This window comes from Blautia segnis, from assembly GCF_014287535.1.
Classification (GTDB): Bacteria; Bacillota; Clostridia; order Lachnospirales; family Lachnospiraceae; genus Blautia_A; species Blautia_A acetigignens.
The window spans coordinates 173,015-229,965 of the sequence record NZ_JACOOT010000014.1 but is presented as its reverse complement, the minus strand read 5'-3'; the positions used below and the strand labels follow the sequence as shown (position 1 = coordinate 229,965).

52 protein-coding genes and 4 pseudogenes (1 of these 56 cut by a window edge) are annotated in these 56,951 nt (G+C 45.5%); 17 read left to right on the top strand and 39 right to left on the bottom strand.

What is annotated here, in order from left to right; all coding sequences use genetic code 11:
- Nucleotides 1-239: 239 nt before the first annotated feature.
- Nucleotides 240-986, bottom strand: coding sequence for a class I SAM-dependent methyltransferase (locus H8S54_RS06945; protein ID WP_021925420.1), 747 nt, complete (start codon nucleotides 984-986; stop codon nucleotides 240-242).
- Nucleotides 987-1,296: 310 nt separating this feature from the next.
- On the opposite strand from H8S54_RS06945, the gene H8S54_RS06940 reads away from it, so the two are divergent.
- Nucleotides 1,297-1,533 carry a DUF6061 family protein gene (locus H8S54_RS06940; RefSeq protein ID WP_117855273.1) on the top strand — a complete coding sequence of 79 codons (237 nt, stop codon included), beginning with the start codon at nucleotides 1,297-1,299 and terminating at the stop codon, nucleotides 1,531-1,533.
- A gap of 67 nt (nucleotides 1,534-1,600) precedes the next feature.
- Here H8S54_RS06940 and H8S54_RS06935 read toward each other — a convergent pair whose 3' ends face one another.
- The 3 genes and pseudogenes from H8S54_RS06935 to H8S54_RS06925 form a co-directional block, all read right to left on the bottom strand.
- Complete coding sequence (locus H8S54_RS06935) at nucleotides 1,601-2,317, bottom strand: DUF2271 domain-containing protein (RefSeq protein WP_021924359.1); 717 nt, start codon at nucleotides 2,315-2,317, stop codon at nucleotides 1,601-1,603.
- A 51-nt stretch (nucleotides 2,318-2,368) separates the two neighbouring features.
- A pseudogene (locus H8S54_RS19330) lies at nucleotides 2,369-2,518 on the bottom strand (DapH/DapD/GlmU-related protein); the annotation flags it as partial.
- 433 nt (nucleotides 2,519-2,951) lie between these two features.
- On the bottom strand, nucleotides 2,952-4,295 hold the full coding sequence (locus H8S54_RS06925) for an MATE family efflux transporter (protein ID WP_021924357.1): 1,344 nt from the start codon (nucleotides 4,293-4,295) through the stop codon (nucleotides 2,952-2,954).
- A gap of 163 nt (nucleotides 4,296-4,458) precedes the next feature.
- On the opposite strand from H8S54_RS06925, the gene H8S54_RS06920 reads away from it, so the two are divergent.
- The 4 genes from H8S54_RS06920 to H8S54_RS06910 all read left to right on the top strand — a co-directional run bounded on the left by H8S54_RS06920 (nucleotide 4,459) and on the right by H8S54_RS06910 (nucleotide 7,211).
- On the top strand, nucleotides 4,459-5,412 hold the full coding sequence (locus H8S54_RS06920) for a helix-turn-helix transcriptional regulator (protein ID WP_021924356.1): 954 nt from the start codon (nucleotides 4,459-4,461) through the stop codon (nucleotides 5,410-5,412).
- A 141-nt stretch (nucleotides 5,413-5,553) separates the two neighbouring features.
- Nucleotides 5,554-5,715 (top strand): hypothetical protein, encoded by a 162-nt coding sequence (locus H8S54_RS18170; protein WP_243176687.1) that lies wholly within the window; start codon nucleotides 5,554-5,556, stop codon nucleotides 5,713-5,715.
- Nucleotides 5,716-5,738: 23 nt separating this feature from the next.
- Complete coding sequence (locus H8S54_RS06915) at nucleotides 5,739-6,713, top strand: iron-containing alcohol dehydrogenase (RefSeq protein ID WP_243176685.1); 975 nt, start codon at nucleotides 5,739-5,741, stop codon at nucleotides 6,711-6,713.
- 60 nt (nucleotides 6,714-6,773) lie between these two features.
- Nucleotides 6,774-7,211, top strand: coding sequence for a flavin reductase family protein (locus H8S54_RS06910; RefSeq protein WP_186901169.1), 438 nt, complete (start codon nucleotides 6,774-6,776; stop codon nucleotides 7,209-7,211).
- A 55-nt stretch (nucleotides 7,212-7,266) separates the two neighbouring features.
- Here the strand turns inward: H8S54_RS06910 and H8S54_RS18165 are convergent, their stop codons facing one another.
- The 10 genes and pseudogenes from H8S54_RS18165 to H8S54_RS06870 all read right to left on the bottom strand — a co-directional run bounded on the left by H8S54_RS18165 (nucleotide 7,267) and on the right by H8S54_RS06870 (nucleotide 13,286).
- Nucleotides 7,267-7,398, bottom strand: a complete 132-nt coding sequence (locus H8S54_RS18165) for a DUF6040 family protein (protein ID WP_330600128.1) — start codon at nucleotides 7,396-7,398, stop codon at nucleotides 7,267-7,269.
- Between the two features lie 555 nt (nucleotides 7,399-7,953).
- Entirely contained in the window at nucleotides 7,954-9,810 is a 1,857-nt protein-coding gene (locus H8S54_RS06905; RefSeq protein WP_243176682.1) for a hypothetical protein, read from the bottom strand.
- Nucleotides 9,811-9,815: 5 nt separating this feature from the next.
- Complete coding sequence (locus H8S54_RS06900; protein ID WP_186901158.1) at nucleotides 9,816-10,307, bottom strand: RNA polymerase sigma factor; 492 nt, start codon at nucleotides 10,305-10,307, stop codon at nucleotides 9,816-9,818.
- Between the two features lie 281 nt (nucleotides 10,308-10,588).
- Nucleotides 10,589-11,029 carry a carbohydrate ABC transporter permease gene (locus tag H8S54_RS06895; protein ID WP_243176681.1) on the bottom strand — a complete coding sequence of 147 codons (441 nt, stop codon included), beginning with the start codon at nucleotides 11,027-11,029 and terminating at the stop codon, nucleotides 10,589-10,591.
- Entirely contained in the window at nucleotides 11,026-11,229 is a 204-nt protein-coding gene (locus tag H8S54_RS06890; protein ID WP_186901170.1) for a hypothetical protein, read from the bottom strand. The genes H8S54_RS06895 and H8S54_RS06890 overlap by 4 nt, the downstream gene beginning before the upstream one ends.
- A 66-nt stretch (nucleotides 11,230-11,295) precedes the next feature.
- Nucleotides 11,296-12,138, bottom strand: a complete 843-nt coding sequence (locus H8S54_RS06885) for a hypothetical protein (RefSeq protein ID WP_173766645.1) — start codon at nucleotides 12,136-12,138, stop codon at nucleotides 11,296-11,298.
- An 80-nt stretch (nucleotides 12,139-12,218) separates the two neighbouring features.
- Nucleotides 12,219-12,314: pseudogene (locus H8S54_RS18890) on the bottom strand (DUF6783 domain-containing protein); the annotation flags it as partial.
- Between the two features lie 54 nt (nucleotides 12,315-12,368).
- Complete coding sequence (locus H8S54_RS06880) at nucleotides 12,369-12,662, bottom strand: L-2-amino-thiazoline-4-carboxylic acid hydrolase (protein WP_173766643.1); 294 nt, start codon at nucleotides 12,660-12,662, stop codon at nucleotides 12,369-12,371.
- An 11-nt stretch (nucleotides 12,663-12,673) separates the two neighbouring features.
- Nucleotides 12,674-12,886 (bottom strand): hypothetical protein, encoded by a 213-nt coding sequence (locus tag H8S54_RS06875; protein WP_021926412.1) that lies wholly within the window; start codon nucleotides 12,884-12,886, stop codon nucleotides 12,674-12,676.
- Between the two features lie 19 nt (nucleotides 12,887-12,905).
- Complete coding sequence (locus H8S54_RS06870) at nucleotides 12,906-13,286, bottom strand: response regulator (protein ID WP_021926413.1); 381 nt, start codon at nucleotides 13,284-13,286, stop codon at nucleotides 12,906-12,908.
- A gap of 250 nt (nucleotides 13,287-13,536) precedes the next feature.
- Here H8S54_RS06870 and H8S54_RS06865 point away from each other — a divergent pair, with 250 nt between their 5' ends.
- Both H8S54_RS06865 and H8S54_RS06860 read left to right on the top strand, forming a co-directional pair.
- On the top strand, nucleotides 13,537-14,253 hold the full coding sequence (locus H8S54_RS06865) for a LytR/AlgR family response regulator transcription factor (protein ID WP_021926414.1): 717 nt from the start codon (nucleotides 13,537-13,539) through the stop codon (nucleotides 14,251-14,253).
- Between the two features lie 76 nt (nucleotides 14,254-14,329).
- Nucleotides 14,330-15,670 (top strand): sensor histidine kinase, encoded by a 1,341-nt coding sequence (locus H8S54_RS06860; protein ID WP_186901157.1) that lies wholly within the window; start codon nucleotides 14,330-14,332, stop codon nucleotides 15,668-15,670.
- 61 nt (nucleotides 15,671-15,731) lie between these two features.
- On the opposite strand, the gene H8S54_RS06855 is transcribed toward H8S54_RS06860, so the two are convergent.
- From H8S54_RS06855 to H8S54_RS06835, 5 genes and pseudogenes are all read right to left on the bottom strand, one after another.
- Nucleotides 15,732-16,358, bottom strand: coding sequence for a DUF5052 family protein (locus tag H8S54_RS06855; RefSeq protein ID WP_186901156.1), 627 nt, complete (start codon nucleotides 16,356-16,358; stop codon nucleotides 15,732-15,734).
- Between the two features lie 39 nt (nucleotides 16,359-16,397).
- Nucleotides 16,398-18,362 (bottom strand): AAA family ATPase, encoded by a 1,965-nt coding sequence (locus H8S54_RS06850; protein ID WP_243176680.1) that lies wholly within the window; start codon nucleotides 18,360-18,362, stop codon nucleotides 16,398-16,400.
- Between the two features lie 126 nt (nucleotides 18,363-18,488).
- Nucleotides 18,489-18,629, bottom strand: a pseudogene (locus H8S54_RS06845) (purine permease); the annotation flags it as partial.
- A 43-nt stretch (nucleotides 18,630-18,672) separates the two neighbouring features.
- On the bottom strand, nucleotides 18,673-19,605 hold the full coding sequence (locus H8S54_RS06840) for an AEC family transporter (protein ID WP_186901155.1): 933 nt from the start codon (nucleotides 19,603-19,605) through the stop codon (nucleotides 18,673-18,675).
- A gap of 68 nt (nucleotides 19,606-19,673) precedes the next feature.
- Complete coding sequence (locus H8S54_RS06835) at nucleotides 19,674-19,931, bottom strand: hypothetical protein (protein ID WP_021926419.1); 258 nt, start codon at nucleotides 19,929-19,931, stop codon at nucleotides 19,674-19,676.
- Between the two features lie 375 nt (nucleotides 19,932-20,306).
- Between H8S54_RS06835 and H8S54_RS06830 the strand changes: the two genes are divergently transcribed.
- The 5 genes from H8S54_RS06830 to nrdG all read left to right on the top strand — a co-directional run bounded on the left by H8S54_RS06830 (nucleotide 20,307) and on the right by nrdG (nucleotide 26,701).
- A complete protein-coding gene (locus tag H8S54_RS06830) occupies nucleotides 20,307-21,536 on the top strand; it encodes an ABC transporter substrate-binding protein (RefSeq protein WP_243176679.1) in 1,230 nt (409 codons plus the stop codon).
- Nucleotides 21,537-21,667: 131 nt separating this feature from the next.
- Nucleotides 21,668-22,546, top strand: coding sequence for a carbohydrate ABC transporter permease (locus tag H8S54_RS06825; RefSeq protein ID WP_330600123.1), 879 nt, complete (start codon nucleotides 21,668-21,670; stop codon nucleotides 22,544-22,546).
- 1 nt (nucleotide 22,547) lies between these two features.
- The gene (locus H8S54_RS06820) at nucleotides 22,548-23,411 is read left to right on the top strand and encodes a carbohydrate ABC transporter permease (protein WP_021926422.1); all 864 of its coding nucleotides are present in this window, start codon (nucleotides 22,548-22,550) and stop codon (nucleotides 23,409-23,411) included.
- Between the two features lie 315 nt (nucleotides 23,412-23,726).
- Complete coding sequence (gene nrdD / locus H8S54_RS06815) at nucleotides 23,727-25,916, top strand: anaerobic ribonucleoside-triphosphate reductase (RefSeq protein ID WP_021926423.1); 2,190 nt, start codon at nucleotides 23,727-23,729, stop codon at nucleotides 25,914-25,916.
- A 275-nt stretch (nucleotides 25,917-26,191) separates the two neighbouring features.
- Nucleotides 26,192-26,701 carry an anaerobic ribonucleoside-triphosphate reductase activating protein gene (gene nrdG / locus H8S54_RS06810; protein WP_186901153.1) on the top strand — a complete coding sequence of 170 codons (510 nt, stop codon included), beginning with the start codon at nucleotides 26,192-26,194 and terminating at the stop codon, nucleotides 26,699-26,701.
- 159 nt (nucleotides 26,702-26,860) lie between these two features.
- Here the strand turns inward: nrdG and H8S54_RS06805 are convergent, their stop codons facing one another.
- Nucleotides 26,861-27,913 (bottom strand): 5'-3' exonuclease, encoded by a 1,053-nt coding sequence (locus tag H8S54_RS06805; protein WP_186901152.1) that lies wholly within the window; start codon nucleotides 27,911-27,913, stop codon nucleotides 26,861-26,863.
- 312 nt (nucleotides 27,914-28,225) lie between these two features.
- On the opposite strand from H8S54_RS06805, the gene H8S54_RS06800 reads away from it, so the two are divergent.
- Nucleotides 28,226-28,630: a hypothetical protein gene (locus H8S54_RS06800; RefSeq protein WP_186901151.1), complete on the top strand. Its 405-nt coding sequence runs from the start codon at nucleotides 28,226-28,228 to the stop codon at nucleotides 28,628-28,630.
- Nucleotides 28,631-28,645: 15 nt separating this feature from the next.
- Complete coding sequence (locus H8S54_RS06795; RefSeq protein WP_186901150.1) at nucleotides 28,646-29,905, top strand: M56 family metallopeptidase; 1,260 nt, start codon at nucleotides 28,646-28,648, stop codon at nucleotides 29,903-29,905.
- Between the two features lie 232 nt (nucleotides 29,906-30,137).
- On the opposite strand, the gene H8S54_RS18160 is transcribed toward H8S54_RS06795, so the two are convergent.
- From H8S54_RS18160 to gnpA, 7 genes are all read right to left on the bottom strand, one after another.
- On the bottom strand, nucleotides 30,138-32,138 hold the full coding sequence (locus tag H8S54_RS18160) for an ABC transporter ATP-binding protein (RefSeq protein WP_186901149.1): 2,001 nt from the start codon (nucleotides 32,136-32,138) through the stop codon (nucleotides 30,138-30,140).
- The gene (locus H8S54_RS06785; protein ID WP_334298044.1) at nucleotides 32,113-33,924 is read right to left on the bottom strand and encodes an ABC transporter ATP-binding protein; all 1,812 of its coding nucleotides are present in this window, start codon (nucleotides 33,922-33,924) and stop codon (nucleotides 32,113-32,115) included. The genes H8S54_RS18160 and H8S54_RS06785 overlap by 26 nt, the downstream gene beginning before the upstream one ends.
- A gap of 1 nt (nucleotide 33,925) precedes the next feature.
- Nucleotides 33,926-34,174 carry a hypothetical protein gene (locus H8S54_RS06780; protein WP_117851804.1) on the bottom strand — a complete coding sequence of 83 codons (249 nt, stop codon included), beginning with the start codon at nucleotides 34,172-34,174 and terminating at the stop codon, nucleotides 33,926-33,928.
- A gap of 14 nt (nucleotides 34,175-34,188) precedes the next feature.
- Nucleotides 34,189-35,526, bottom strand: a complete 1,338-nt coding sequence (locus tag H8S54_RS06775; protein ID WP_173766684.1) for an MATE family efflux transporter — start codon at nucleotides 35,524-35,526, stop codon at nucleotides 34,189-34,191.
- Nucleotides 35,527-35,585: 59 nt separating this feature from the next.
- Nucleotides 35,586-39,197 carry an ATP-binding protein gene (locus H8S54_RS06770; RefSeq protein ID WP_186901148.1) on the bottom strand — a complete coding sequence of 1,204 codons (3,612 nt, stop codon included), beginning with the start codon at nucleotides 39,195-39,197 and terminating at the stop codon, nucleotides 35,586-35,588.
- On the bottom strand, nucleotides 39,194-40,735 hold the full coding sequence (locus H8S54_RS06765; protein ID WP_186901147.1) for a GGDEF domain-containing protein: 1,542 nt from the start codon (nucleotides 40,733-40,735) through the stop codon (nucleotides 39,194-39,196). The genes H8S54_RS06770 and H8S54_RS06765 overlap by 4 nt, the downstream gene beginning before the upstream one ends.
- 144 nt (nucleotides 40,736-40,879) lie before the next feature.
- Nucleotides 40,880-43,042 (bottom strand): 1,3-beta-galactosyl-N-acetylhexosamine phosphorylase, encoded by a 2,163-nt coding sequence (gene gnpA / locus H8S54_RS06760; protein ID WP_186901146.1) that lies wholly within the window; start codon nucleotides 43,040-43,042, stop codon nucleotides 40,880-40,882.
- Between the two features lie 318 nt (nucleotides 43,043-43,360).
- Here gnpA and H8S54_RS06755 point away from each other — a divergent pair, with 318 nt between their 5' ends.
- Both H8S54_RS06755 and H8S54_RS18885 read left to right on the top strand, forming a co-directional pair.
- Nucleotides 43,361-44,185 (top strand): helix-turn-helix transcriptional regulator, encoded by an 825-nt coding sequence (locus H8S54_RS06755; protein WP_186901145.1) that lies wholly within the window; start codon nucleotides 43,361-43,363, stop codon nucleotides 44,183-44,185.
- A gap of 57 nt (nucleotides 44,186-44,242) precedes the next feature.
- Nucleotides 44,243-44,326, top strand: a pseudogene (locus H8S54_RS18885) (DUF6783 domain-containing protein); the annotation flags it as partial.
- Between the two features lie 93 nt (nucleotides 44,327-44,419).
- Here H8S54_RS18885 and H8S54_RS06750 read toward each other — a convergent pair.
- The 6 genes from H8S54_RS06750 to H8S54_RS06725 all read right to left on the bottom strand — a co-directional run bounded on the left by H8S54_RS06750 (nucleotide 44,420) and on the right by H8S54_RS06725 (nucleotide 52,369).
- Nucleotides 44,420-45,508, bottom strand: coding sequence for a GGDEF domain-containing protein (locus tag H8S54_RS06750; protein ID WP_178105306.1), 1,089 nt, complete (start codon nucleotides 45,506-45,508; stop codon nucleotides 44,420-44,422).
- Nucleotides 45,509-45,622: 114 nt separating this feature from the next.
- On the bottom strand, nucleotides 45,623-47,095 hold the full coding sequence (gene miaB / locus H8S54_RS06745; protein ID WP_330385742.1) for a tRNA (N6-isopentenyl adenosine(37)-C2)-methylthiotransferase MiaB: 1,473 nt from the start codon (nucleotides 47,093-47,095) through the stop codon (nucleotides 45,623-45,625).
- A gap of 201 nt (nucleotides 47,096-47,296) precedes the next feature.
- On the bottom strand, nucleotides 47,297-47,800 hold the full coding sequence (locus H8S54_RS06740; protein ID WP_186901144.1) for a DUF6465 family protein: 504 nt from the start codon (nucleotides 47,798-47,800) through the stop codon (nucleotides 47,297-47,299).
- Nucleotides 47,801-48,075: 275 nt separating this feature from the next.
- Nucleotides 48,076-50,130, bottom strand: coding sequence for an ATP-dependent DNA helicase RecG (gene recG, locus H8S54_RS06735; RefSeq protein ID WP_186901143.1), 2,055 nt, complete (start codon nucleotides 50,128-50,130; stop codon nucleotides 48,076-48,078).
- 172 nt (nucleotides 50,131-50,302) lie between these two features.
- The gene (locus H8S54_RS06730) at nucleotides 50,303-51,949 is read right to left on the bottom strand and encodes a DAK2 domain-containing protein (RefSeq protein WP_202031059.1); all 1,647 of its coding nucleotides are present in this window, start codon (nucleotides 51,947-51,949) and stop codon (nucleotides 50,303-50,305) included.
- Nucleotides 51,950-52,009: 60 nt separating this feature from the next.
- Entirely contained in the window at nucleotides 52,010-52,369 is a 360-nt protein-coding gene (locus H8S54_RS06725; protein ID WP_117851829.1) for an Asp23/Gls24 family envelope stress response protein, read from the bottom strand.
- 213 nt (nucleotides 52,370-52,582) lie between these two features.
- On the opposite strand from H8S54_RS06725, the gene rpmB reads away from it, so the two are divergent.
- Nucleotides 52,583-52,768, top strand: coding sequence for a 50S ribosomal protein L28 (gene rpmB / locus H8S54_RS06720; protein WP_021925509.1), 186 nt, complete (start codon nucleotides 52,583-52,585; stop codon nucleotides 52,766-52,768).
- A 99-nt stretch (nucleotides 52,769-52,867) separates the two neighbouring features.
- Here the strand turns inward: rpmB and H8S54_RS06715 are convergent, their stop codons facing one another.
- The 6 genes from H8S54_RS06715 to H8S54_RS06690 all read right to left on the bottom strand — a co-directional run.
- Nucleotides 52,868-53,005 (bottom strand): hypothetical protein, encoded by a 138-nt coding sequence (locus H8S54_RS06715; protein WP_178105307.1) that lies wholly within the window; start codon nucleotides 53,003-53,005, stop codon nucleotides 52,868-52,870.
- A gap of 177 nt (nucleotides 53,006-53,182) precedes the next feature.
- Nucleotides 53,183-53,557 (bottom strand): GerW family sporulation protein, encoded by a 375-nt coding sequence (locus H8S54_RS06710; RefSeq protein WP_021925511.1) that lies wholly within the window; start codon nucleotides 53,555-53,557, stop codon nucleotides 53,183-53,185.
- 3 nt (nucleotides 53,558-53,560) lie between these two features.
- Nucleotides 53,561-54,859 (bottom strand): hypothetical protein, encoded by a 1,299-nt coding sequence (locus H8S54_RS06705; RefSeq protein WP_178105308.1) that lies wholly within the window; start codon nucleotides 54,857-54,859, stop codon nucleotides 53,561-53,563.
- Nucleotides 54,860-54,863: 4 nt separating this feature from the next.
- On the bottom strand, nucleotides 54,864-55,175 hold the full coding sequence (locus tag H8S54_RS06700) for a hypothetical protein (protein ID WP_021925513.1): 312 nt from the start codon (nucleotides 55,173-55,175) through the stop codon (nucleotides 54,864-54,866).
- 141 nt (nucleotides 55,176-55,316) lie between these two features.
- Nucleotides 55,317-55,772 carry an NUDIX hydrolase gene (locus H8S54_RS06695; RefSeq protein WP_021925514.1) on the bottom strand — a complete coding sequence of 152 codons (456 nt, stop codon included), beginning with the start codon at nucleotides 55,770-55,772 and terminating at the stop codon, nucleotides 55,317-55,319.
- Between the two features lie 121 nt (nucleotides 55,773-55,893).
- On the bottom strand, nucleotides 55,894-56,951 hold the 3' portion of the coding sequence (locus H8S54_RS06690; protein ID WP_173766598.1) for a peptidoglycan D,D-transpeptidase FtsI family protein. Its footprint extends 427 nt past the window's final position; the window shows 1,058 of its 1,485 coding nt (coding positions 428-1,485); its start codon lies beyond the right edge, outside the window; its stop codon occupies nucleotides 55,894-55,896.

The following is a 56,951-nucleotide window of genomic DNA, read 5'->3' as shown; positions in this document are numbered from 1 at the left end:
TCACATCCTGATGTTACAGCATCTGGATGCATGGGATCTGCCATCTGAATCTCCCCTGAGAAAGTTGATTTTGGATGTAGCATAATCCTATTGACTATCATACCACGCTTAGAGCCATAATGAAAGCTATGTTTATTTCTCATGCCGTTTTTTTGTTCCAGAAACAATATCTACTTTTCAAAGTTCACTGCCAGAGTTTCGCTGGCATGATCAATCAGAATTCCGAGAGATCATGAAATTTATATATGTGCGATTGCTCTTAATCTGCGGTAATCGGCAATCCATTCATTACCGTTCCAAAGAGATTCTTTTGTTGAATCCTCGACTTTTTTAATGATTTCATTCTGCATCTTTTCCAGCATCATTTCTAAATCGGATGCAAAAAATTGCTTCATCCAATTAGCTAATCCTCTCTCGTTATCTTTTAGCGGTGTTGGTCTTGCATAATCGTACACTTTGTCAATCACAAAATCATTCTTCACCAACAAGTCCGCAAACCGTCCACTCGTTGAAAAATTAAATCTTGGCTTATATTCATATTCAAAATCGCGGCAAGCATCTATAAAGGCATTCTCAATGGTTGCAATATTGCCATTTGCGCCAAATTCACAAACCAACAATCCATTTGGCTTCAACACTTTATGGATTTGCTTTAACAAAGCGTCATAGTCAGCTATCCAATGGAAAACTGCATTCGAGAAAACCACATCGAACCGCTTCTCAAATGGCAAAGCAAGTGCATCACAAACCACAAATTGCATATTGGAATATTGCTTTTTCGCCTTTGCTATCATGCTTGCAGAGCTGTCAACACCAATAACTATATCTGCAAAATTCGATAGCTGTACAGTAAGCGTTCCCGTTCCACACCCCAAATCTAAAATACTTTGGTTTTTATTCTCAGGCACAAATTCTAAAAGTCCTTTTCCGTATTCGGCAACAAAGTCGTGCTTACTATCATATAATACAGCATTCCACTCGCTCATACATTTGCCTCCACAAATCCCGATTGAGATTTCACCTGTTTTAAGAAATTTAATAACTGTTATATTTTGTTATTAAATTCTCCGCAAACCATTGAAAACACTGGATTTGTCGCAGGTGAGCTTTCCCTTATTGTTTCCCTTGTGTTATATCGTCCCACCAGTGTTTACGAACTCTGATAAGGGCAAATACAAGGGCAAGAAAAATCTATAAAACAGTATAACACAAAATAAAAGTGACATGGTGAACTGATTGAAATGCTTCTGATTTTTGTAACAAATGATTGATTGAACGACAAGGAGATAAGATGCGATGAGAACGATACTTGCAGAATACAATCCACGCAGAAACAGCATTGATGTATATACCAGTGCAGGCTATATGCTTCGCATTGACTGTTGGGAAGCAGAAAAAAATTTAAAAACTACACCCGGATCAGACTGTGCATTAAACGCACTTGCTATTGATGAACCACTTGAGTATGCAAAATTATATCTTGATGGAAATTTGCAGATGTGGGTAGATGCCGAAGATTCTCTTGAATTATAATTAAAAACTGCGATAATCAAATGAATATAAATCAACTCTTGATTATCTTTTAGTTGTTCAGAACCTTTCAATTTTCGGTTATATAATCAGCCGTAACATTTGACAGCATATTTCTATTCTGCTCTGTATCTTCTGTATACACTGCTTTCACATCTAATGTTGAGCTTTCTGTATCACCCATACTAACTGTTCCTTCATAACGGACTATGCTCGACCAGTATAAAGTTCCTTCGACATAAAACATATATGTACCATCTGCAACTATATTTCCGTCATCATTTGTTCCATCCCAGATATAAGAGTGTGTCCCGGTAGAAGGAGTTGCTCCTGTTATGGCATCAATTCGTGTTTTGTCCATATCAGAGGGCTTAGCATGAGCAACCCATGTAGGAATGCTGTCTTCACGCTCTGCATATCCTCCATTGGAAGTAAAATTGGTTACAAAAAGAGTTTTTACCACATTTCCATCCATATCTTCAATCCACACGGCATACTGATTAGAAGCCGGTGTACTTGAACGATTAAAATCTATACTGATTTTCAGCTTTCCATTTACCTGACTATCTTTAGACTGTGCTGTCTCAAGTGGACTTATATCTGGCACATTATCATCTGATGTTACAGTTTTTTCTATAACATCATCTGTTTCTTCTGTTATGGTTTGTTGCTTATTGCTTTCAGTTGTACAAGTAACATTATTGATGTTCTTTGAAGCTCCGATTTTTACAATTATTGTAAGTACAAATAGTATGATTACTAATATGGAAACTATCTTTTTCCTCATAACAATGGTTCTCCTATTCTGCCAATATTATAAAACATCATTCTCAATATCTCTTATCTTCTTAGCCGGAACCCCGCCTATCACGCAGTTATCCGGCACATCTTTTGTTACCACAGCTCCGGCTGCAATGACCACATTGTTGCCAATTGTCACTCCCGGAAGAATGGTCACATTTCCGCCAATCCATACATCATTTCCAATCGTAACAGGATTGCCAATGCCAAGGTGTTCTCTGCGTCCTTTTGGGGTGATTGGGTGATTTACAGTCGTAATCAAAGTATTTGGTCCGATCATCACATAATCGCCAATATGCACCGGCATGATATCAAGAATTGTGACATTGTAATTTGCAAGAAACTGATCCCCAACATGAATATTTTTGCCGCTGTCACACATAAAGCCTGGACACAGACACACATCACTGCCTACCGAACCAAAATATTTTTTTATCAATACAGCCTGTTCATCCTCTGTCGCATCTGCATCCTGCATTCTGCGAAGTTCCCGGCAGAATTTGATTGCATTCAGTTTTCTGCCATTTACTCCGACATCCCAGAAATCATAATAAAGTCCTGCGTCTAATTTTTCTTCTTCTGTCATAATAAGCCTCCTGATATTTTTAATACTTTTCTTATTATATTTTTGAAATTTGTTTGATTTTTTGCACAAATCCTGCTAATACAATCGGTACACATACAATCCATGTAATCGGCTCTGTCAGACAGATTCCCAGATATCCGATCATTCGTGAAAGCAGGAAAGCTCCTGCAAACTTTCCTATTAGTTCTACTATGCTGGCAATTACAGGAAGTTTCTTATTTCCCAATGCCTGAAGGCAGTTTCTCATAATAAGTAAAATATTCAACACCGCATAAAACGGAACATTCCAATATAAATATTTCATAGATATTCCGATAACAATTGCATCTGTAGATCCGGTAAGTGCATAGATCAGTTGCCGACCGGCAATCAGCACAATCATCAGTACAAGAACACTCCAGATAGTTCCGAGAAAAATGCTGGCTGAAACACCTTGTTTTATACGTTCCTTTTTTCTGGCACCATAATTCTGACTGACAAATGTTGCTGAAGATGTACATATCGTGCCAAGCGGAAGTATACACAGATCATGAAATTTTCTTGCGGCTGTATGGCCTGTAATAGTGGATGTGCCAAAGGAATTAATGCTTCCCTGTAATATAACCGTACCGATATTAGTCAGAACAAGCATCATCGCCATTGAAAATCCAGTAGTTAAAAGTTCAAGTAATATTGTCCAGTTGATGGTAAATTTACGAATATTTATATGCAGCAATGGACAGTATTTTGCTATATATATCAACAGGAAAAGTGCGGAAAATCCCTGTGCTATTACTGTTGCGAAGGCTGCTCCCCTTACTCCCATATTAAGTGTTTTCACAAAAAAGATATCAAGTATTACATTTAAAACAGATGCGATAATCAGTGCATACAGTGGAATATAACTATTTCCAATTGCCCGGAGTATTGAAGACAAAAGATTGTATGCAAAAGTAACACAGCAAAACAGCATGATAACTGAAATATAGCTCTGAGATAAATCTAAAATATCAACAGGTGTGTTTAGCAAACGAAGTAATGGTTTTAAAAATAGTATTGAGGCAATCGTCAGAATAACGGTTGTTATAATGGACAGGATAATTGAAAATTGCACAGATTTTTGGAAATTATCCTGTTCATTTCCACCAAAATATCTTGCAATTATTATGCAGAAACCATTTGACATTCCATTGATAAATCCGATTACCAGACTGTAAATAGATGATGTTGCTCCAACTGCTGCCAGCGCATTATCTCCTAAAATATGTCCGATCACAGCCACGTCTACAACATTATAAAACTGTTGAAACAGATTGCTGATAAAAATGGGAATTGTAAACACAAGAAGTACCCGTATTACTTTACCTTCCGTCATGTCCAAAGTAGCAGCTTTGTTCATACCTGTTTTCCTCCAAATTTCAAATGGTATTTTAATCTCAACTTATGATTTTATTTTAAATATAGGTGGTCAGCCAGTCACTATCATTTCTTAATAATTGAGGTGGCGTTTTCTAATATCATGATATATAATTGGGACAGATTATAAAAAAGGAGTCCTTCTTATGCGTAATAAATATATTGAACTCGCCATTAACAAACTGGGAATTGCTTTTAATTCTCTTGACCTGACCTTTCATCAGATGAATACCGGTGTGCCCGGAGATGTCACCTCTTACTGGCCTGGTCCGGATGATGAGGATGTGCTGATATGCGTTTTCAAAGGGAAACAGATACATGAACCCTTTCACAGGCAGGATTTTTTCTTTATCAACTATGCATATAAGAACAGCTATCAGGCTTTATCCGAAAAATATAATAATCTGATCACAATAAACGAGGATGAATGCTATATCGGACAGCCTTACAGTGGGTATGCCCTACGTGCTGACAACAATGAAAATGTGGTGATTATTGGTGTTCTTATCCGTAAAGATTCCTTTTTTCGGGAATATTTACCCACAGTATATACGGATTCTGCCCTTTTCCGTTTCTTTATCGAGCCACAGACCAATAAATTCTCAGACGAATATATCCATCTGCCTGTTACGAAAGACCATGCCATCCGCACAATCCTTGAACTTATGGTAGTAGAATATGCTGACAAACAGGAAGATACCCAGCGTATATTAAAATCAATGCTCCAGACATTGTTACTTGAAATTGCTCGAAGATACCGAATAGAAAAGCACGGAGCAGATACAAAGTCACTTACAGAACAGATTATAAACTATATGGGGGATCATTCTGATGTTGTCACCTTAAAGGATATTGCTGCACATTTTTCCTACCATCCAAACTATATTTCTACGCTTCTTCACAAAGAAACCGGCAGAAAATTCACAGAAATCCTGCTTGAAAAAAGAATGGAACGTGCAGTTCTTCTGATGAAAAATACATCCCTTTCACTTGAGGAAATCTCTGTACTTCTCGGTTACAGCAATCACAGTAACTTTTACAAAGCATTCAAAGAATATTACGGAATGCCCCCGAGAGAGTATCTGAAATCTATATCATAATGTTCTGTCTCCAAAATATATATTAGAAATTACCACCATATTTATTAACATATAATAGTGTCCTCCCTGACAACATAATTATATAATTACTTCAGATTCAGAGAGATTCTGGAAAATTCACTAAAACAGGAGGTACTGAATATGTATAATTTTAATTTCTACATGCCTACGAAAGTGCTTTTCGGTCCCGGAAAACTGAGTGAACTTCATAGTGAACAGCTTCCGGGCAAAAAGGCACTCATTGCAATTGGTGGTCAGTCCGTAAAAAAGTATGGATATCTTGAAACACTGGAAAAGAATTAGATACTGCCGGTATCGAACATGTATTGTTTGAAGGCATCCGTCCTAATCCAACAGATATCAATGTCATGGATGGTGCAAAGGCTGTCCGTGAAAATGGCTGTGACTTTGTCATTGCTCTGGGTGGCGGTTCTATCATGGACTGTACAAAATGTATCGCACTGATGGCAGCAAATGACGGAAACATCTGGGATTATTCTTTATCTGCAAGTGGCGGAAAGAAAACTCCGGCACATCCTGCCTTACCTATCGTATGTATTACAACTTCTGCCGGAACTGCAAGCGAGGTTGATATTGCTTCTGTTATTACCAATGATGAAACACAGGAAAAAACAGGCATTTTCTTCCCATCTATGTTCCCGACACTTTCTGTTGTTGACAGTAACTTGATGATGAGTGTTCCAGCAAAGCTTACTGCTTATCAGGGAATGGATGCCTTTTTCCACGCATCAGAAACGGTTGTAAATATCAACCACCATCCTATGGCAGAAATGTTTGCTTTAAAAACCATAGAATATGTTGCAAAATATCTTCCAAGAGCAGTAAAAGACGGAAATGATAAAGAAGCCCGTGCATACATGGCTCTTGCAAATACTTTTGCAGGTTACTATATGATGTGTACTTCTGCCCACACTATGGAACATGTAATGGGCAGCTTCCATGACAACCTCATTCATGGTGCCGGTCTGATTGAAATTGCACACGCTTATTATGATTTCTTCGCCGAAAAGAAAGCTTCCGAAGAAAATATGATAAAAATGGCGGCTGCAATGGGTGTTGCCAATCCTACAAGTGGAAAAGATTTTATTGCAGCTCTTGATAAACTTATTTCTGAGGTCGGATGCAGCGATCTTAAGATGAGCGATGATGGAATTACAAAGGAAGAATTACAGTTGTATCCTGCCAAGGTTCACGAAGTTTTAGGCGGTGATATTACTGCTGATCCGCTTCCTTTATCTGATGATGATTATCTTACAATTTTTGAAAACGCATGGAGGTAAAAATCAATGAAATAATTAGCATCTAATACTGTACTTTGTGTCCAGCCGCTCCCTCAGACAATCGTTTCCTGCAGGGACAAAGATGGCAAAAACAATGCCTTGGTAGTTGGCTTCGTTGCCAATGTAAGCCTTGATCCGGTTATGGTAATGGTCGGCATCACACCTACAAGATATTCCCACCATATAGTAAAGGAATCCGGCTGCTTTGTAATCAATTTCCCGAAAAAGAGCTATAAAAAAGAATATGGCTATCTTGGCTCAGCTTCTGGAAGAGATGAAGATAAATTTGCAAAAGCCGACATCAAATGGGAAGATGCAACTTATGTAGATGCCCCTATCCTTACAGATTGTCCGGTAAGCATTGAGTGCAGTGTTGTAGACAGTACTATGCCGGGTACACATGAATTGTTCATCGGAAAGGTTGAAGCTATTCATGTAGATGAAGAATATCTGGATGCCAATGGCAATATTCTTTGGGATAAGATGGATTTGATGTAAAACATATTATTTTCTTATAAAACGGACAGCGTCATCTTTAGCTGTCCGTTTATCTTTAATAATGTCCTCGTTTTTCCCGCCAGTCTTTCACATAGCATCTTATTCCGATATAAACCACATGCACCAGAAAAAGCAGTGCAATGAGATTTATCAGAAGGATAGATTTTATCCATTCTCCGAAGTAAATTAACTTGTTGTGCTAGATAAAATAAATATAAAGAAACTTCAACAAAATGTGCTATCCTATTTGTAGGGAATACAACGAAAGGAGCACAGGTTTTCACATAATTTATTTGAAGTAGCACAATAGGTTAACTTAATGACATTGGATGAAATCCACTGCTTACGAAGGCTTAATCGTGAAGGCTCTCCTGAACGATTTAGCCGTAGTTAGCAGTTAGTTCACCGCTGTGCGTTCCAATATTCGGATGTGCAGATCGCGGGAATAGTTTTCAATAGCCAGCGGTCCCCCAGGTGTGCCGGGACAGACGGTTGGCGAATTTCGGGAATTTGGCGAGTAAGCGACAGGTGGGGATGCACTGTCTGAGCCCGATAGGGTGAGTTTACTTCCCCACCTGTCAATAGGCGACGGAGCCAAATTCCCGAAATTCGTCATTGGCTGCCCCGGCACACCTGGGGGAACGCGTCCACCTTGATTCACTAAACTCCGCTTTAAGGAACATTTTCTACAAGTATACGTAATTTATTTTTTTGACGCAACCGAATATAATATCCTACTTTTCTACCAGCCAAACGCATCCCGAATCAGTGCCCCGGTTTCTCCGTCTATGTAAAACAGTTCCTGTTCATCCGGGGAGTCTTTCCACTGGTAAGGGCAGCGAAAGCTCCAGACAGGCCTGTAAGTGATTCCCTCTGCGGTTTCATCAATATAATATTCCAGACAGATTTTTGTAACGGGAATCGTGGTAGATTCCGCTTCCTCCGCAGTGTCCTGTTCCGTGAAGAGACCAATTTTGCCCTCTTTTACATATTGTTCCACTGACTTCATAATTTCTTCCATAGGAAGCATAGTAACTGTTTCTTCCACTTTCAACTGAAGCGGAATCGGTATGTTGAAATAACAGTCTCCAGGCTCAGGGCCAAAGCCTGCTTTTCCCAGATAACCATGCTGGGAAAGTCCGCCCGCCGGTATTCCATTCAGCAGAATTTCTGTGTCGTAATAATCATATCCTTCCGTCATATTGCTGATTGACTTCTTTACAGAAGTTCCTGTTAAATTGGCTCTGGAAAGCAGCTGATTTATAATGTTTAATTCCTCCTCTTCCGTATTGTTTCCTAAATCTCCCAGGTTTTTTTCACTTAAGCCATCACACTGTATCCTTCCGTCTGAAATGAATATCTGCAGTCCCTTTTCTTTATTTTCCCAGACCATTTTATCAGTCTTGGATTTTTCCCAGCCGTCTCCCCCGCCAAACCAGGAGCAGATTTCTTCCTCTGATACGCTGTACTTTTCCAGGATTCCTTTCGAAACATCGGTGGTACTTCCGGTGATATCCGCCTCTATCGTAAGAGTTCCGGATTTTCCCGGCAGAGAAGCTGTTACATGGCTTTCCTTTACCTGTAATACTGCTGTTTCCGGATCATATTTCTCATTTGCTTCCGCAGCATCTGAAGGATCTTCTGAATCTGTTGTTTCCTGTGTATTCTCATCCAGGGAATCCGAAATGGGTTCTACTCCAGTATCTTCCGCCTGCAGCTTTCCTTCTTTTCTGTATTTTTCTATGATATCCCGTACTTCATCATTTAATGGAAGGGTTACGGTAAGGGTCTGCGGCGTATATCCTCTGTAAGCATCCTCCGCAGGCAGTGCATAAGCCAGCATTCCTTCTGAATCTGTAAAAGAACCAGTTTTAAAAATCTTTCTGTAAGCTTCATCATCTTTCCAGGTGTAATAGATTTTGCCGTTATAATCCGGATATGCCTGAATGGTCATGGAAAGCTCTACCTGGGAATCTTCTTTTAATATTTTCTCTGTCAATGCATCATCATACAGAGTAATGTGTCCATAATAGAGATCTTCCCCGTCTATCTTGTTCAAAGCTGCAAGCGCATCTTCTCCATTCACTGTCGCATGGTCACGGCAGCTGATCGTATAGTTCTTCGCCTCCCTGGAAGGCTCTCCCAGAAAGCTTAAACCGCTGCCATCAAAATACGCTTCTGTAACAGACAGCATAGACTGGTTCCAATCCTTCTCCTTTGGAGTTATATGATAAGAAGTCACATCTTCCACATTTTCTGCATTTGAATCTGGTTCTGTGACAACCATTTGAACAGCTTCCTGTTCTGTAACGCCCTGCTGTTCCAGTTCTTTGTGAAGCCATCCAAGTTTTGTTGCAAGTACGCCGGTGCTAACACCTAATATGGCAGCTACCGGAAGAAGAATACGGATTATTTTTTTCTTATTTCCTGAATTTTTGGATCTTCCTTTATCTGATTTTACAATTAGCTTCTTCGTGCTGCTCATTCTCTCATCTGGAGAATCCAAAATTCCCTTCAGAACATCTTCCATAGCTCTATCAATATTGTCCGGTATCACAGTTTCTTCTTTTAAAATTTTTCTGATTTCTTTTTCATCCATAGTCCTCACCTCCTGATCACCTCTTTTAATTTTGCTCTCGCCCTGGAAAGTTTGGTTGATACCGTATTGCTATTCATTTCAAGAAGAGCACTAATTTCCTTTACGGAAAATTCATCAAAATAATAGAGTTCCACGATTTTCCGGCTTTCTTCATCCAGACATAAAAGCAATTGTTTCCATTCGCATAGATCCAGTTCTTCACAGTGTACCCCTTCTGCGAAATTATCCAGTTCCGTGTCATGGTTCTTTTGACGGAGAATGTCTTTACATTCATTTATCAGAATCCGCATCAGCCAGGTTTTAAAATATTTCACTTCTCTTAGCCCCTGTATATTCTCATAGCAGGACAGGATCGTATTTTGCAGGGCATCTGCAATGTCCTGTTCGTTCCGAAGATAAACCCAGGCAGCTTTATACAAGCTCTGCTTATTCATCCGAATCAATTGAACGAACGCTTCTTTATCTCCATTTCTAGCTGCTGTTACCAAAGCATCCATTTTATTCCCCCTTTTCGTTTTTATAACTATTAGACTTGAAATATGGGAATTTGCTTTCAAAAATTTTTTATTTTTTACAAAACAAAACACAGGCAATCGAAGCTTAACTGTCTGTGTCCTTTTTATATCTTTTCTGATGCTATAATTGTATCGTAATTATGAGTCAGTGTAAATTCATATTTATAAATGTAACTTACATTATTTGCCAAAAGAACCCCTGGAATCTATCCGAATGAACAGATACCAGAGGTTCCTCATCTCTTTTATTTCAATTTCACAAATCAGCCTTTTACAGCACCTACCATAATTCCTTTTGAGAAATACTTCTGCATGAATGGATACAGTGCGAAGATTGGAAGGGATGCAAGTACGGTGATGGTCATTCGGATTCCTTTCGGGGAAATGGATGCCATAGCCTGCGTCATGTCTGCTCCACTGGATGCATTCTTCAGCTGTTCGGCAAGTCTCTGTGCCTCATTTAAGTAGTTGTACAGTAAATACTGTAAGGTTGTCAAGTTCTCGTTTGCACGGGTAGAAATATGATTGTCAAACCAGGAGTTCCACTGGCCAACCGCTACGAATACCACAACAGTTGCAATGATCGGCTTGCAGAGCGGAAGGACGATCTTGAAGAAACAGGTAAGATAGCCTGCTCCGTCCAGGCTGGCAGATTCTTCCAGTGCCGGAGGAAGCTGCTCAATGTAAGTCTTGATCAGAATCATATTATACGCGGAAATAGCCGTCCCTTATTCTGATTCAGGTAATTCTCCACCCGCTTCCACTGCTGCCCGGAAAATCCTCTGCTGTTTCCAATAATATCTACCATATCCGCAAGATGGATGATCTTTGCAAACAGGGGGGTCTCCTGCCATGTTTTCCCGGTGCCGTCTGCATTTTCATAAAGCATTTTTATTATAAGCAATATTCCCCAATACTTCAATAGCCTGGGAAAAAGCTGTGCAGTGTTTTTCCAGTGCCTCATTAAGAATTAAGAGGAAAGCTGTTTTTGTCTGCCTGCGACTGTAAAGCCGTATTCGGACCAGCCGTTTTCCCATTGGCCGCGGATGAGGTAAATCATTCCTTCCCGGGCATTTTTCAGGACAAAATTGCCGTCCTCGTCTGTTTCTATGGAAGCAGTCTCTCCTTCTTCCCCGGAAGCCTCTGTGCCCAGAAAATCTGCCGGATAGGCTATAGCAGTCACTTCCACTGGCTGTTCGTCAAAATACAGTTCCATGTCTGTGGCTTTCTCTATATTCATTATCGGAAGGTCTGACCACATTGTGACCTTGGAACTGTCTGCCGTTATGGTCTGGCTCACGCCCTCTTCGTCTGTGTAAGTCCAACTGTATCCTCCCTGCATGGTCACTGCGCTAATAACGCCGTAGGACTGGGTGTATCCTACATTCAGACAGGGAAGCTGGGAAGAATCCCTTGGGGACCAGATCTCGTCGATAATATCCTGGTACTGGTCAGCGTCTGCAGGATCTCCCTGGCTGACAACTTTTATTCTGGTTACGCCGGGGTACTGGCCAGGATAGGATTCCAGCATAATGCCGTCGCCGTAAATATCCAGGAGGTTTCCCCTCTTCAGCTCCTGCCAGGTGATCTGCTTTCCGTTTTCATCCAGGATCGTGTCCGGCATGGTTATGGAAAAAACGTCGCCGTTGTTCTGGCCGATCATAAGGTGGTCATCGTCGCCAAGGGGAATATACATGACACGAATGGGCGGCTCTTCCTTTTTCTCCAAATACTTCTGATAAAACCATGCGCCAGAGCCAATGGCAATAAGAACGACTAAGAGGACCGGGATCCAAAATTTTTTCGTTTTCATATGTGGGCTTCGCCTCCTTGTGGATTTACATTTTGCATTGTCTATTATATGATTGATACTCTGGTATCATATTATGAATGTTATTCTAACATACTATGTATGCTTCTATGTAATTTCAAGATTGCGTGCACGCTAGAGCTTGTTTGAAAAATCATTCCTGCAATCTGCACGCCCCACTTTGCGGTATATTTTACCCGAATTCGGTTGTCGCAGCCCGCTACGGCTCATCTTTATATTTTCGGCAGATCCTCATATTCCGTAAGTGCAGGACTTTGGTCGCCTACATACCAGTAATCGCAGCAGTCGCCGCCAAGGGCCTCAGTTTTGGTGCGGATCAGCCGGGCGTGCATGACTTCTGCCAGGAAATGATCGGTCCGGCAAAGGTAGGGAAGCTTTCCAAAAGAACAGGGCCATCCAGCTGATGTGCACTTGCCTCGTAAAAAGAAAGGATGGTAAAAATACTCCCGGCAGTACTGCTCGTAACATTTTCCATATTGGGATACCATGTATGCTCTTTTTTTCATTGTGGTCTTCCTTAGCCTTGCTGGCCGTTGGCCTGGCGGATCATGTCTTCCACTACAATATCAAAAATATCGCCGATGGAATTGCAGTATTCCAGAATCTTCCAGGGCTCATTGGTGTGGAAATGGATTTTTACCAGATCCTGGTCTCTTCTCTCGATCAAAAGCTGTGTGTCGTAGCGGTATGCGAACTGATCGTCTTCCGCATCAATTGAATGTACTCCCATGTGTTTTTCCTTCCTGAAATTATTTCTTGACCCCTTTGCTACGTCCGAAACATGCCGTAAGCCCCTCCCAAAGCTTCTGTTCCTCCACGGGCTCCATAAAAAAATATTCCACACGCAGTTTAAAGGCATGAAGGGAAAAATCCAGATCACTGCACCAGATTATTTTGCATTTGGGGTGCAGGGAACGAAGATGCTCGGCAGCATTCAGCCCTGCTACCCCCGGAAGCGCCAGAAGCACAATAGCTGGTACCGTCTTTTGTATCTCTCCAAAAAACTTTTCCTGATCCTGATAAATCTGAACCAGGGGAAATATCTTTCTGTCGGCACAGTAATTCAAAATATATTCTGCATAATCCTGCCCCTTTTGTTCTTCATCAATCAATACAGCAATGCAATACACGAATCTCCTCCTTTTCCGCTTGATTTTTTCCTTCACTTGTTGAGACTAATTATATGAAAATCCAAATGTTTTTCAATTGGTTTGGCACGAAACAGTAAAAAATGGCACGAATTGCCAGCAAGGGGAATGGTTTGGTCTGGTGTTTTGTGTTATACTGTTTTTATAAAAATTGTGATGATGGAGAAATTTTCACACGCAGGATTGTTTGAGAAATCAACCAGTCAGTGCGCAAACCGGGAGGACAATACATATGAGAATTGCAATTGTAGATGACATTGCCAGCGAGCGTACCCTGCTGCGTGACCGCCTGGAACAGCAGCTTGGCAGGCGCGGGGTTCATGCTGACCTGACAGAATTTGAAAACGGAGAGACTTTTCTGAAAGCCGCAAAGGAACGGCCTTTTACCGTTTTGTTCCTGGATATTTATATGGACGGGGCAAATGGGATCGAGATTGCCAGAGAGCTTCGGGGATTTGATCCGGACTGTCTGTTAATCTTTACCACCACCTCCACAGATCATGCGCTGGATGGATTTAAGGTCCGCGCCCTGCACTATCTGGTAAAGCCTTATAACGAGAAGGAAATCTCGGAACTGATGGATGAGGTTCTTTCCCGGATTCCCGATTCCGGGAAGTACATAGATGTGAAAGTGAACGGCAGCAACATACAGGTTCCCTTCCGGAGCATTGTGTTTGCGGAGCATTTTTCCCATATGATCCACATTCATACTACAAAGACAAAAGAACTGGTTACCCGCCAGTCCTTTGAGGCCTTCCTTGCCCTGTTAAAAATAGAGCCTCGTTTTTATCAGTGCAACAGAGGTATTGTGATCAATCTGGAACACGCGGTTGATTTCGACGGAGAGGTATTCGTGATGGATGACGGGAACCAGATCCCGGTGAGCCAGAAACTTGTGAAACATGCCAGACAGACTTTCATGGAGTTTCTGTTTCAGAGAGGACACTAAAAAAGAACATTAGAGCGTGTTTGAAAAAGGCTCTAGGAAAAACTTTAAAAACGATCTCTGAGAAAGGACATTTCCAATGGACAAAATGCTAAGACCGATTCTTGAACTTACAGTGATCATTCCAGGCTTACTGCTTGCCTATCTGCCTGTAAGGACTTACCTGCGGCAGCCATTGCACAAACTGGCAGTGTGGCTGCTTCCTTTGCTTGCAGGTTTTTGTGTATCAGGTGGTGTATTATGTTATACTTTGCAGATTACCACCTTGCCTGTGCTGATTTTTCTGCTGCCGGCAGTTATGGCTGTCTACCACAGGACTCTTCGGGTCACCATCTGGAAATCCGGCAGTATTTTCCTGGCTGTGTGCGCGGTGTTCGCCTGCGTCAACAGTCTGTCCAGGGCATTCAACGCCATTCTCACTGCAGGGCTTAACCTTGCGGAAAATGAACTGTGGTTCCGAACAGGCACAGGACTTTTCTATAATGGAATCTGCCTGCTCTTTCTTGCAGCTGCATGGTATCCTGCTTCCCATGCAGCAAGGACTATGGTGGACGATGAAAATTTCGCACAGACCTGGTATATCTTCTGGATCCTGCCTCTGATCTTCATTGCGCTGAATCTGTTCATGGTACCAAAGTACCGGAACACCTTGTACACCGGACGGATCCTTCAGGGATATATTGTGATCAGCCTGGTTCTTCTGGTGATCCTGGTATTCTTCTACGCCATGTTTCTGCTGATAGCAAACAGCCTGAACAAAAACGCAAGGCTTATGCAGGAGAATCATTTCCTTTCCCTGCAGCAGGCAAGATATGAGAATCTTCGCTCTGCCATTGAGGAAGCCAGACAGGCCAGGCATGATCTTCGCCATCACTTTGTCCAGCTGTCTGCCCTTGCGGAAAACGGCGATCTGGACAAAATAAAAGAGTATCTTTCCTGTGCTTCCAGCAAAATTCCAAGCCAGGATCTGCATTTTTGTGAAAATCAGGCGGCGGATGGCGTGCTTGGCTATTACTCTGCCCTTGCCAAACTGGAAAGCATTCCCTTCCATGCAAAAACGGATCTGCCTTCCCATATTGCTGTGGATGAGATTGACATGTGCCTGGTGCTCTCTAACCTTCTGGAAAACGCCATCCAGGCAAGCCAGAAAACAGAGGTTTCCCGCAGGAAAATTAACGTGGAGATTTATCTTCACTACAATCATCTGCTTCTGATCCAGGTGGAGAATACCTTCGACGGCGAAATCCGGAAGAAAAATGATATCTTCCAGTCATCCAAACGCACAGGCAATGGAATCGGAATCCAGTCCGTCCGCCACATCGCCGAAAAAACCGGCGGTGCCAGCAGCTTCACCTGTGATAACGGCGTCTTCACGGCGAAGATCATGCTGCGCCCGAGTAAAAATAACGCTAATACATAGTCGTAAAACCCTTCGGCAAAGTAGTACGTGCAGATTACAGGAATGATTTTTGGAACACGCTTTACAGCAGGTCGCTGTCTATGATCTGGTAATTGGCACGGTGTATGTAGAGAGCCTTTCCATCGATCATCAGCTTGGTCATCTTGGGGAGGTCTTCCGGGATTTCCCAATATACATTGTCGCCGGAAAATGCGGTGATAGGCTGGCCAAGCTGGGATTTGATCACCACGATCCGGGACTTGCCGAAGTAGTTCTTGTACTTGTTTATGTAGCGGGCAACTGCCGCGTTGTCTGTAAGGCCAGCGCTGCTGCTCTGGATGGCTTCCTCTATGAAATCCACCTCCGGGTTCAGGCCGTCCTGCATGAAAATACAGGTGTCGCCGCAGCTTTCGATCTCCTTGCCGTCTATGGTAATGGTGATTACTGATGACAGGTCGTAGCCCTTGATGGCTTTGCCGGTATCATCATAGCTGACAGTTTCAATTTTATTTCCGGTGATGCTGATCTTCTTGCCAGTAGTCTCCAGAGTCTTGTTGCCGTAATTGTCATAGGTGTCTATGGTATAGCTGTTTCCCACCAGGGAACCATGCAGCTCATTGATCACTGAGTTCAGCCCGCCTATGGAACAGCCGGATGTAAGCAGGGTAAAGCTTAACAGGACTGCGGTTATGAACTTTTTCTTTTTCATATTATGAATTTCCTCCTTTGTAAAAATGCGGTGATGGCTTCATTGCTGTTCCATCACCAGAGCGTTCTTGCCGACAAATGCAATTCCAAGCTTATAGATCTTTTCCCTGGGAATTCCAGCAGCCAGAAGATCTGTCTCATAAGCTTTTTCCTCTATCTGAAGCAGCGCGTTCCTTGCAGTATCCTCGATTTCCTTCTCTTTTTTCTCGTTCATCACCTTGAATTCCAGAATAAACGCGTCCAAATCCTTCTGGAGAGGATACATGGCAATGTCATATCTTCCCATTCCGCTTTCCCGGTTGGAGACAATGCGGTACTGATCCCGCAGAGATACAATAAGCCCAAGCACCAGTCCGTGATAGAAGTTCTCCGGTGTCCGTTCAGCGGGGCCTTTGCCAGTATCAAAATAGCTCATGGAGGTATACGCCACCTCTGTGAGAATTTCACTTAACAGCTCCGTCTTATGGTTCATCAGTGCATAAACAAAATCCCTGTATACAGAATCTCCATTCTTGACCATCTCCCTGATCTGGGAGCGGAACATTCCCATCACTTCCTGATTGGTAACGGATACGTCGCATTCGGTGATCTCGCCCTTCTTTTTGACATTGTCCGCCTTGATATAGCCTACAGCCAGCAGCAGGGACCAAAGGCTGTTCTCATCTCCGTCTAAATACTGGAACGTAATATTCTCGTTGATCTCCTTGTGCACTACTTCGCCAGCCATAAGCTGCTCAATTTCATGCTTGCTGCGCATAGGATGCTTCCGGATAATATCCCCGACCAGCTTATTGCTGCTGGTATTGGTCCAGTAGGAAAGAAGTTCTCCATCTATAAGATAGTTGCAGATGGACCACGGATTATAAATATCTTTGTGACTGCCAAAGATAAAACCGTCATACATCTTCTTCACTTCCTGCATCTGGTCTACGCTCTGGCACATCAGGGCATCCTTTACCTCCTGCTCTGTGAAGCCAAAACAGTCACTGTATTCATCACAGGTTACTGTAGCTACTTTTATATTATTCAGGTCTGAAAACAGAGAATTCTTAGAGACTCTCGTTACGCCTGTAATAATCGCCCTGCTGTAATAATTATTTTCTTTAAATGCACTGTGAAACATCTGACGGCAGGTTCCGATCATCTCATCCCAGTATCCGTCTGTATAAGCTTCCAAGAGCGGCGTATCATATTCATCCAGAAGAATGACTGGCTTGGTTCCATAATGCTTGTACAGCAGTCTGCACAGTTCGGGAATTGCCATTTCTATGTTATTATTCTCACGATGCCAGAGCTTCTCCCGCATAGAGCGATATGCTTCTTTATCCTCAGCATCCAGTATCTCGCTTTTCAAAAGTTCATTGTGAATCTCATACATGTTAAACAGGCCACTGATCATCCCCCGAACTGCCTGCGCATAATTCATCCCCTTACAGCTTCCAAAGCTTACGGAAACTGTGGGAATGGTGCCATAACACTTCCGGCTCTGCTCGCTCTTCCACACCTTCAGCTTCTCAAAATATTCCGGATGCCCGGCACATGCAGGATCCAGAAAATTCTCTACCGTACTGAGAAGAGTGGTCTTGCCAAAACGTCTCGGCCGGGTGATCAGAGTGACCTTTTCTCGGCTTCGCAGCCACTGAGTAATAAAATGAGTCTTGTCCACATAAAACTGCTGGCCGCAGGCAAAATCGCGAAAATCCTGGTAGCCGCAGCCTACCTGGGCATCCAGATAAGGATTCTCCTTCAGGATATCCTTCAGCGTCTCATAATATTTCAGAAGCCGCTTCTTCTCCTCTTCCAGACTCTTCCGCTCTTGAAATTCCAGCAGGATCTTCTCTCTGCCTTCCAGCTTCACATACACACTCTGGGACTTGCCCTGTATGGTACGCTGGATGTAAGGCTGCTTCTTCCCATTGATGGTCTTGTAGGTCAGGGTTCCCTGGGGCAGTTCTTTCAGTCGGCTGTCAATCTCCTCAAGCCGCATTTTCGGATTATTCAGCATGGTCTTGATCCTCCTTCTTATCATTATTTCCGGTCAAAAAAATGGTTATATAAAGTTATCCCTATTATATAACTTCATATAACCATTGTAAATACTATATTAAAAATATTTTTTAATTCCAAATAATCACTCGCCCATTTTCTTAATTTCCATATTCTCTGGAAGCACCAGACTCAGAATGATGGAAATTACAAAAACAACTGCCACTACGTTCTCCGCAAATACAGACTGCACCAGAGATGGGAAAATTTCCCAGATTCCGCTCTCCCATTTTCTCAAATCCAATTTACAATTTCCGAAATCCTTACAATCAGTAAACCACAACCGCCATCACCACATACACCAGAATGGACACCAGACAGTACAGGGAGTTGGTGGTGGAAACGTAGGCGCTTCCGTCCTCGCTCTTTAAGAAAGTCTGCATGCTGAAGGTAGCTGGTGAAGACATGTAGCTGATCACCGCAAGGTCCAGAAGCAGATGGTCTCCCACTATGTAATGGATTGCCAGCAGCACTCCCGCGATCATCACCGCCTGCAGGATCACGCGAAGCACAATCGTACGGATGCACGGGGAAAGCAGCCTTTTGTCAAGCTCAATGCTGTAGCCTACAACCACCAGAATGATGGAAGTCACAGAAGTTGTAAGAATATTCTCCACACTTGTGTAGGTTCCCGCAAAAGGCCCCTCCAGAATCTTCAGCACCACACCGGATAATCCCGCAAGAATGCCAAGCACGCTTGCAATAAAAGCCGGGGTGCGGATGGCGCTGGCGAACAGCTTTTTCACATCGATCTTATCACCGTTCTCCACCTGTCCCAGCATTCCCATGTAAACACTGAACCCGAACAGAAGCCCTGCAATATCCAGCACTGCGATCTGGGAAAGATTCTCCGCTCCGCAAAGGCTGGTGTAAAGAGGGTAGGCCATAGAACCTCCCTCATACACACTGACCATAAAAGGCAGATATTTGCGGTAGCGCTGCTCCGGCATAAGAGGCCGCATTGCAAAGCCAAGACTAAAGGAAATTACCAGCATTACAAACATAATGCCAACCAGAATCCCCGTTTCCTTATTGTAGTCGGAGGTGGCTAGGGCATGAAAAATAGCAACCGGAAGCATGATCTGGGTCACCAGAACCTTCATATTATCAATTCCGTTCTGATTCAGAAGCTTCCATTTCCGGCAGGCCATTCCCAGAAGGATCATCACCAGTACGGGAAGAACAATCTCTAAAACTTTCATCTTTATGCACTCTTTCTGAATATAAACTTTCTTATTACAATGTACTTCTTAATTGCCGTTCTGTATGATTATTCATCAAAATCTGTCTCAAATACACCCTCCGGTGTCCTCATGGTAAGCACACCCAGGTTAAAATCATCATCCATCACGGTAATGTGATACTCAAAAACCACGTCATCATCAAACTTGGATAACAAAATGTAGGTTCCGTTCTCCTTGCCCTCGATCTGATCGCAGATGTCATTGTACACATCCTCCCCGGAAATCAGGCGCGGATAGCCGGCGTCCTTAATTTTTTTCTCAATTGCTGCATATAATTCTTCCATTTTTTATTTTCGCAGGATTCCCGGCCTTCGTGCCGTGAAATGCACTGCGTGCTCCTTTCTTCAAAATCTCCATCCTGTCAAAGCAAAAGCTCCCACAGCTTTTTGGTTCTGCTCTTTTTTCATTGTATAATATCCGCCCCCGGAATGTCAAACCCGTTTTATCAGTATTTTCGCAGGTTTCACAAACGCCCCTGCCTGCCATTGTGCATTTCATTTCAATTTTCGTCTTTTTTTGTCGCTTTTGTTGACTTTTTTCATAATTTTTGTTGACATTATGACCGATTCATTGTATGCTATTAATACAAAGAGGCAATCCATGATACGAGGATGTATCTGTGGATTGCCCCAATTCGTATCTATAGGGAGGTAATACTTATGAAAATGAAACAGGTTTTAGCAACAGGTGCAGCTTTATCCATGGCTCTTTCTATGACCCCTGTCACAGCATCAGCCGCAGACAAAGTAGATATTAACGTGATCGCTGCACAGTATGGCCAGCAGACAGCTGATTGGTGGGCTAACTTCGTTACAGAATTTAACGAAGCCAATCCAAACATCAATCTGAACGTAGAAGTTGTTTCCTGGAACGATATTTACACTGTAGTGAATACCCGTATTGCCAATGGCGAGGCACCGGATGTTCTGAATATCGACGTATTTGCAGACTATCAGGCAGATGATCTTCTTCTCCCGATCCAGGACGTTGTTTCTGAGGAGACCTACAGCAAGATGTACGATGCATTCCTTGCACAGTCTGAGGTAGACGGAACTGTATGGGCAATCCCGGATCTTGCATCTGCACGTGCTATGTACTACAACAAGGACATCCTTGATGCAGCAGGCGTTGAAGTTCCTACCACATGGGACGAGTTAAAGGATGCCTGCGAGAAGATCAAAGCTTATGACGATAGCCTTTATCCATGGGGAATCGATATGACCACTGACGAAGGTCAGGCAGCATTCGCATACTACACCTGGAACAACGGCGGCGGATTTGTTGACGACGACGGCAACTGGACACTGAACAGCGAGCAGAACGTAGAAGCAATCCAGTACGCAATCGATCTTGTAAACTCCGGCTACACCAACACCGATCCTGCTAACGATACCCGTTATGACCTGCAGGATATGTTCGGCGCAGGCAAGGTTGCTATGCTCATCGCTCCGAACAGCTTACCTACATATATCGCTACAGGCGGAAATGAAGTAAACTACGGCGTAGCTTCTATCCCGTCCAATACTGGCGAGTCTGTTTCCGCAGGTGTTATGGACCGTTTCATGTGCTTCGATAACGATTACTCTGATGAAGAGAAAGCAGCTATCACAACATTCTTCGATTATTTCTATGATGATGCACGCTACACAGAGTGGGTTGACATGGAAGGCTTCCTTCCAGCTACCAAGACTGGCGGCGAGGCTCTCGCAGCAGCTAACGAAGACATGGCAAGCTGGATTGATATCTTAGACAGCTGTAAATTCTATCCAACAGCAAAAGCTGAGTGGGCAGATGTAAAACAGGGCGTTATCAATGTAGAGCAGAACGCACTTCTTGGCGGTGATGTTCAGGAATTACTGGACGACCTTCAGTCAGAGATCGCTGGCTGATCCAGGACTGTAACATTCCCATTACGAGGATGATAATGGGCCGGACTGATTGGTCCGGTCCATTTTTTTGAAACATGGTAACTGTAACGGTACAGGCAGTTACGAAACATACGAAAAGAGAGGTATCCCCTGTGAAGAAAAAATTCAAAAAAGTGGAGCCCTACATTTGGATCCTGCCAAGCGTCCTTCTGATGGCAGTTTTCATTCTGGTTCCCATTGTATTTGTATTTCGCATGGCATTAAGTGATGTCAGCAAGGCCGGACTGATCAAAGGCTTCGCAGGCCTTGAGAACTTCCGCAAGGTAACCAGCAGCTCTGTTTTTGCCATGGTACTGAAAAACACCCTTGTGTGGACCGTTGCCGTTGTCGGTATCTCCACGCTTCTTGGCTTTATCCTTGCCATCTTACTCAACAACGAATTTAAGGGCCGTAAGCTTGCCCGTGCAGTTGTGGTTTTCCCATGGGCGACTACACTGATCGTTCAGGCAAGTATCTGGAAATTCATCATTGACACTGATTACGGTACCTTAAATACGCTGTTGATGAGGCTTGGCATTATCGACCATGCCATCAACTGGACGCCTACTGCCGGTGCATACTTTGCCTGGGAGATTGCCTGCGGTATTTTCGTTACCATTCCATTTGTAACCTTTACCGTGCTTTCCGGTCTGCAGAGTATTGACGCAAGCTACTATGAAGCTGCGGCTGTAGACGGTGCTTCCTACTGGCAGAAAATGTTCCGGATCACCATTCCCCTGGTACGTCCGAACCTGACTATCAGCACCATCCTGAATATTATTTACGTATTCAACTCCTTCCCGATCATCTGGACCATCACCAAGGGTGACCCGGCCAACCGTACCGACACCCTGGTTACTTATCTGTACAAACTGGCCTTCTACAACGGCAAGCAGGGACAGGCTGCGGCAGTATCTGTCATCGGCTTCCTGATTCTGCTTCTCTGCGCCAGCCTGTACATGGTTTCCGTACTGAAGAAAGGAGATGAATGATATGGCAGGCACCAATGCTTCAGCTAAGAAAAAAAACACCAAAAATACCGTGCTCCGGGTACTGCTTTATGTGGTAGTCATTCTGATCTGCCTTTTTACCCTGTATCCGTACTTTGTCACCGTATGTACCGCCCTTAAGAGCCGTGCGGAGATTTTCTCCATAAACGGTACCATTTTCCCTATTAAGGCCATCTGGTCCAACTTTACAGATGTGTGGAAATTAGCACCTATGAGCAGCTACATGCTGAATTCCATCGTCATTGCCGGCGGTTCTACTCTTCTGGCTATGCTCTGCGGCATTCCTGCTGCTTACGCCCTGTCCAGAATGAAATTCAAAGGCCAGACCGCATTCTTGGGATTTGTCATCGTTTCCCAGATGTTTGCTCCGGTCGTGCTTCTGATCGGTATTTACAAGGTTATGATGGCGTTCCATCTGACCAACAGCATCATCGGTCTGATCTTTATCAATGCCGCATTTAACCAGGCATTTGCCATCTGGCTCCTTCGCGGTACTTTCCTGAGCATCTCCCCGGAGATGGAGCAGGCCGCTACCATTGACGGCTGCAACCGTGTACACGCGCTTCTTCGGATCCTGCTTCCGGTTGCCGCACCTGGTATTGTAACAGCGCTTATTTTCGTATTTATCAACGCATGGAACGAATATACCGTAGCGCTGACCCTGATCTCTACGGATACCTTCAAGCCTCTGACAGTTGGTATCAATATTTTCAACGGATACAATATGATCGAATGGCAGTATCTGTTTGCTGCTTCTCTCTATGCAATTGTTCCGGTTGTTATCCTCTTCGTCGGAATCGAAAAAAATCTGGTTGGAGGACTCACTTCCGGCGGTGTCAAGGGTTGATTTTTATTTTTTTCCAAGTATAATAGAAAAAGATGCGAACACAACGAAGGGTTGCTCACGGCAGCCCTTTGTTTATGCAAGCCACCATAAATCCTGCATATATGCGGGATTCTTTGCTGTATATCCCATATTTTTTCCATGGGAAAAACAGTGCACTTTACTATTCGAATACATAAAATTCGGCACATTTCACAGATTTTTAGAATCGTCCGTTTTCACCTTGACTTTTCTGTAAAATCCTGTAATATTGTTAGTGCACAACATTTAGTTGTTTAAATACTTTTTAGACACAATATATGGAGGGATTTGATAAATATGAGCACAGAAGTCAATGCAAACGTCATTAAGCGAAATGGCGTGGAGGTCATCTTTGATAAGGCGAAGATCATCAACGCAGTACAGAAAGCCAATGAGGAGGTTCCCAAGCTCCATCAGCTGAGCCAGTACCAGATTACGGCGCTTGCAGATACGATTGCCACCCGTGCTCTGGAGTCCTCACACGCAGTGAATGTAGAAGACATTCAGGATATGGTTGAGACCGGCATTATGGAGATGCGAGGCTATGAGGTTGCCCAGAAGTACGTGCGTTACCGCTACAAGAGAGAGCTGACCCGCAAGTCCAATACCACAGACGATAATATCCTCTCTCTTCTTGACCAGATCAATGAGAATGCCAAGCAGGAGAACTCCAATAAGAATCCTACCATCAACTCCACACAGCGTGATTATATGGCAGGCGAAGTCAGCAAGGACCTGACCATGCGTGTGCTTCTTCCGGAGGAGATCGTGAAGGCTCACGACGAGGGAATCATCCATTTCCACGATTCCGATTACTATGCGCAGCGTGAGCACAACTGTGACCTGATCAATCTTCAGGACATGCTCCAGAACGGCACCGTCATCAGCCAGACACTGATCGAGAAGCCCCACAGCTTCTTTACCGCCTGCAACGTTACCACACAGATCGTAGCCCAGGTAGCCAGTAACCAGTACGGCGGACAGTCCTTCTCCCTGGCACACTTAGCTCCGTTCGTTGATATCAGCCGTCAGAAGATCCGCAATAAAGTGATCGAGGAGCGTAAGGAATGCGGTGAGCCTATGGACGAGGAGATCATCCGCAAGGTTTCCGAGCGCAGACTGAAGGACGAGATCCAGAGCGGTATCCAGACCATCCAGTATCAGCTGATCACTCTTATGACCTGTAACGGACAGGCTCCGTTTGTGACTATTTTCATGTATCTGGACGAGGTTCCGGAGGGACGTACCCGTGATGATCTGGCTCTGATCATTGAAGAGGTAATGAAGCAGCGTATGCAGGGCGTTAAGAATGAGCGCGGCGCATGGATCACTCCTGCTTTCCCGAAGCTGATCTACGTTCTGGATGAGGACAACATCCACGAGGATTCCAAGTACTGGTACCTCACTGAGATTGCTGCCAAATGTACCGCCAAGCGTATGGTTCCGGACTACATTTCCGCTAAGATCATGCGCCAGCTGAAGAACGGCAATGTATACACCTGCATGGGATGCCGCTCCTTCCTTACCGTTGAGGAGAAACAGAAGAACCCGGACGGTTCCTACAAATTCTACGGCCGTTTCAATCAGGGCGTTGTGACCATTAACCTTGTTGATGTGGCATGCTCCTCTGAGGGTGATTTCGATAAATTCTGGGAGATCCTGGAGGATCGCCTTGAGCTTTGCCACAGAGCACTTCGCTGCAGACATGAGCGTCTTCTTGGAACGGTTTCCGATGTTGCCCCGATCCTGTGGCAGTACGGTGCGCTTGCCCGTCTTAAGAAGGGTGAGACCATTGACAAGCTCCTTTACGATGGATATTCCACTATTTCCCTTGGATATGCAGGTATCCACGAGATGTGCATGAGAATGTACGGCAAGTCTCATACAGATCCTGAGGTTCGTCCATTTGCCATGAAGGTCATGCAGCGTCTCAATGACAAATGCGCAGAATGGAAAGCAGCTGAGAACATCAGCTACTCTGTATACGGAACTCCAATGGAGTCCACCACCTACCGTTTTGCCAAATGTCTCCAGAAGCGTTTTGGTATTATTCCAGGCGTTACAGACAAGAATTATATTACAAACAGCTATCACGTTCACGTTACCGAGGAGATCGATGCATTCTCCAAGCTGAAATTCGAATCCGAATTCCAGAAGCTTTCCCCGGGAGGTGCCATCAGCTACGTGGAAGTTCCGAACATGAAGCAGAACATTCCGGCAGTTCTCTCTGTTATGAAGTTTATCTATGACAACATCATGTACGCAGAGCTGAATACCAAGAGCGATTTCTGTGATGTTTGCGGATATGACGGAGAAATCCAGATTAAAGAGGACGAGAACGGCAAGCTGATCTGGGAGTGCCCGAACTGCGGCAACCGCAACCAGGATAAGATGAGCGTTGCCAGAAGAACCTGCGGTTATATTGGAACACAGTTCTGGAACCAGGGACGTACACAGGAAATTAAGGATCGCGTGCTGCATCTGTAAAATAATCTAAGCAATGCAGTTAGCGCAGATACTATGAATTATAAACAAATCCGGACAGTTTTCTAAATTGAATGATTTTGATTTCTGTCCGGGTTTGTTTTATATAGACACCGGGATCAGGCGTCACAAGGCAATATATATTGTACATACTTCTTTCTTCTTTTTATTTTAAAGAAATAAACACTTCTTCCAGAGGTAGTTAAAGAGGTATAAAGGAAATCTAATTTTGAAATCATTCGCGGCATTTTAGGCCACACAAATGAGGGAATTACGTTATGAACTATGGAAATATTAAATCTTACGACATTGCAGACGGTACCGGGGTGCGGGTAAGCCTGTTTGTATCCGGATGCCGGCATCACTGCAAGGGTTGCTTTAACGCCCCTACCTGGGATTTTAATTATGGGGAGCCCTACACAAGAGAAACTCAGAATAAGATTCTGGAACTGCTGGCACCTTCTTATATAGAGGGCTTCTCTCTCCTTGGGGGCGAACCCTTCGAGCCGGAGAACCAGCCGGTTCTGGCAGAGCTTCTGGAAGAAATCAAGAGCACTTACCCGGAGAAATCCATCTGGTGCTACAGCGGATATCTTTTCGATAAGGACCTGGCTCCTGGCGGTAAGGTCTATACGCCTTACACGGATCGTATGCTTTCTTGCATTGATATTCTGGTGGACGGGGAATTTATTCAGGAACTGAAGGATATTTCCCTGCAGTTTCGGGGCAGCAGCAATCAGAGGATTCTGCATTTGAAGGATGGGAAATTGGTAAAGGAAGGGTTATAAACCGCTCAATTCCACGCAATACACCATGTATAATTCAAAACCGTAATGAGAAATCAGCAATTATTATTGGCCCATCATAGTAGTTATCCCTGATAATATGCCAGGCACCAGATAACCTGCCTATGAGCTGTCCGATTTCTCATTACGGTTTTGTATTTATTATTTCTCTGGATTCAATTTTTCAACTTCTGCAAGAATGCTGTTCATCTCATATAATTTCAGCTGCTTTTTCAGTTCTTTCATATTGATGTTCAGACGCATGTCTTCCAGGCTTTCTTCTATTACAATGTCACGCTTCATGGTTGCCAGCTGCTCGCTTAAATAAACCATTTCTTTGTTGGTTTTTAAAGCTTTTAGCGGACTTCTGCCGATGCCAAGGCTTTCCTTCCAGAAGGTATTCAGCTCTTTCTCTTTCTTCGCTACGCCCTCGCAATCTTCGATTGCCTCGTAGATAGCATCTAAACTGCGGTACTCTTCCACTAACGGTGCTGCTGCAGAGGAAACGCCTTTACAGCCTGGAATGCCGTCTCCTGGGTCTCCTGTGATGGCAAGAAGCACCGGGATCTGCTCCGGGTAAACGCCCTCTTCGGAATGGACAATTTCCGGGGTGTATTCAAATACATTAGGAGGAAGCGCCTCATAGGCATCCTTTCCATAAATGCCGTAGGCATCCTTCAGAGCCTCCAGCTTGTCTCTTGTAACCACACGCCACATGCGGGTGTATTCGCTTACCAGCTGAAAGTAATCGTGGTCCTTGGTAAGCACATAGGTCTGAAGCTCCGGCCCCTGGAATTTCTCCACCAGGGAGGCGGCGTAGTCATCTGCCTCGTAATCCGGACTCATAAATACTGGACAGCCAATGGCTTTGAGGAACTCTTCCATCTGTACAAACTGATCCTTCAGAGGCTGAGCTGTCTCCTTTCGGTTGGCCTTGTAAAAGTCAGCTCCAAGCTGGGTGCGGCGGAAGGTGTCTCTTGTCATATCAAAAGTGAAGGCAACATATTCCGGCTTCACCTTCTTATAAACTGCCAAAAGGGTGCGGAGCATGGTGAACATGGCATTGGTGTATTTTCCATCGGAGGTGTGTAAGATCTCCGAATAATGCCGCTCCTTCTCTTCGTCTGTCTTGGCGAAAAGGATGGACTTGGGAAGGTTTCCGTAATAGGAGGTAGACAGCATGGAGGAACCGTCGATAATCAGAAATTTAGGCATAATATATTCTCCTCATAATTTTTATTTGCAGCTGCAGCCTTATTTCTCCCCAACACTCTGTGAATGCTTCCAGGAAACAATCGCCGCAGTTTATTTTTAATAGAATTCTATCACATAAGCACTTACATCCATGTGCTTTTAAATGATGTTCTTTAAGAGTATACCATAATTTTAGCTAATTCGAAAATATTTTCAAAAAAATTACAGATTCCGTGTTATTTTCCCCTCTGAATTTCGTATATATAGTAAAGGGAGCAGGAAATAAAAATATTTCATGAATCCCGTTTCTACGTAGTAATGAGGAGGTCCTTAATGAAAAAAATTATTTTAGTGTTATTCGGTATCTTTTTTGTAATCTTTACCGGATTGTCACTGCTGGTCTGCATGATTAGTGGAATCCCCACCATGGACCAGCCCGCCGCAACCTTTTATCTGGTGAAGGCCATTGTCCTTTCCTTTGGTTTTCCTATGGTCGCGTTTGGTTTCTTTGCACATAATCTTCATCTGCGCCACAAGCTTGAAAAAAGAGACCAGCTGATCCGGGATTTCCAGGAAAAGATTCTGGAGCACCAGAAATCCAGCTGCAGGGACTCCCAGGAAGAATATTCCCAGGAGTTCAAGGATTCACTTGCCTGTCTGTTCTGTGCCTTTGCTGACGAGGGAAAACTCAGCAAAAAGGATCAGAAGGAATTACTCGATTTTATCGATAAATTATAAGTGAGGGTGACTTGCATGCTTTGGATCTGCGTGAGCATCGCAGGAACGATGCCGCTTTTGGTCTGTCTCCTGCTGATGCTCTTGAAACGGAAAAACTTTTCTTACCGGCTTGGCCGGAAACTGGTGTTACTGAGTCTGGTGGAATATTTCATACCTTTTCAGACGGTGAAGTATTTATTGCCTTTAGATGTGCTGGAAGAGACAAATTCTCTTAACGCCATCTCCTATTTTGTAAACTTTGATGACAAGGAAGCAGTTTCTTATCACGGAATTTCTGTGTGGATGCCTGATTGGATTCTTATGATCGTTTTGTGCTGGCTGTTTGTGATCGCAGGATTCAGTATTTACGAGACAATCAAATACCATCAGCTCACGCGAAAGCTGAAACGAATTACGGAGATAAGAACGTATCCTTTACCTGGAATCGGGAATGTAGAGTACCGCATTTCTCTGGAAATGAACACGCCGTATACCGTTGGGTTTGTAAAACCCTTCATTGTGGCTCCGGCTGAGTTTCCAAACTCCAGGCTGTCAGAAATGATTCTCAGGCATGAATATTCATATCTGCGCCGCCGTGACTCGATTGTAAAATTAATCTGTTTGTTAGCAATTTGCCTTCATTGTTTTAACCCGTTAACGATCCTGACATTTTTACTTTACACCCGTTTTTCTGAAAATATTGCAGATGAAGCTGCTACGGAAGGCTGTTCCGATGAGGAACGAAGAACCTACGCCAAAGCTCTCGTAAGACTTTCTGCAAGAACCAGACAGGTTCCTGTAGTCTGGAGAAGCAACTTGTTGGGGGACAAGAAAGAATCAATGAAAAGGAGAGTGGAACTCATTATGAATAGAAACAAAAAGGCATCTAAGATCGGTACTGTGGCAGCTGTGCTGGCTTCTGTGATTTTAAGCGGGACTACGGTGTTTGCATATACACCCATGCAAACGGTGGATGATCATGAAATTGCAGACATTACTTCTGGCTATTTTGATTTCGATTATGGTGACATTTCTGAAGACATCTTTTCTAACTACAACTACTATTTTGAAGACATGAGTGGCAATATTATTCCACTTGATGATTCTAATTTTGAAACAAGAGCCATTTTATGCACACATAATTATGAGAGTGGATATGTCAATCATCATGTCTCTCAAAGTAATGGTGGATGTGTTATTAATCGATATGAGGCTAAACACTGTATGAAATGCAACCATTATGTTCTCATAAAATTAGTCAATACTATTACATATGCAAAATGTATTCACAAATAATTTATTAACATTTTAACTCATATTACATTTCACTTTCGGAAGCTCAGGGGGACGAAAGTTTTAGAAGAGGGACAGGATAAAGCATCAGCTTTTTCCTGTCCCTCTTCTGTTTTCGCTTTCTGTAAATATTCCTATATCAATATCAGACCCCCACAAGCTAATTTTCCAGGTCTAATCTCGAGGTTCCTTTACTTCTGGTTCTTCTGAATCAAATCACAAATTTTCAATCCCATCAACTCAATTCAAACATCCCATGATACAACTGATAATATTTCCCTTTCTGCTGCAGCAGATCCTCATGATCCCCACGCTCCACGATTTTTCCCTGCTCCAGCACCATAATCGCATTGGAATTGCGTACCGTACTCAATCTGTGAGCGATAACGAATACCGTCCTGCCCTCCATCAACTGATCCATTCCTTTCTCGATCAACGCCTCTGTACGAGTATCTACCGACGAGGTGGCCTCATCCAGAATCAGCACAGGCGGATCTGCCACAGCCGCCCTGGCAATGGCAAGAAGCTGTCTCTGTCCCTGGGAAAGATGGGCACCGTCCGAAGTTACCATCGTGTCATATCCCTGTGGCAGACGGCGGATAAAGGAATCTGCGTTAGCAATCTTCGCAGCCCGCTCAATTTCCTCCTGAGTGGCATCCAGCTTGCCGAAGCGAATGTTATCCGCAACCGTTCCTGTAAACAGGTGGGTGTCCTGCAACACAATTCCAAGAGAATGGCGCAGGGATGTTTTGCTGATGTCCCGCACGTCAATTCCATCATAAACAACCGAACCGCCCTGCACATCATAGAAACGGTTGATCAGGTTGGTAATGGTGGTTTTTCCTGCTCCCGTGGAGCCTACAAAGGCAATCTTCTGTCCCGGCTTGGCATACAGGCTGATATCCTTCAGAATCATCCAATTCTCATCATAACCGAAGTCCACATGCTCAAACCGTACATTCCCTCGAAGAGGCACCAGCTCTCCATCTGGCTTCTTCCACGCCCAGACATTTCCCCCTTTGCTTTCGGCGCCCTTTCCAATTTCTTTTCCTGTAAAAGCTGTTGCCTTTGCGCTACCATTCTTCTCGGTTTCTTTAATCCCTGATATATTATTTTCCCCTTCTGATACAACACTATTGATTTCTTTTTCAATTCCTTCATATTTCCATTTTGAACTGGAATCCATGCTTCCGTTTCTACCAGTATCAGTCATCCGCACCAGTTCTACCTTGCCCTCATCTACTTCCGGCTCCAGATCCATCACCTTAAACACACGCTCCGCGCCTGCCAGCGCAGCCAGAAGGAAATTGCTCTGCTGAGTAAACTGGTTGATCGGAAGGGCTGCCTGGCGGACAAACACCAGATAGCTGGCAAGGCTTCCTAAGTCTGCTTTTCCCTGCAGGGCCAGAATACCGCCAAGCACTGCCACAATGGCACAGTTGATATAAGAAATACTTACCACCACCGGAACCATAGTCGCCGCATAACCTTGGGCACCTGTTCCTGCCTGGCGGAGAGCTTCGTTTTTCTCACAGAATTCCTGGAAGCTGGCTTCCTCGTGGTTAAACACCTTTACCACCTTCTGCCCGCTGATCATCTCCTCAATATAGCTGTTTAACGCACCAAGGCTATTCTGCTGCTTGGCGTAATAAACCTTGCTCCTGCCTCCGCTGAACCGAATATACCACAGCATAATGCCGTAACACGCAGTCACAATAATAGATAGCCGCCAGTTCAGCACATAAAGAATGGTCAGGGTTCCCACCATCTGGATAAAGCTCTGGATCACCATTGCGAAGCTGTTGTTCAGTGCATCGGAGATGGTATCAATATCGTTGGTGAAAAGGCTCATAATGTCGCCATGTCCGTTTGTATCAAAGAACTTCAGCGGCAGTATCTGAATATGGGAGAATAAATCTCTTCGAATATCAAACAAAATCCGCTGGGAGGCTTTCACCATGGTCTGGGAATATCCCCATGCCGCCAGCGCACCTGTAGCAAAAATCCCAGCAGCAGTCAGAACGCCTTTCAAAAGAGTGCTGACATTTCCATCTGCCAGACCATTGACTACCGGACGGATCATATAAGTACCAAGCAGATTGCACAATGCGCTTACGGATACCAGCACTGCTACTACAAACAGCATCCGCTTGTGCCGCCCCATATAGGAGAGAAAATAACCCACCGTCTTTTTCATGTTTTCCGGTTTCTTACCGCTGTAAGTTTTCGCTGCCATCTGTTATCCCTCCTTTCACCTGTACGCTGCCACGCTCTGCCTTTGCAGTACTCTGCTCCATCTCGTTCTCCTGCGCCCCGCTCATCTGGGATCTGTAAATTTCCTGATAAATCGGGTCGTGAGCCAACAGTTCCTTATGAGTTCCTGTGCAGTGCACCTTGCCATCCTCCAGGATCACAATCTGGTCTGTGTTTATCACAGAGGTAATCCTCTGGGCAATAATAATCTTGGTCACATCCTTCCGCTTCGCCAGCGCCTCCCGGATTTTTTTCTCCGTTGCCGTATCTACCGCGCTTGTGGAATCATCAAAAATCAAAATCTTCGCCTTTCCCACCAGCGCTCTCGCGATACAAAGTCTCTGCTTCTGGCCACCGGAAAGGTTGCCTGCGCCCTGCTCCAGCATGGTATCCAGCCCATCCGACATCCGGTTTAGAAACTCATCTGCGCACGCAGCCCTGCAGGCCTCCCAGATTTCCTCATCTGTCGCCTCTGGATTTCCCCATTTCAGGTTGTCACGCACCGTTCCAAAGAACAGCACATTTTTCTGCAGGATAATGCTCACCGCATCCCTTAAGGAATGGATCTCATAATGCCGCACATCACGTCCGCCTACATACACCGCACCCTCAGACACGTCGTAAAGCCTTGGAATCAGCTGTACCAGCGTGGTTTTGGAGGCACCGGTACCACCCAGGATTCCTACGGTCTGACCAGATGGAATGTGAAGATTCACCCCGGACAGGGCAAACTCCCGGGCATCCTTGTGATATTTAAAAGAAACATCCTGAAAGTCAATACTTCCGTCTGCTACCTGCTCCAGCCCGTTTTCCGGGGAAGCCAGTTCCACCTGTTCGTCCAGAACTTCCGCAATACGGTGGGCGCTGGCAAGGGAACGGGTAAGCAGAAGGAACACGTTGGCAATCATCATAAGGGAATTCATAACCTGCATCACATAGCTCAAAAATCCAGTCAGGTCACCTACCGCCAGATTAGATTTCAGGATCATATTTCCTCCAAACCACATGATCAGCACAATAGCGCTGTACATCACCGCCTGAAAAGCAGGCAGGTTCAGCACCGCATAGTGGAAGGTAGTCTCGCTGGAGCTGGTCAGATCTGTGTTGACCTCCGCGAATTTCTCTTCCTCATATTCGTCCCTGACAAAGGCTTTCACCGCACGGATGGCAGTGAGGCCTTCCTGAACCACCCGGTTCAGTCTGTCCATAATGCTCTGAAGCCTTGTGTACATGGGTGCTACTTTTGACACGATCCAGAAAAGCACGCTGCCCAGAACCGGGAGGCACACAAGAAATACAACTGCCAGCTTTGGATTCATCCAGAAGGAAAGCACAATTCCCATTACCAGAAGGGACGGGCCCCTTGTCACCGGACGGAAGCCTGCATTTACCATATTCTGAAGCACCGTTACATCCGTAGTCATTCTTGTGATCAAAGAGGACACTGCGAAATGATCCAGGTTGGAAAATGCATACTGCTGCACCTTCTCATACTCCGCCTTCCGAATCTCTGCGCCCCATCCATAAGCCGCCTTCGCAGCAAAGTGCGCATACAAAAGCCCGGTAATCAGCGCCATCAACGCACACAGAATCATCTGAACTCCTTTTTGGTAAACATAAGAAAGGTCATGATTTGCCACTCCCACATCGATCAGGTCCGCGATCATAATGGGAATAAACAATTCAAAGCAAGTCTCAATCAGAACCAGCACCGCCCCCAGCACCATATCCCTCCGATACGGCCCCGCATACCTCAAAAGCCTCTTCATATCATTCATCCCACACCACGCTCCTTATGTCGTATTTTATCTTGTCTTCTATCATGGATACAATTTTTCCTCTCTCTTCCATGCGCCGGATATTTCTCAGGTTATTATAGTCACATTCAAATATTCCGTCAATTCCCTTTCCAACGCAAAATAAAAGAAGGACCCCAGCGCTCCACCTCTCAATCTCAGATGAAGCCAACTGCAATCCTTCTGTAAAATCATATATCCTATCGCCGCCACCCGGCAGCATTTCCCGTAATCTCTTTACGCCACATTCCTTTTCAGCTGTCCATGTACCGTCCGCCTTACGAAGATGAAGCAGATCACCTGCATCACAATGGTGATGGCCCAGGAGGCTGGGTAGGAGATGAAAAGGGTGTAGAGCGAACGGTTCTGTGGGAAGATCCAGAAGATCCACACAATTCGGGTACCCACCGTACCGATAATGGAAAGAATCATGGGCACGCCGGAATGTCCCATTCCGCGGAGGGCTCCCGGGAAAAGATCCATGATACCGCAGAGGAAATAAGGCACTGTGGTAATGGAAAGGATCTCCACGCCGCAGCGGATTACCTCCGGATCCTCTGTATAAATCTTCAGAATCTCACCGCCGAATATGTAAGAGCCGCAACCCAGCACAAACGCGATCACAAAGGACAAAATCCCGCAGTCCAGAAGCACCCTGTCCATACGCTTATATTTCCCCACACCGTAATTCTGGCTGGTAAAGCTCATACAGGCCTGGGTCACAGCGTTTACAGAGGCATAAAGGAAGCCCAGCACATTGTTGGCTGCCGTATATCCTGCCATAGCTGTGGAGCCAAAGGAATTTACAGAGGACTGAAGCAGGGCATTGGAAATGTTAATAACCGTGCTCTGGATTCCCGCCGGAATTCCCACCTGGAAAATCTGCGCCAGATAAAATTTCTTCATGCACAGTTTGGAAAAACGCAGCTGATAGCTGCCATCTGTCTTATACAGGCATCTTAGCACCAGAAGACAGGAAATCATCTGTGAGATCACTGTGGCAACGGCAACACCTGCCACACCCATGTGGAAGGCGATGACAAGGAACATATTCAGCACTGCATTGATCACCCCGGCTACGATCAGAAACATCAGCGGCCGCTTGGTATCTCCCACTGCACGAAGGATGGCAGCTCCATAGTTATAAACCATAAAAAAGGGCATGCCGAGAAAATAAATCCTCATATATAAGGTGGACTGATCAATAACATCTGCCGGCGTCCCCATTATCTCCAGTGCCCATCTGGAAAAAACAAGCCCAAACACTGCCATCACCACACCGCTGACCAGCGCCAGCGTAATAGCCGTATGGACCGTCTCTGACATCTCCTTATCCTTTCCGGCTGCATAAAACCTTGCCGCCAGAACATTGGCACCCAGAGAAACACCAATGAAAAGATTGGTAAACACATTGATCAGGGCTGTAGTGGAACCCACCGCAGCCAGCGCCTGACTGCCGGAAAACCGCCCTACCACAATAATGTCCACCGCATTAAACATCAGCTGCAAAATACCGGAAACCATCAAAGGAAGGGCAAAAGAAATCAGCTTATCCATAATGGTTCCGTTGCACATATCAATTTCATATTTGTTTTTCTTCAACTCTATCGCTCCCTATCTGCGCCAGCCGCGCATCAGCTATTATAAATCCCTGGCAGCCATTTTTCAAGCACGGAATAAATAATCTCCATATCAACGGGCTTGGTTACATACCCGTTCATACCACATTCAGCTGCCTTACGCTCATCCTCCTGGAATACGTTGGCAGTCATGGCAATTATGGGAAGCTTTTTCCAGTAAGAGCTTTCCCCTGCCCGGATGCTTCTGGTTGCCTCATAGCCGTTCATTACCGGCATCTGGATATCCATAAAGATCAGCTCATAGAAGTTTTCCGGCTGCTGCTTAAGAAGCTCCAGTGCTTCCCTTCCGTTCTCCACAGCATCCACGATCAATCCCTGCTCAGACAGCAGCTCGTAGGCGATTTCCCGGTTCAGCTCATTGTCTTCAACCAGCATGATTCTATGCCCCTTAAGGAAGCTTTTGTCCTTTGCCCTGCTGCGCTTTTCCTTATGGGCAGCTGCCTGCTCCTCTTTACGCTTCTCCTTATCTGCCAGCTCCAGATCCAGCTGTACAACAAAGGTGGTACCCTTTCCCTGGCAGCTTGTAACCTCAATGGTTCCGCCCATCTGGTTGATAATGGATTTGGCAATGGAAAGCCCAAGTCCGGTTCCCTGGGTGGCATCGGTCATGCTGTTATCCTCCCTGGAAAATGGCTCAAACAGCTTTTCCAGGAACTTTTCAGACATACCGATCCCATTATCCTCTACCACAAAGGTATATCTGGCTTCCCCTTTCACAAGACGGCTTTCCTGGGACACCTTCACCAGAATCTGTCCATTCTCTGGGGTATACTTCACAGCATTTGAAATCAGATTGATCAAAATCTGACGAAGCCTTACAGGATCTGCTATTACGTAATCATCGCAGATACCCTCTATATCCATCACAAAGCTCTGATGCTTTTCCATAGAGGATGGCCTGCAGACTCCGTCTACGATCTCCATAGTCTTCGTCAGGCACAGGGGCTCTTTCCGAAGAACTGTACTGCCGCTTTCGATTTTGGACATGTCAAGCACCTCATTAATAAGCCCAAGAAGGTGCCTGGAGGAATCATCAATCTTGCGCAGACAGTCCAGAACCCGCTTTGGATCCTCCAGATGATTCATGGCAATCTGGGTCATACCCAGGATTCCGTTCATAGGTGTACGGATGTCGTGAGACATACTGTTCAGGAACACACTCTTGGCCTTATTCGCTTCCTCTGCGGACTGGTATGCTGCCTTTAAGCCGGCCATCAGCTGCTCATTTCTGCTGTGGCTCTCCTGAACGTCCGTTGCGATTATGGTCATCATCCTTGGCATAACATTTCCTTCATCCAGACGGATAAACTGAAAGCGCACCCACCTGTACCTTTCTCTGACCTTTACCCTGGCCTCACACTCATAGCTTCCTTCCTGCTCCAGAAACGTATGGGAAAGCTCCGACAGCTTGATTTTCAGACGGATCCTGTCCCAGTCTTTGGGATCAAGATTAGGGGACAGATAGTCCTTTAGGAAATCCACATAATGGCCATCCGGGATTTTTTCATCCAGAAGCCTCTGGCTTCCTCTGTAGGAAACCTTATACTCCCCGGACATCATATCCACATACAGGATAATCAGGGAATTTCTGGCAAGTGCGCGAAGAAGCTGGCGGTTTTCACTTCCGCTTTTGTGAAGGAAATCCAGAATGTTATCGTCCTCGTCCTCCTGCTCCTCAAGCATTTCCCACTTCTCAATATTAATGGCAGAGCGGATTTTCTCTGCCTTTCCATCCTCCACTGCACTTCCATAAACAGAGCAGCTGGTACGAAGTCTGCCGGTTCCCACCAGATAAGCAAGATCCGCCTGCAGTTCCTTGTCATTTTGGATCAGCTCCACAAGCTCCGGACAATACCAGGTACCCTTGCCGTAGGCCAGCTCCTCTATCACCTGTGCTATCTTTTTATTGCTCTTGTAGCTTCTCCCTATAAAATCTGTAGCTGCATCCATTCCATCGCTCACGTGAAAGATTTCAATGAGAAAGCGCTCCTTGGAAGCACAGTTGTCAAAGTCCTTTGGATATCCCATTTTGCCATCCCAGGACTTGTGATGTCCGAGAATGATATCATTATACTTCTGAAGAGCCGGAATTTCCGCAAGAAGCTTCACTCCGTTTGCAGGATGACAGTAAATCCGCTCCATCTCCCGCGCAGTCAGCTGGCGAGTCTGCTTATTTATAATAGAAGCCAGCTGGATTTTACCCACATCAAAAATCTGGGCAGCCTGGGATACAAAATCCAGGATTTTATCCTGATTTTCCAGCACCTCTACCACATTGGCACAGCCACAGCTTCCCACCAGAAGCTCTGGCTGTCTGCGGATCACTGAGCTTAAGATCCTTCTTGCGATCTGCTCCACCATGGCACAGTGGATAACCGTAAGCTCATCTCTGCTGACCATAACCTTCATAAGAAGCATGGAGCTTACCTCATCCCTGGAAAGATACTTCAGAAATTCTCTCAGGGAGCGCCACACCACGTCATTGATAAACTGGTCATTCTCTGTCCTTGGCAGGCTGCGGATCATACGCACATATTCGTCTACGCAGTAATCCTTAATATCATCTGGTCCGTGGTATTCATCCTTGTACATATCCAGGGTTTCCATAATATTATAAAGGTGGTTGACTACGACCTGAAAATAACGGCTGTCCGAAAAGTCCACATCCTCCTGGCTGTCCAGAGTGTCATGCTCTATACAATACCTGCAATAGCCTATGTAATCCTCTATAAAGCTTGTGCAGTCAAGCTTTCCCTGGAAAAACAGACACCTTTTATAATTGCAGTAGATCTCATCCGGCATTTCGTAGGGATTGGGGTTCTCTTCAAGCTGCCTGGAATAATATTCTCCAAGCACCTTAGAAGCCCTTTCAAGAAGCTGGGGATCAATGTTTTCCCTGGAATATCCAAGCACAGAATTCCCAAGAAGATCGTAATTCAGCTCCTTGATCAGCTCATCAAAATCAAATTTATCTTCATCTAATGCCCGGACTTCTTCGTTATTGTAAAAGGCCAGTGCCTCATCGATAAGCCGCATAAGCTCCCTGGCATTTACAAGGTTAAAATTCATCAACGTGATGGGATAATTGTAATAAGAAAATATAATCCGTTTTCTCACATCAAAGTCTTCGATCTCAAAGTAATGGCAGGAAAGCTCCCGCAGCCGTTTAAAATAAAGGGCACCCTTTTTTCCGTCCTCAACACTGAAGGGTCTGTTATAAAAATTGCCAAGAAGATTCAAGGTCCAGATGTAGGCATTGAGATTTTTGTTTTTCTGAAAATATCCATCCAGCAGCTCTGTCACCTCCACAAGTGCCAGATCGTCCTCATACCCTTCATTATTGGCTTCCCGGATCTGATTTAAAAGCTCTTCTGCAAGGGCATCGTCCAGCTTCACCTCTCCGCTTAAAAACGGACGGATGTACAGATTGAGAAGCGTTTCATTCTCAATGTAAAGCCGCCGCATAGCCTTGGATTTCTGCCGCAGCTTTCCCAGCCAGGCCTCCTGATCCTGGGCTTTCAGGATCCCCTCAAGCACCTGTGCCTCTGTTCCCAAATTTTCCTTATATTTGTTATAAAAATGTATGATATTTCCCTGCGTAATCATTTCGTTTTTGCCTCTTTTAAAATACTCTCATGATTTCGTTTTTTGCATAGGTACATTCTGCGGTCTGCTTCCTTCACCAGCTCTGCAACATTCCCATTTTTCTCCTCAAACGCCACAATACCATAAGAAAAACCGATATTACGTTCATCTCCGTTAATATGAAATTTGATCGGGTTCTCTTCCACAATGAAATGTAGCCGCCTCTTAATTTCCTCTTCCCTGGCGGAAGCAAGAATCAAAAACTCATCTCCTGCATAACGGTACAGGGCACCATCCAGTCTGAGAGCCTGTTTCATATTTTCGGCAAAGCATACAAGATAACTGTCTCCGCCTTCATGCCCATAGCTGTCATTGATTTCCTTAAGATAATCAAGGTCAAGAAAAGCAAGACATCCTTTTTTATGTTCACTGACAAACCGTCTGCTGCTTTTTTCAAAGGCAGCCCTATTCAGGCATCCGGTAAGAGGATCCTTTTTCATGGTATCCTTCAGGTTTACAAGGCGAAGCTCCTCCTTCGCCAGAAGCCGCAAAAGCTCATCATAGTTTTCCTTCTCTTTTTCCAGAGCCTCCAGATACATTCTCTCATATTTATGCACCTGGCTTCGGATCTCTTCCTTCTCGCTTCTGCGGGCAGCCTGACACATAACCTTATAAACCGGGCAAATGCTTCCGCTGAAATTGGGGGCATCCTTTATAAAGTTGCCAATGCGGATAATATCCTCCCAGCGCTCCACCTTCGCCATAACCTGAAGCAGCTCGCCAAAATTATAAATACAAAAATTCAGGCAGTCCACCTTAAGCTCTCCGGACTCCATTCTCCTCATATATTCATTAAATTCTTCTGCAATCGCAGCGATATCCTTCGTCTTGTGCATTCTCAGATACAGATCCGTGCATTCCCTCTGAAGGCGGAAAAAGTTTTTTCCTTCTTCGGAAATATCATCGCACGCAAGAAGTCTTCCGATCCCCTCCAGGGCCTGCTCAGCGCCTTTGACATCTCCCATTCCAAGCTTCACATATACTTTACTGTCATAATACACGAACTCATTCATGTAATCAGAATTCCAGAAATCCACTTCCGGCCCGCAGGGATCCAGCCTGGAAATATCCAGCATTTTCTCCAGATAAATATCTGCCTCTTTATAAAGTCCACAGTCTGTAAAGGTTGCTGCAATGGTATTATATACAGATTTCAGGCAATCACGCAAAGTGTAGCCGGATTCTGCATATTTCAGACCGTATTCCACTACCTTCGGCAGAAAGCCCAGGCAGAAATAAAGACGCATCAGTGCCAGATAAATCAGAGCTTTTTCCATGGAGGGACCAAGCAGAAGCTTCGCCTCCTGGCAGATTTCCAGCATAGGATACACACGGTCACGAAAGCTGTATGCAAAGACACCATAGCTGGAATAATAAATCTCCCCCACATGGGAAGTAAGCTTTGAGGAAGCCTTCAAATCTGCGATAATCGTATCTACATCCGCCCTTGTCCATTGACCGCTTCCGATTTTTTCTTTAATTTCTTCTACTGTATACATATAAACTGTCACCTCATAAAACGATACTACCTGTAGTTTAAAAGATTCCTCTTATAAATGCAACCTTTCTCCTGTATAAAAAGACAAAAAAGTGCCCGGGCAGATACATCTGTCTGCATTCTGCCCGGGCACTGCTTATTTGGATCAGATCTGATACCACTTAATTTCGTTTGCTTCTACATGAAGTTCAAAGCTGCTGCCATCGCCTCTGTAAATCACCGTATCCTGTGGCTCATAGGTATTATTTACCACACAGTATTTGCCGTTTTTCACGTATGCATGAACTTCCACGTTATAGTTTGTGGAATACCAGCAGTTCAGCTCCTCCTCTGCAGAGGCAGACCAGAGAACTGCACGGTAAAGCACACGGCTGTTCTTAAAGCTATACGGCAGTCCGCTGATGTAAACGCCGCGGCCTTTTCCGAAGGTTTTCACCGCCATCTGTACCTCCTGGTCTTTCTGGATCAGAATGGTGGTTTCCGGAAGCGCAAAAATGTTTTTCTTGCCTTCCCCGAAATCCACGGTTCCGTCTGTGTCTGCAAGAATAAAGTGATCCTTATGCTCTTCCCAGTTGTATTTATCTGTATTTAAGTTGAAGCCTCGTTCCTCTTCCACTCCCAGCACGTCGTCCAGCTGGAAGTATTTGCCCTGCCACTGATGGGCTGCTGGCTCCCCAACGCCGATGAATCCGCCGCCGTTATAGACAAATTCCTTCACGGCTGTAATTACAGTCTCATTGGCCCAGTACTCGCCGCCGCTCTGGGCTGTGTCTGCGTCTCCCACATTGATCACAACGTCGAAGTTTTTCAGAAGATCCTTATCTGCCAGAATGTCATCAAAGCTGATAAAGGAAACGTCAAATGGCGCACCGCTTAAAGCCTCGATGATACCGAAATAAGAGTAATTCTGTTTGTGGTAAATAGCGTGATGAACCATATGGTTGCCCCAGGAACGCATTTTGCCCCAGCAGTTTAAGACTGCAACCCGCTTCACGCAGTAAGGGGTAACGCCCTGAATGTTGTCGTACAAGGTGCGGAATTCCTGGCACACTTCCTTGATATACTGGACAAAATCCGGGAACTCCAGAGCCAGCTTTAAGTATCCGCCGTATCCGATTCTCTGGATGGGGCTTCGCAGGATGGCACGCCTTGCAGTTACCCAGTTCACCTTCGCTTCTTTCACAGGATCCCCGCCCTCATGGAAGGTGTCCGGGAAAAAGTAGGGAAGGAAACGGCCTTCTGTGTATTTTACATTTTTGATGTCGCTAAACAGACGTAAGGTGGCGCCGTTTCCAACGCTTCCCACTACGGCATCAAGCCCGATGGATGCAAACTCCTCCATGAAAGGTTCCATACCGATCCAGTGATCGCCCATAAACATCATGGCCTCTTTGCCGTATTCATGGACAATGTCTACCATCTCTTTGGCAAGCTTCGCCACTTCTCTTCTCTGGAATGCCTGGAAATCCTTGAATTCTTTAGAAGGAATGCGGTAGGTGTTGTTCATGTAGCCCTGGTCGATGATGTATTCCGGACGGAAGGGATAACCCACTTCCTTCTCAAACCGTTCAAGCACATAGGGGCTGACTGATGCAGAATAACCGAACCAGTCCACATATTTTTCCCGTGCCAGCTCATCGAAGATCAGGGTGAACTGATGGAAAAAGGTGGTGAAGCGAACCACATTGACATAAGGATGGCTGTCCAGGAAACGGCGGAGACGCTCCAGGGAATGGGCTCTTGTCTTTGGCTGGCGCACATCAAAGGTGATCTGGGGCTCTACGTCCTTCCAGTCGTTTACCACTGCGTTGTACATATGTACCGGGTCCCACATAATATATGCCAGGAAGCTTACGGTGTACTCATGGAAAAGCTTCGCCGGGGTGATTACCACATTTCCGGTCTCTTCGTTGTAGGACCAGCCGGTTACCGGCACTGCTTCGCCTGTGGTGCGGTCTATAACTTCCCACCATCTTGTAATGTCGTCACGGGTGTTGACCTTCAGCATATCCGGGTAAAGGTGATCCATCAGGTGAATTTCCAGTGTCTCGGAAACTGCGGTGTGGAAGGAGCTCATAATGTACATCTGCTGGATCTCGTCCGGGTTGGCTTTTGCCCAGGCGTTGTCTTTTCTTGTGGTGTAGTAAGTGGCGTAGATCTTCGCTCCGGTGTCCTTCAGTTCCTGGGGAAATTCCGTTCCGTCGCAGTCACGGATGGCGTCTGCGCCCCACTCGTCCATAATATCCAGTGTCTCTTTTACCACATCCAGGTTTGTTGGTATGGTAACACGTCCTTTTTTTGCTTCCATTTTCGGTACCTCCGTTGTTGTAAAATCTTATCCTCATTCAGCGCTTTCGCAGCTGCGCAATCGTCAGTCAGTCTATACTCTTAGAATAAGAGTTTCGCAGGCAGATTTCAACGGAGGTCTTGCTTTGCTTTTTAGAAATCTTGCGGTCTTTTTTGTTCTGTGATATGATAAGGTTATTCATAACATTATTGCCTATATGAATGAATGCATGTATGTTTACAATAACTGCTCACAGATAATATTCACGGAACACTGCGATCCCTTCATTCCCAGTATCCTTCGTGATACTTTTACCAAAATAGTTCAGGAGGCGCTGCTATGAGTACACGCTCTTTTCCCTTCGATTTTGAAAATCCCCTTGCCCAGGAAGCGGTTCTTGTGAACGCTTCCCTTTCCCGGTATGAAAATGACTGGCCCAGCATTCCCCACACCCACGCCTTTACAGAATTGTTCTATGTGCTGGAAGGAAGCGGGGAATTTGTGATCGAGGACGAAACCTTCACCATCTCCAAAGATGACCTGATCATTGTGAATCCCCACATCCAGCACACGGAAACTTCCAGAAACGCAGCGCCCCTTTCCTATTTCACAGTAGGCGTGGACGGGATCAGTTTCTCTTTTCACGATCAGAAAGAGTTCCAGATTTTTAACTGCCGGAAGAAAAAGACGGACCTGCAGTTTTATTTCCACTCCCTTTTCACAGAGCTGGACCAGAAAAATCCAGGCTATGAGGAAATCTGCCGCCATACCCTGGCTATTCTCATTATGCAGCTGCGGCGGATTACCGTATCCGGATTCCAGCTGGTTCCCTCCCTTCATCCAAGCAGGGAGTGCGCCCAGGTCAAGCGCTATCTGGACGCCAGCTACAGTCAGGAGATTACCCTGGACACCCTGGCAAAACTGACCCATCTGAACAAATACTATCTCAGCCACGAATTCACCAGGTATTACGGCATCTCGCCTATTAACTACCTGAACCGCAGGCGCATTGAAGTGTGCAAGGACCTTCTGGAAAATACGGACTACGATATTTCCACCATCGCCCACCTGGCCGGATTTTCCTCCCAGAGCTACCTGGCACAGAGCTTTCGAAAGCACTGCCAGATGACCGCGGTCGAATACAGAAAGAGTGTCAGAAAATAAGAGAGACCGTTTCATATAAGTCTCTCTAGAGCGTGTTTGAAAAAGGCTTTCTGCAAGATGTGCGTCACAATTTGTGGGAGATTTTGTCCGGATGAGGGCGCCGTAGCGGGCTACGGCAACTGAATTCGGGCAAAATATACCGCAAAGTGGGGCGTGCAGATTGCAGGAATGCTTTTTCAAACACGCTCTAACATCAGCCAGCATGCCCCTCACACGAAAAAGGCCAGGCAGTCTTTAATAGATCACCCGGTCTCGTCCTTGTTTCTTTCCCATATAAAGCTTGTCATCCACGTTCTTCAGAAGCGTATCAATGCTGGAGGAAAAATCATTCTCCTCAACTCCAAAGGTCATGGTCACCTTCAGCCACTCTCCCTTCCAGTCAAAAGGATCGTTGTCCAGCCGCATACGCAGCACATTCAAGATCTCGCATACCTGGTCCCCGTTCATGTCCGGGAAAAAGAAAATAAACTCCTCTCCGCCCCAACGGCAAAGCCTGGCATGCTCCCCCAGCACCTCGCTCATATGCCTGGTGATCCACACCAGCACTGCATCCCCGCAGTCATGACCCCAGTTGTCATTAATTTTCTTAAAGAAATCAATGTCACCCATTCCCAGGGTAAAGGCCATATTGGAGTCCTTCTGATGCTTCTCTGTGATGTACCGCATCATCTGGCGACGGTTCCAGAGCCCGGTCAGCGGGTCGGTGCCAGCCTGCTTCTTCAGCTGCTCATTGTAGAGCACCAGCTTCTTCTCTGCAGACTCCACATTGGAGCTGAACATGGCACACACAACTCCCATAAGCACAAAGGAGAGGATCATGTTCATAATCTGCAGTACAACCGTTGCGTTCTCAGTAAGCCCATAATAAGGCTGGTTCCTCCTGCAGTAAACAAACAGCACAAACCGCACAGCAAACAGAAACGCCGTGTATCCGATCTTATATCCCACCCCATTGTAAATGGCAAAATACACCAGCACCAGCATCTCAAACATCAGGTGCTGAATACCGCAGTCCCAGCCATACATCAGGATAAAGATCACAACCCACGCCAGCTGCAGTGTCACGCACATCACTACGCCGGTACGTACCCGAAGCCTGTAGGTTCCGAAAAAGATCAACGCTGCCAGCACTGCAAACACATATCCGATCCACCCTCTTGTCCGTGGACTTACCAGGCACATTACCAGTGGAAAGATAAGAAAATACAGTCCAAGAAGCAGCATGATATTCCGAAGGAGAAACAGGATACGCTGGGGTTCATTCTCATGAGCTGCTTCTTTCTTGAGTAGTGAATAAAACCTTCCGCACAGTTCTTTCAACATATACGGTGCCGCCTTTCCCATGAGTGTTTGTTATTTTCTATTTTGCACTATTTTATACAAAATTGCAACCATTTCCAGGAAATTTATGTGATTTTTTGCTATGAAGTAATCAACTTACACCTGAGTTCCCATATAGTAGAAGCCCTTGCAGGTATCCAGTCTTACATTGATATATTTGCCAAGAAGATCCGGGGTTCCCGGGAAGTGTACCAGAAGATTGTACTGGGTTCTTCCTGTGAAAATGCCCTTCTCCTTGCTCTCGGTCTCTACCAGAACTTCCTGCACTTCGCCCTCAAATCTGGAGGAAGCCTCTCTTCCTTTCTCCTGAACTAGTTTCAGAAGACGATCGAAACGGTCTTTTACCACATCCTCCGGCACCTGATCCTCCATCTTGGCTGCAGGGGTGCCGCTTCTCTTGGAATAGATAAAGGTAAATGCAGTGTCAAAGCAGGATTTCTCCACCACATCCAGAGTCTCCTGAAAATCCTCCTCGGTCTCGCCTGGGAAGCCTACGATAATATCCGTAGTCAGGGAAATATCCGGCACTGCCTTACGGATCTTCTCAACCAGACCAAGGTATTTCTCCTTGTCATAGTGACGGTTCATCACCTTCAGAATACGGCTGCTGCCGGACTGCATGGGAAGGTGAAGGTGATGGCAGACCTTCTTGCTTTTTCCCATGTACTCGATGAGCTCGTCAGAAAGATCCTTCGGGTGGGAGGTCATGAAGCGGATTCTCTTCAGGCCTTCGATTGCCTCAACCTTCTCAAGAAGCTGGGCAAAAGTGACCGGATTCTTCAGAGTCTTGCCGTAGGAGTTTACGTTCTGTCCAAGAAGCATGACCTCAGTCACGCCATCTGCCACCAGTGCCTCGATTTCTTTCACAATGGCCTCCGGCTCACGGCTTCTCTCCCGGCCTCTTACGTAAGGTACGATACAGTAACTGCAGAAATTGTTGCAGCCGAACATAATGTTGACGCCGGATTTGAAAGAGTAATTGCGTTCTGTAGGAAGCTCTTCCACAATCTTGTCGGTGCCTTCCCAGATGTCGATCAGCTGGCTGTCACGGTTCTCCATCTCATAGAACAGCTCGGCGAACTTGAAAATATTGTGGGTTCCGAATACCAGATTGACAAATGGATAGTCCTTCTGGATCTTGTCCACCACCTGTTTCTCCTGCATCATGCAGCCGAAAAGGGCGATCTTCATATCCGGGTTGGATTTCTTCAGGCTGTGAAGCTTGCCAAGACGTCCGTATACCTTCAGATTGGCGTTCTCACGGACGGTACAGGTGTTGTAGATAACAACGTCGGCGTTCTCTGTGTCCTGTCTCTTAAAGCCGATCTCGTCCATGATTCCGGCTACTACCTCGGACTGCTTCTCGTTCATCTGACAGCCAAAGGTCTGGAGACAATAGGTGATAGGGCGTCCAAGCTCCTGCTCCTTGAGGGTAACCATAGTGGCAAGCTTGGCCATGTAATAATACTGGCGGCCGGCATCATCTGTAGGCGGCGCGCCAGCGGTATCTATTTTGCTGAAGTCAATTTCGTTAAACATAGTTTTTCCTTTCTGAATAAGTAATATCATAAAAACAACCCCTGGATCACAGGGGTTGTGGGATTGCCTGCAATGTAAAGAAAAAATTTCGTTACATTTTAATATTTTATCGTATTTACACCTGTTTGTCCAGAGCATGTTTGAAAAATCATCCGCTCTGTTTCAGGCATAAAAAAAGCCCCGGAGCGTCTGTCTTCACAGATTCCCCGAAGCTTCCAGTTTAAGGGAAAATTACAGTTCGATGTAATGTCCCTCTGCTTCACCGTTTACTACATAGTATGCCCTGTTCTCTTCTGGTTTTACGTAAACTTTAATATCCTGGATGTCTTCTTCTTTCTTTCCGGTCATCTCTATCCAAGCTTTCTTAACATCAGACACCAGATCTTTGGAAGCAAATTCCTTGCCTAAGTACTGGAAATAAACTTCTGCTGTTGCTGCTGCAGCGGCTTTCTTTGTTCTTCTTACAGGCTTCTTAGCCTCAGCTTTCGGAGCAGCTTCCTTTGCAGGTGCAGCTTTTGCTGTCTCTTTCACAGCTTCCTTAGCGGTCTCTTTAACTGTCTCTGTTGCAGCTTTAACAGTCTCTGTAGCTGCCTTTACAGTTTCTACAACAGCGGTCTTAACAGCCTCTGCCTTGGATTGCTCAGCCTTTACCTCTGCTGCAGGTGCTGCAGCAGTCTTCGCTGCTTTCTTGGCTGCCATTGTTTCTGCCTTTTTTGTAGTTCTCTTTGTAGCCATTATAATAGCCTCCTTGACGGTGAAAATATTCTTCGTTCTTGCTTCTTCGTTAGGATACTACGATTTTGAAAATTTGGCAAGTTTCCGAAAATCACCCCTTGACAAGCCTTTTTCTTCGGTTCATAGGTAAAATTATACAAATCTGCTCTCATTATTTCCCGAAATCCCCGGGTTGAAATTCCAAATTCCTGAGAATTTTTGTTTCTTTGCACAGTTATTACCAAAAAAATTTCGTTTTTTGCCGTTTTTTTCGTCGCATATTTCCTCGTGGCTGCCTACAATCCAAGGTTTTCAAGGTCATATTTCATATAAGAATTCAATCTTTCCCGCAGCATTTCGTTCTGTGGCAGCGTCAGTTCCCGGTCAAGCTCCAGGATTCCGCCAGCCGCATCACTGGCAGCTTTCAGCACATCTGCGTCCTGGTAAATATCCCCGATGCGAAATTCCAGCTGGCCGCTCTGGCGGATTCCAAACAGGTCGCCGGGGCCGCGAAGCTTCAGGTCTTCCCCTGCAATAAAAAATCCGTCGTTGGATTTGTTCAGGATCTCCAGTCGCTTGGAGGTTTCTTCCTGCTCATTTCCCTGCATAAAAATACAGTAGGACTGATACTCCCCGCGGCCTACACGGCCTCTTAACTGGTGCAGCTGGGCAAGGCCGAAGCGCTCTGCGTTCTCTACCATCATCACCGTGGCATTGGGCACGTTGACGCCAACCTCCACAACGGTGGTGGACACCAGCACCTGGATTTCCCCGCTGGCAAACTGTTCCATGATCTGATTTTTTTCCTTGGGCTTCATCTTGCCGTGGAGCATGCCGATGGTGATATCTGAGGGGAAAATTTCCCGGATCCGCTGGGTGTAGTCCGTTACATTTTCCCCGTCTGCGCCCTCGCTTTCCTCTACCATAGGGCAGATGATGTAGGCCTGGCGGCCCTGGCGGATCTGTCTCTCAATAAAAGAATAGGCCTTGGGGCGGTAGGAGGTTCCCACCACGCAGTTTTTAATAGGAAGACGCATGGCAGGGAGCTCGTCAATGATGGAAATATCCAGGTCACCGTATACAATAATGGCCAGAGTCCTGGGAATAGGGGTGGCGCTCATAACCAGAACGTGAGGCGCATTGCCTCTTGTGGTCAGCGCTTCCCTTTGCTTCACGCCGAAGCGGTGCTGCTCGTCTGTGATGACAAGGCCAAGGTTTTCGTAAACCACTTTCTCCTGGATCAGGGCGTGGGTGCCAATGATCACGTTGGCCTCGCCGGATGCAATCTCTCCGTAGATTCGCCGCTTCTCTTTCAGAGTGGTGGAGCCGGTCAGAAGCACTGGATGGCAGGAGGTGATTCCCTGTTCCTCCATAAGTTTGGTAAAGGCCTCGAAGTGCTGGTTTGCCAGAACCTCTGTGGGCACCATCAGCGCTGCCTGGTAGCCGTTTTCCACGGTCAGGACCATGGCAAGGAAGGACAGGATGGTTTTGCCGCTCCCAACATCTCCCTGAACCAGTCTGGACATAAGAGTGTGGCTGCAAAGATCCCGCTCGATCTCATGCCAGGCGTTTAGCTGGGCCCTGGTCAGCTTGTAGGGCAGGTTTTCCATGATCTGCTCCGTGGTCCACACTGGCTTCATGGGAAAGGCATTGGGGGCTTCTTCCGTCTTGCCCTTCAGAATCTGCACAGCCAGGATAAACAGCAGGAATTCGTCAAATACAAGCCGTTTTCTCGCTACCAGCAGTTCCTGCATATTAGCGGGAAAATGGATGGCAGAAAGGGCATAATTGTCATCTGCCAGGTGATAATATTCCTTGATCTCATCCGGGAGAAATTCTGTCTGCAGGTTCTGCTCTTCCAGAATCTGGTGCATCAGCTTGATGATCAGCTTGTTGGTTAATCCTGCCGTAAGGCCGTAGATGGGCTGCATGCTGTGCAGAACTTCCTCGTAAGCAGCCGGGGTGAAAATTTCCGGATGCTCCATTTCCAGGCGGCCTTTTTTCCGGGAAACTTTGCCGCGGAGAATGAAGCAGCTGCCTTTTTTCAGAGTGTTCTTCAGATAAGGGGCATTGAACCATGCCACGGCAAGGCGGCCGGTGGTATCTGCAACGGTGATGGAGATTACCTGGAGATTGCGGATTTTGTTCACATACACGCCTGTGGTGATGGTGGCGCGGATGGCTGCAACCGTGTTCTCCTTCAGAGAGCCGATTTCTTCCGGTTCCTCATATGCATCGTAATTTCTGGGATAGTAATGGAGCAGGTCGTCTGTTGTGGTGATCCCGATCTTCTGAAATAATTTTTCTGTTTTCTCCCCTACTCCCTTTAATTCACGAAGCTGCTTCGCCACGGTTTTTACCTCCTAATCATAAGTAACTGCCCATACTGACTTGTCTGAATTCACACAAAACAAACCGCAAAATGGGGCGGAAAAATTCCCGCCCCAAAATCAGGCTGCATCCAGCAGTCTTCTTTGTCTTTCTTGTATCGCGAATATGAAGCAACTGCCCTCTGGCATTCCTTTATTCTACAGAAATAATGTAATAGTAAATCGGCTGTCCGCCCATGTTTACCTCTACTTCGCAGTCCGGATATGTCTCTTCCAGTTCTTCTGCAAGCTTATTGGCAGCCTCCTCGGAAGTCTCGGCACCATAGTAAATGCTGATTACCTCAGAATCCTCGTCTACCATAGCCGCTACCATCTCCTTGGCAACTGCTTCCCGGCCTTTGCCTACTGCAAGGATTCCGTGATCACCGATTCCCATAATATCGCCCTCATGGATGTCTTTCTCATCCAGTCTGGTGTCGCGGACCGCATAAGTAACCTGTCCGGTTTTCACCATGGAGACAGCTTCCATCATGCCCTCTAAGTTCTCCTCTCCGGTCATATCCGGCTGGAAGCTGATAAGAGCTGTGATTCCCTGAGGAATGGTCTTGGTAGGAACAACTACGATCTCCTTGTCCTCGGTCAGGTCTCTTGCCTGATTTGCAGCAAGGACAATATTCTTATTGTTCGGGAAAATGTAAATGGTGTCTGCGTTTACTTCTGCGATGGCGTTCAGCATGTCCTCAGTACTTGGGTTCATGGTCTGGCCGCCCTCGATAATCCAGTCTACATTCAGCTCTTTGAACAGGGCAGAAAGTCCCTCTCCAACGGAAACGCTGATGAAGCCGTATTTCTTGCGCTCTTTGGCAGCCTTCGCAGCGGCATCCTTCTTCTCCTGCTCTTCCTGCTCCCTGGCAAGCTTCTGGGCATCCTTGATCAGCTTCTCCTGATGCTCCTCGCGCATATTATCGATCTTCATGCGGGAAAGTGCACCGTAGGTAAGGGCTTTCTCAAATGCCTGTCCCGGATGATTGGTGTGTACGTGTACTTTCACGATCTCGTCATCTGCTACCAGAACGACAGAATCGCCGATGGACATCAAAAATTCCTTGAAACTGTGTACTTCCTCATCTGGAAGTGGCTTGTCCAGAAGAATAATAAACTCTGTACAGTAGCCAAACTTGATCTCTGCTTCTGCCTGCGGGGAAATCTTCGTTACAGAAGATGCAGGGGCAGCTTTCTCAAATGCAGTGTAGTCGATTTCTTTGCCAAGGTAGCCGTCAAATGCGCCGCGGAATACCTCAAGGAGTCCCTGTCCACCGGAGTCTACTACGCCTGCCTCTTTCAGAACCGGAAGCATCTCCGGGGTACGCGCAAGGGTCTTCTCTGCGTGCTCAAAAATGGCGCGGAAGAAAAGCTCCAGGTTTGCGGATTCCTCTGCGATCTCAGTTGCCTTTACAGCAGCCTCACGGGCTACGGTAAGAATAGTTCCTTCCTTCGGCTTCATAACTGCTTTGTATGCAGTCTCCACAGCCTTCTCCATAGCTGCAGCGATCACCACTGCATCCATCTCTTTATGTCCCTTGGTTCCCTTGGTAAAGCCTCGAAGAAGCTGGGAAAGGATAACGCCTGAGTTACCTCTGGCTCCGCGCAGGGAACCGGAAGAAATTGCCTTGGCAAGGGTCTCCATGTCCGGGTCTGCAAGAGCGCTTACTTCCGATGCAGCTGACATGATGGTCAGGGTCATATTCGTACCGGTATCTCCATCTGGAACCGGAAATACATTCAGCTCGTTGATCCATTCTTTCTTCGCTTCCAGGTTCTTGGCTCCTGCCAGGAACATTCTGGAAAGTATCTTGGCATCTATGGTCTGTCTATCCACCACAAGTTTCCTCCTCTAATCCTAATCTATTGCACGAACACCTTCTACATAAATGTTGATCTTCTCGATCTCCATTCCTGTAAAAGCCTCGACTTTATATTTTACATTATTTACAAGATTATCTGCAATAGTGCTGATATTTACGCCATACGCCACGATCACGTGAAAATCCAGACGGATCTTATTGTCCTCTGTGATCTTAACATTAATACCGTGCTGCAGAGAATCTCTCCTGAGCAGTTTCACAAGGCCGTCCTTCATGCTGACAGCGGCCATACCGATAATACCGAAACATTCTACTGCAACGCTTCCTGCATAAGTAGCGATTACATCCGTATCAATAATGATCTGGCCAAGGCCGGAATCTATACGTCCCTTCATATGGTTTACCTCCATTAATTTGATTTTCAAAATGTATATACTCTATTATACCCTTTTTCTTTCCATAACACAACGTCCAATTTTAGCACGCATTTTACCAAATAGCAAATTTATTTTAAAATTGTTTTAAAATTTTCCTTTTTTTGCTTGCAAAATGTAATTTCATCTGTTAGAATATGAACTGTTGAAAAAAAGCGTCAAGGAGGTGCTATCATGGCTAAATGCGCAATTTGTGAAAAAGGTGCTCATTTCGGAAATAATGTGAGTCATTCCCATAGAAGATCCAATAAGATGTGGAAATCAAACGTAAAATCCGTTAAGGTTAAAACTGAGAACGGAGCTAAGAAAATGTACGTATGTACTTCCTGCTTAAGATCCGGAAACGTTGAAAGAGCCTAAGTAACACCCGCCCTCACAGAAATGTGAGGGCTGTTTTTTTATAAAAATAAGTGCAAAAAAACAGGCGCAGAAAGGATTTCATTTCCTTCTACGCCTGTTTTATTTACAGAATAGATGATATCCGCACATCAGACACAGAGCTGCGGCGATCAGAAGCGCTACGGTCTCAGACACCAGAAGTCCGATCACCATCCCCAGTCCGATAAAAAACAGCATAAACCCAAGAACTTTTCCCATATCTTATACAGTCCTGTCTCTTTGGTTTAGTATATTTTATGCAGGGAGACCGCTTCTGAACACTTTTGCAGATTTTCTCTGTCTTCTGACCTGCAAAAACACATTCCAAAATCCTGTTTCACTTTCACTGGATTGAATCTGCAAATTGCAATGCACATCTTGCAGGTGTATTTTTGCTTACTCTTCTTCAGAGTCTGCAGTCTCAGCGCTGTCACTTCCGCCAGGTGCGAAGCGGTTTACAAAATCCGGAACCATATCCAGAACTTTGGTCAGTCCATCCTGGTTCTTTACGTTGACAAGCTTGGTGGTTCCATTCTGGATCACCAGCACGGCACATGGAGTCATTTTTCCGGCGAGACCGCCGCCTCCGTTGTTCTTCTTCTCTCCTGCGAAAGCTCCGGCACCTACGCCAAAGGATACGTCCACCAGCGGAAGTATAATCGTATCGCCTACGTGAATGGCGTCTCCCACTACCGTCTTGGCAGCTACAAAGCCATCCATTCCTTTAAACAGGGAGCTTACTGTTTCTTTGAAGTTGTTTTCGTTTTCCATTGTTTAGTCCTCCTTATGCTTCCATCGGTTGATGACGTATTTTACATTTTTATTGATATAGATCTCAAGTGCCGCCTTTACAAACATAATCCCATAAATCCGGCCTTTCAGAGATATATTTCCTGTGAGCTGGTTCTCCCCGTCAAAAAGGGGAGTGACCTGAATTCGGTTCTGATGGAATGGGAATGTCATTCCAAGAACCGCCAGAACTGTTCCTGTAATGGATGGATCATCACAGCCAAAAGTAACCTGGCCTTCCACTTTAGTTGGAAGTACGTGGTGGATCAGGCCTTTGGCATCTTTCCATACCAGGGCGATTGCGGCTTTGGTTTTCTCATTTCCAAGAAATTCCTTCCACCAGTCCAGCTTGCTTCGGATTCCGGCAATAGTATTTCGGATGTGCCGAATCTTCCCAAGGATGCCTTTTATAAAAGAAGTGATTTTCCTCCACAATGCCCCTGGAAGCCCTATGATCCTGGTTAGTATATCCCGGATACGGGTAAATAAAACCGGAAGTTGGCTCTTGCCGGACTCTGTGTTGACCGATTCCGAGGTTTCTCCCTCAATTACTTCTGGCACTTCATCTGCAACATCTTCTGTATTCGCAGCTTCCGGTGATTTCTTCTCGCTGACCGTTATTCTTACAATATCCGGTGATTTTTTCTCCGGCATTTCCCTTGACGGCTCCTGGCGAATTGGTTCCTGCTGTTCTTCTTTTTTCCTGGATTCTGCTTCGGAGCCTTCTTCTGTTCTTTCAGCTTCTGGTTCCGTTGTTTTCTCATGCGGCAGTTCTGATTCCTTTGCCTGGATTTCCTTTACTTCCGCTTTCTTTTCCGATGACTTCTCTGGCTCAGAGCGTGTTCGTTCTTTTTGTTTGCTGGACTTTTTCTGGTCATCTGCGGCAGCCTTTCCACTATCGGCAACCGGCTTCCCACTCTTTGCGCCAGTCTTCCCGCGGCTTCCCTGCCCCCGGCTTTGGCTTCTGCGCCTTCCACGCGCCTTGCGCCGCTTTCCAAGTCCATCCAGCCACCCTCGGATCTGATCCAGTGAAATCCCAAACAGGGTAATCACAAGCTTCTGCTCTCCGTTCTTGAAAAAGAACCGGACGCCGATCGCACGAAACAGCCAGCTTACCCTGGCTTCGATTTCGGCTTCCTTAAAGCTGTCGCCTTCCTTCGCGGCGGCCGCACTGTACCGCACCGGGCAGAACAGAACCAGCAAAACCGCCAGCAGCACAAGTCCCAGCAGGATTCCCAGAAGAATCAATATAAACTTTATGAGGATCCACAGTATATGTAACATGCGCTCACCTGTTCTTAAAATATTCTTTTACCTGAAATGCCCCTGTCTCACCATAAATATTCTTCACGATATCCACAGCCAGATCAGTTGCTTCATCTTTGCCCTTCGCCATGCCGATAATCTCCGGACACTTGGCATAATAACTCTTCTGGATCAGCATATAGGATGGAATGATCTCCAGAAGATTTCCCGGATTTTCAGACAATGTGACAAGATACACGCCAAGTGCAACCTTGCCTGCATCAATGCGTTTCTTCGTCTTCTCTGCGTCCTTGATTCCTTCCCCAACATAATAGTCTTCCCGCCATTTCAGCATATCTGGTACAACACTCCTTTGTTATAGAATGATTTCCCTTTCTTCCCAAATTTAAACCAGTAAACAAAAAATGAATCTTATGTTTGCAAAAAGGCTGCGTAACAAGACTACGCAGCCTTTATGATTGCATCTTCGCATTCCTCAGAAATACTTCTGCTGCCGATCCCATAATCCGGCACTTCTAAGCTCCAGATATTCCTGATATGCCTTCTCAACAATCTGCTTCTCATTTGCAAAGCGGAGCAGATGGTAGATTTCGTGGAATTTATAGTATCCTGAATCCACGAAAAATTCCTCTCTTTGAGGCTTGCTATGATAATTATCCGCCGTCATAAGATACCAATGTACCTCTTTGTTGACCATGTCCTCCGGCACTGTGAAATTATACTGGCTCTTTCCCACATATTTCACAATGGAGGCTCTCACATCAGCTTCTTCCTTGACTTCCCGCAATGCGGTCTGTTCATGGGTCTCTCCGGGCTCTACGGTTCCTTTGGGTAAAACCCAGCCCTCGTAACGGTTTTTGTAAGACTTATATAACGCTAGAATCTTACCTCGATGAATTACCACACCGCCACAGCTCGTTGCTTCTATCATGCTGCAATCCTCCTGTAATGCGTGTGTTTTCTAAACTGTTTATAGTATACCTCTTTTTCAGAAAACTGGCAACAGGGAATCTTCGTTTACAAAAAATATATTATAATAATTACAGCATCTGTTATTTGTTTGCATAATATGCATCAAAAATCTGGCCTGCGATGGGCACAGCGGCCTCACTTCCGGAACCGCCGTTCTCTACGATCACAGCTACCACAAGATCCGGGTCGTCCACATTGGAATAACCGATGAACCAGGAATGGCTGTGGCCTTCCTCATCAAATTCTGCGGAACCGGTCTTTCCTGCCACTGTATAGCTTCTGCCGGAAAGGGATGAGGCTGTACCGGAATCTACAACCTGTTTCATCAGCTTACCCAGAAGATTGGCTTCGTTGGAGCTCATCAGTCTCTTATAAGGAACAGGCTCTGTCTTTTTTACCGTGTCATTGCTGTCATTGACAACCTCATCAATCAGATATGGCTTCATAAGCACACCATCATTTGCAATTGCACAGGTGATCAGAGCCATATGCATAGGCGATACAAGCGTATTTCCCTGTCCGATAGCCGTCTGCATAATAAGAGGTGTCACGGATTTCTTGTCCAGTGAAAAGCTGCTGGTCCGATAAGCGTTCAAGGGCAGGCTTTTGTTAAACAGAAGATCCTCTGCAGTCCGGCGAAGGGAAGCACCGCCCAGATCAACTCCGATACTGGCAAATGCACAGTTACAGGAATTGGCAAAGGCACTGTAGAAATCCTCCTGTCCGTGAACTGTATTGTGATAACAATGAATGGTATGATCCTCCAAGGTAATACTTCCCTCGCAGAGATAATTGTATCCCTCAAAGGTTCCCTTGGTTCTGAAATAGTCAAGGGCTGTAACCACCTTAAAGGTGGAGCCGGGAGGATATGCACCATTGGTAGCACGATTCAAAAGGCTGCTGTCATTCTCATCATTTACAAGCGTCTGCCAGTTCTGTGCTATGGTATTGGGATCAAAGTCAGGCTTGCTCACCTCCACAAGACGCTTGCCTGTGGATGGTTCAATCACCACCACAGCGCCTCTTCGATCTCCAAGGGCATTATATGCCACATTCTGAAGATTGGCATTCAAGGTGGAAATAACCGTATCTCCTGTGTTCTTGGTATTCAAAAACTCATTCTTCAGCTGGGTAAGGA

Excerpts from the sequence above, each read along its gene's own strand:
- H8S54_RS06945 (WP_021925420.1), bottom strand. The coding sequence starts at position 986 with ATGAGCGAGTGGAATGCTGTATTATATGATAGTAAGCACGACTTTGTT.
- H8S54_RS06940 (WP_117855273.1), top strand. The coding sequence starts at position 1,297 with ATGAGAACGATACTTGCAGAATACAATCCACGCAGAAACAGCATTGAT.
- H8S54_RS06935 (WP_021924359.1), bottom strand. The coding sequence starts at position 2,317 with ATGAGGAAAAAGATAGTTTCCATATTAGTAATCATACTATTTGTACTT.
- H8S54_RS06925 (WP_021924357.1), bottom strand. The coding sequence starts at position 4,295 with ATGAACAAAGCTGCTACTTTGGACATGACGGAAGGTAAAGTAATACGG.
- H8S54_RS06920 (WP_021924356.1), top strand. The coding sequence starts at position 4,459 with ATGCGTAATAAATATATTGAACTCGCCATTAACAAACTGGGAATTGCT.
- H8S54_RS18170 (WP_243176687.1), top strand. The coding sequence starts at position 5,554 with ATGTATAATTTTAATTTCTACATGCCTACGAAAGTGCTTTTCGGTCCC.
- H8S54_RS06905 (WP_243176682.1), bottom strand. The coding sequence starts at position 9,810 with ATGGATGAAAAAGAAATCAGAAAAATTTTAAAAGAAGAAACTGTGATA.
- H8S54_RS06900 (WP_186901158.1), bottom strand. The coding sequence starts at position 10,307 with ATGGATGCTTTGGTAACAGCAGCTAGAAATGGAGATAAAGAAGCGTTC.
- H8S54_RS06895 (WP_243176681.1), bottom strand. The coding sequence starts at position 11,029 with ATGATTCTGATCAAGACTTACATTGAGCAGCTTCCTCCGGCACTGGAA.
- H8S54_RS06885 (WP_173766645.1), bottom strand. The coding sequence starts at position 12,138 with ATGAAAACGAAAAAATTTTGGATCCCGGTCCTCTTAGTCGTTCTTATT.
- H8S54_RS06880 (WP_173766643.1), bottom strand. The coding sequence starts at position 12,662 with ATGAAAAAAAGAGCATACATGGTATCCCAATATGGAAAATGTTACGAG.
- H8S54_RS06875 (WP_021926412.1), bottom strand. The coding sequence starts at position 12,886 with ATGGGAGTACATTCAATTGATGCGGAAGACGATCAGTTCGCATACCGC.
- H8S54_RS06865 (WP_021926414.1), top strand. The coding sequence starts at position 13,537 with ATGAGAATTGCAATTGTAGATGACATTGCCAGCGAGCGTACCCTGCTG.
- H8S54_RS06860 (WP_186901157.1), top strand. The coding sequence starts at position 14,330 with ATGGACAAAATGCTAAGACCGATTCTTGAACTTACAGTGATCATTCCA.
- H8S54_RS06855 (WP_186901156.1), bottom strand. The coding sequence starts at position 16,358 with ATGAAAAAGAAAAAGTTCATAACCGCAGTCCTGTTAAGCTTTACCCTG.
- H8S54_RS06850 (WP_243176680.1), bottom strand. The coding sequence starts at position 18,362 with ATGCTGAATAATCCGAAAATGCGGCTTGAGGAGATTGACAGCCGACTG.
- H8S54_RS06840 (WP_186901155.1), bottom strand. The coding sequence starts at position 19,605 with ATGAAAGTTTTAGAGATTGTTCTTCCCGTACTGGTGATGATCCTTCTG.
- H8S54_RS06835 (WP_021926419.1), bottom strand. The coding sequence starts at position 19,931 with ATGGAAGAATTATATGCAGCAATTGAGAAAAAAATTAAGGACGCCGGC.
- H8S54_RS06830 (WP_243176679.1), top strand. The coding sequence starts at position 20,307 with ATGAAAATGAAACAGGTTTTAGCAACAGGTGCAGCTTTATCCATGGCT.
- H8S54_RS06820 (WP_021926422.1), top strand. The coding sequence starts at position 22,548 with ATGGCAGGCACCAATGCTTCAGCTAAGAAAAAAAACACCAAAAATACC.
- nrdD (WP_021926423.1), top strand. The coding sequence starts at position 23,727 with ATGAGCACAGAAGTCAATGCAAACGTCATTAAGCGAAATGGCGTGGAG.
- nrdG (WP_186901153.1), top strand. The coding sequence starts at position 26,192 with ATGAACTATGGAAATATTAAATCTTACGACATTGCAGACGGTACCGGG.
- H8S54_RS06805 (WP_186901152.1), bottom strand. The coding sequence starts at position 27,913 with ATGCCTAAATTTCTGATTATCGACGGTTCCTCCATGCTGTCTACCTCC.
- H8S54_RS06800 (WP_186901151.1), top strand. The coding sequence starts at position 28,226 with ATGAAAAAAATTATTTTAGTGTTATTCGGTATCTTTTTTGTAATCTTT.
- H8S54_RS06795 (WP_186901150.1), top strand. The coding sequence starts at position 28,646 with ATGCTTTGGATCTGCGTGAGCATCGCAGGAACGATGCCGCTTTTGGTC.
- H8S54_RS18160 (WP_186901149.1), bottom strand. The coding sequence starts at position 32,138 with ATGGCAGCGAAAACTTACAGCGGTAAGAAACCGGAAAACATGAAAAAG.
- H8S54_RS06785 (WP_334298044.1), bottom strand. The coding sequence starts at position 33,924 with ATGAAGAGGCTTTTGAGGTATGCGGGGCCGTATCGGAGGGATATGGTG.
- H8S54_RS06780 (WP_117851804.1), bottom strand. The coding sequence starts at position 34,174 with ATGCTGCCGGGTGGCGGCGATAGGATATATGATTTTACAGAAGGATTG.
- H8S54_RS06775 (WP_173766684.1), bottom strand. The coding sequence starts at position 35,526 with ATGTGCAACGGAACCATTATGGATAAGCTGATTTCTTTTGCCCTTCCT.
- H8S54_RS06770 (WP_186901148.1), bottom strand. The coding sequence starts at position 39,197 with ATGATTACGCAGGGAAATATCATACATTTTTATAACAAATATAAGGAA.
- H8S54_RS06765 (WP_186901147.1), bottom strand. The coding sequence starts at position 40,735 with ATGTATACAGTAGAAGAAATTAAAGAAAAAATCGGAAGCGGTCAATGG.
- gnpA (WP_186901146.1), bottom strand. The coding sequence starts at position 43,042 with ATGGAAGCAAAAAAAGGACGTGTTACCATACCAACAAACCTGGATGTG.
- H8S54_RS06755 (WP_186901145.1), top strand. The coding sequence starts at position 43,361 with ATGAGTACACGCTCTTTTCCCTTCGATTTTGAAAATCCCCTTGCCCAG.
- H8S54_RS06750 (WP_178105306.1), bottom strand. The coding sequence starts at position 45,508 with ATGTTGAAAGAACTGTGCGGAAGGTTTTATTCACTACTCAAGAAAGAA.
- miaB (WP_330385742.1), bottom strand. The coding sequence starts at position 47,095 with ATGATATTACTTATTCAGAAAGGAAAAACTATGTTTAACGAAATTGAC.
- H8S54_RS06740 (WP_186901144.1), bottom strand. The coding sequence starts at position 47,800 with ATGGCTACAAAGAGAACTACAAAAAAGGCAGAAACAATGGCAGCCAAG.
- H8S54_RS06730 (WP_202031059.1), bottom strand. The coding sequence starts at position 51,949 with ATGTTCCTGGCAGGAGCCAAGAACCTGGAAGCGAAGAAAGAATGGATC.
- H8S54_RS06725 (WP_117851829.1), bottom strand. The coding sequence starts at position 52,369 with ATGAAGGGACGTATAGATTCCGGCCTTGGCCAGATCATTATTGATACG.
- rpmB (WP_021925509.1), top strand. The coding sequence starts at position 52,583 with ATGGCTAAATGCGCAATTTGTGAAAAAGGTGCTCATTTCGGAAATAAT.
- H8S54_RS06715 (WP_178105307.1), bottom strand. The coding sequence starts at position 53,005 with ATGGGAAAAGTTCTTGGGTTTATGCTGTTTTTTATCGGACTGGGGATG.
- H8S54_RS06710 (WP_021925511.1), bottom strand. The coding sequence starts at position 53,557 with ATGGAAAACGAAAACAACTTCAAAGAAACAGTAAGCTCCCTGTTTAAA.
- H8S54_RS06705 (WP_178105308.1), bottom strand. The coding sequence starts at position 54,859 with ATGTTACATATACTGTGGATCCTCATAAAGTTTATATTGATTCTTCTG.
- H8S54_RS06700 (WP_021925513.1), bottom strand. The coding sequence starts at position 55,175 with ATGCTGAAATGGCGGGAAGACTATTATGTTGGGGAAGGAATCAAGGAC.
- H8S54_RS06695 (WP_021925514.1), bottom strand. The coding sequence starts at position 55,772 with ATGATAGAAGCAACGAGCTGTGGCGGTGTGGTAATTCATCGAGGTAAG.